This is a genomic window from Pseudomonas sp. W2Aug9 (assembly GCF_023127755.1).
GTDB classification, from domain to species: Bacteria; Pseudomonadota; Gammaproteobacteria; order Pseudomonadales; family Pseudomonadaceae; genus Aquipseudomonas; species Aquipseudomonas synxantha_A.
This window is the reverse complement of the sequence record NZ_SPKL01000010.1, coordinates 240,667-297,856: the sequence shown is the minus strand read 5'-3', so window position 1 is coordinate 297,856 and position 57,190 is coordinate 240,667. Positions and strand designations below refer to the sequence as shown.

54 protein-coding genes (1 of these 54 cut by a window edge) are annotated in these 57,190 nt (G+C 60.9%); 22 read left to right on the top strand and 32 right to left on the bottom strand.

Going from position 1 to position 57,190, the window contains the following annotated elements; genetic code table 11:
- The 5 genes from lon to cmoB all read left to right on the top strand — a co-directional run.
- Window positions 1-807, top strand: the 3' end of a protein-coding gene (gene lon, locus E3O56_RS08280) for an endopeptidase La (protein ID WP_103733386.1). 1,614 nt of this gene lie to the left of the window's left edge; 807 of the gene's 2,421 nt are visible here — the last part of the coding sequence; its start codon lies off the left edge, out of view; it ends in the stop codon at window positions 805-807.
- A gap of 200 nt (window positions 808-1,007) precedes the next feature.
- Window positions 1,008-1,397, top strand: a complete 390-nt coding sequence (locus E3O56_RS08275) for a protease inhibitor I42 family protein (protein WP_032877611.1) — start codon at window positions 1,008-1,010, stop codon at window positions 1,395-1,397.
- A gap of 1 nt (window position 1,398) precedes the next feature.
- On the top strand, window positions 1,399-2,055 hold the full coding sequence (locus E3O56_RS08270; RefSeq protein WP_248128078.1) for a lysoplasmalogenase: 657 nt from the start codon (window positions 1,399-1,401) through the stop codon (window positions 2,053-2,055).
- A 35-nt stretch (window positions 2,056-2,090) separates the two neighbouring features.
- The gene (cmoA, locus tag E3O56_RS08265; RefSeq protein ID WP_223017626.1) at window positions 2,091-2,834 is read left to right on the top strand and encodes a carboxy-S-adenosyl-L-methionine synthase CmoA; all 744 of its coding nucleotides are present in this window, start codon (window positions 2,091-2,093) and stop codon (window positions 2,832-2,834) included.
- Window positions 2,831-3,787, top strand: a complete 957-nt coding sequence (cmoB, locus tag E3O56_RS08260) for a tRNA 5-methoxyuridine(34)/uridine 5-oxyacetic acid(34) synthase CmoB (RefSeq protein WP_103733384.1) — start codon at window positions 2,831-2,833, stop codon at window positions 3,785-3,787. Before cmoA ends, cmoB begins: the two co-directional genes overlap by 4 nt.
- A gap of 141 nt (window positions 3,788-3,928) precedes the next feature.
- Here cmoB and tadA read toward each other — a convergent pair whose 3' ends face one another.
- The 10 genes from tadA to lptF form a co-directional block, all read right to left on the bottom strand.
- On the bottom strand, window positions 3,929-4,426 hold the full coding sequence (gene tadA, locus E3O56_RS08255) for a tRNA adenosine(34) deaminase TadA (protein ID WP_103733383.1): 498 nt from the start codon (window positions 4,424-4,426) through the stop codon (window positions 3,929-3,931).
- Window positions 4,426-5,808 (bottom strand): multicopper oxidase family protein, encoded by a 1,383-nt coding sequence (locus E3O56_RS08250; RefSeq protein WP_032877616.1) that lies wholly within the window; start codon window positions 5,806-5,808, stop codon window positions 4,426-4,428. Before E3O56_RS08250 ends, tadA begins: the two co-directional genes overlap by 1 nt.
- Before the next feature lie 249 nt (window positions 5,809-6,057).
- The gene (gene pdxJ, locus E3O56_RS08245; RefSeq protein ID WP_148853384.1) at window positions 6,058-6,801 is read right to left on the bottom strand and encodes a pyridoxine 5'-phosphate synthase; all 744 of its coding nucleotides are present in this window, start codon (window positions 6,799-6,801) and stop codon (window positions 6,058-6,060) included.
- Between the two features lie 51 nt (window positions 6,802-6,852).
- Entirely contained in the window at window positions 6,853-7,542 is a 690-nt protein-coding gene (gene recO, locus E3O56_RS08240; RefSeq protein ID WP_005785148.1) for a DNA repair protein RecO, read from the bottom strand.
- Window positions 7,543-7,699: 157 nt separating this feature from the next.
- Window positions 7,700-8,602, bottom strand: coding sequence for a GTPase Era (gene era / locus E3O56_RS08235; protein WP_005785147.1), 903 nt, complete (start codon window positions 8,600-8,602; stop codon window positions 7,700-7,702).
- Window positions 8,595-9,284 (bottom strand): ribonuclease III, encoded by a 690-nt coding sequence (gene rnc, locus E3O56_RS08230; protein WP_005785145.1) that lies wholly within the window; start codon window positions 9,282-9,284, stop codon window positions 8,595-8,597. Before rnc ends, era begins: the two co-directional genes overlap by 8 nt.
- A gap of 152 nt (window positions 9,285-9,436) precedes the next feature.
- Entirely contained in the window at window positions 9,437-10,291 is an 855-nt protein-coding gene (gene lepB, locus E3O56_RS08225) for a signal peptidase I (RefSeq protein ID WP_032877618.1), read from the bottom strand.
- A 5-nt stretch (window positions 10,292-10,296) separates the two neighbouring features.
- Window positions 10,297-12,096, bottom strand: coding sequence for a translation elongation factor 4 (gene lepA, locus E3O56_RS08220; protein ID WP_032877619.1), 1,800 nt, complete (start codon window positions 12,094-12,096; stop codon window positions 10,297-10,299).
- 151 nt (window positions 12,097-12,247) lie between these two features.
- A complete protein-coding gene (lptG, locus tag E3O56_RS08215) occupies window positions 12,248-13,327 on the bottom strand; it encodes an LPS export ABC transporter permease LptG (protein WP_032877620.1) in 1,080 nt (359 codons plus the stop codon).
- Window positions 13,320-14,438, bottom strand: a complete 1,119-nt coding sequence (lptF, locus tag E3O56_RS08210) for an LPS export ABC transporter permease LptF (protein WP_032877621.1) — start codon at window positions 14,436-14,438, stop codon at window positions 13,320-13,322. The genes lptG and lptF overlap by 8 nt, the downstream gene beginning before the upstream one ends.
- 284 nt (window positions 14,439-14,722) lie before the next feature.
- Between lptF and E3O56_RS08205 the strand changes: the two genes are divergently transcribed.
- The 5 genes from E3O56_RS08205 (at window position 14,723) to rlmF (ending at window position 21,359) form a co-directional block, all read left to right on the top strand.
- Window positions 14,723-16,213: a leucyl aminopeptidase gene (locus E3O56_RS08205; protein ID WP_032877622.1), complete on the top strand. Its 1,491-nt coding sequence runs from the start codon at window positions 14,723-14,725 to the stop codon at window positions 16,211-16,213.
- 51 nt (window positions 16,214-16,264) lie between these two features.
- Window positions 16,265-16,693 carry a DNA polymerase III subunit chi gene (locus tag E3O56_RS08200; protein ID WP_005785137.1) on the top strand — a complete coding sequence of 143 codons (429 nt, stop codon included), beginning with the start codon at window positions 16,265-16,267 and terminating at the stop codon, window positions 16,691-16,693.
- An 8-nt stretch (window positions 16,694-16,701) separates the two neighbouring features.
- The gene (locus E3O56_RS08195) at window positions 16,702-17,076 is read left to right on the top strand and encodes a hypothetical protein (RefSeq protein ID WP_005785135.1); all 375 of its coding nucleotides are present in this window, start codon (window positions 16,702-16,704) and stop codon (window positions 17,074-17,076) included.
- Between the two features lie 212 nt (window positions 17,077-17,288).
- The gene (locus tag E3O56_RS08190) at window positions 17,289-20,135 is read left to right on the top strand and encodes a valine--tRNA ligase (RefSeq protein WP_248128077.1); all 2,847 of its coding nucleotides are present in this window, start codon (window positions 17,289-17,291) and stop codon (window positions 20,133-20,135) included.
- Between the two features lie 204 nt (window positions 20,136-20,339).
- Entirely contained in the window at window positions 20,340-21,359 is a 1,020-nt protein-coding gene (gene rlmF, locus E3O56_RS08185) for a 23S rRNA (adenine(1618)-N(6))-methyltransferase RlmF (RefSeq protein WP_005785132.1), read from the top strand.
- Between the two features lie 78 nt (window positions 21,360-21,437).
- On the opposite strand, the gene E3O56_RS08180 is transcribed toward rlmF, so the two are convergent.
- The gene (locus E3O56_RS08180) at window positions 21,438-21,719 is read right to left on the bottom strand and encodes an HU family DNA-binding protein (RefSeq protein ID WP_005785131.1); all 282 of its coding nucleotides are present in this window, start codon (window positions 21,717-21,719) and stop codon (window positions 21,438-21,440) included.
- A gap of 397 nt (window positions 21,720-22,116) precedes the next feature.
- On the opposite strand from E3O56_RS08180, the gene yejK reads away from it, so the two are divergent.
- Window positions 22,117-23,121 (top strand): nucleoid-associated protein YejK, encoded by a 1,005-nt coding sequence (gene yejK, locus E3O56_RS08175; protein ID WP_003171997.1) that lies wholly within the window; start codon window positions 22,117-22,119, stop codon window positions 23,119-23,121.
- Window positions 23,121-23,471: a glutaredoxin family protein gene (locus E3O56_RS08170; RefSeq protein ID WP_032877625.1), complete on the top strand. Its 351-nt coding sequence runs from the start codon at window positions 23,121-23,123 to the stop codon at window positions 23,469-23,471. The genes yejK and E3O56_RS08170 overlap by 1 nt, the downstream gene beginning before the upstream one ends.
- A gap of 136 nt (window positions 23,472-23,607) precedes the next feature.
- On the opposite strand, the gene E3O56_RS08165 is transcribed toward E3O56_RS08170, so the two are convergent.
- The 6 genes from E3O56_RS08165 to E3O56_RS08140 all read right to left on the bottom strand — a co-directional run bounded on the left by E3O56_RS08165 (window position 23,608) and on the right by E3O56_RS08140 (window position 29,757).
- Window positions 23,608-25,848 carry a TonB-dependent receptor gene (locus E3O56_RS08165; RefSeq protein WP_248091153.1) on the bottom strand — a complete coding sequence of 747 codons (2,241 nt, stop codon included), beginning with the start codon at window positions 25,846-25,848 and terminating at the stop codon, window positions 23,608-23,610.
- Between the two features lie 149 nt (window positions 25,849-25,997).
- Window positions 25,998-26,975, bottom strand: coding sequence for a FecR family protein (locus tag E3O56_RS08160; RefSeq protein WP_148853387.1), 978 nt, complete (start codon window positions 26,973-26,975; stop codon window positions 25,998-26,000).
- A complete protein-coding gene (locus tag E3O56_RS08155; RefSeq protein WP_032877628.1) occupies window positions 26,972-27,550 on the bottom strand; it encodes an RNA polymerase sigma factor in 579 nt (192 codons plus the stop codon). The genes E3O56_RS08160 and E3O56_RS08155 overlap by 4 nt, the downstream gene beginning before the upstream one ends.
- Window positions 27,551-27,557: 7 nt before the next feature.
- Window positions 27,558-27,884, bottom strand: a complete 327-nt coding sequence (locus tag E3O56_RS08150) for a DUF3325 domain-containing protein (protein WP_032877629.1) — start codon at window positions 27,882-27,884, stop codon at window positions 27,558-27,560.
- Window positions 27,884-29,458 carry a PepSY-associated TM helix domain-containing protein gene (locus E3O56_RS08145; RefSeq protein WP_032877630.1) on the bottom strand — a complete coding sequence of 525 codons (1,575 nt, stop codon included), beginning with the start codon at window positions 29,456-29,458 and terminating at the stop codon, window positions 27,884-27,886. The genes E3O56_RS08150 and E3O56_RS08145 overlap by 1 nt, the downstream gene beginning before the upstream one ends.
- Complete coding sequence (locus E3O56_RS08140) at window positions 29,455-29,757, bottom strand: DUF3649 domain-containing protein (RefSeq protein WP_032877631.1); 303 nt, start codon at window positions 29,755-29,757, stop codon at window positions 29,455-29,457. The genes E3O56_RS08145 and E3O56_RS08140 overlap by 4 nt, the downstream gene beginning before the upstream one ends.
- Window positions 29,758-29,927: 170 nt before the next feature.
- Between E3O56_RS08140 and E3O56_RS08135 the strand changes: the two genes are divergently transcribed.
- From E3O56_RS08135 to fecA, 3 genes are all read left to right on the top strand, one after another.
- The gene (locus E3O56_RS08135) at window positions 29,928-30,416 is read left to right on the top strand and encodes a sigma-70 family RNA polymerase sigma factor (protein WP_005785119.1); all 489 of its coding nucleotides are present in this window, start codon (window positions 29,928-29,930) and stop codon (window positions 30,414-30,416) included.
- On the top strand, window positions 30,413-31,354 hold the full coding sequence (locus E3O56_RS08130) for a FecR domain-containing protein (protein ID WP_103733378.1): 942 nt from the start codon (window positions 30,413-30,415) through the stop codon (window positions 31,352-31,354). Before E3O56_RS08135 ends, E3O56_RS08130 begins: the two co-directional genes overlap by 4 nt.
- Before the next feature lie 90 nt (window positions 31,355-31,444).
- A complete protein-coding gene (fecA, locus tag E3O56_RS08125) occupies window positions 31,445-33,781 on the top strand; it encodes a TonB-dependent Fe(3+) dicitrate receptor FecA (protein WP_248128076.1) in 2,337 nt (778 codons plus the stop codon).
- Between the two features lie 135 nt (window positions 33,782-33,916).
- On the opposite strand, the gene E3O56_RS08120 is transcribed toward fecA, so the two are convergent.
- Complete coding sequence (locus E3O56_RS08120) at window positions 33,917-34,789, bottom strand: LysR family transcriptional regulator (protein ID WP_032877634.1); 873 nt, start codon at window positions 34,787-34,789, stop codon at window positions 33,917-33,919.
- A gap of 106 nt (window positions 34,790-34,895) precedes the next feature.
- Here E3O56_RS08120 and E3O56_RS08115 point away from each other — a divergent pair, with 106 nt between their 5' ends.
- Window positions 34,896-36,407, top strand: a complete 1,512-nt coding sequence (locus E3O56_RS08115) for an MFS transporter (RefSeq protein WP_248128075.1) — start codon at window positions 34,896-34,898, stop codon at window positions 36,405-36,407.
- Between the two features lie 54 nt (window positions 36,408-36,461).
- Here the strand turns inward: E3O56_RS08115 and E3O56_RS08110 are convergent, their stop codons facing one another.
- On the bottom strand, window positions 36,462-36,872 hold the full coding sequence (locus E3O56_RS08110; RefSeq protein ID WP_005785111.1) for an HPF/RaiA family ribosome-associated protein: 411 nt from the start codon (window positions 36,870-36,872) through the stop codon (window positions 36,462-36,464).
- A gap of 213 nt (window positions 36,873-37,085) precedes the next feature.
- Window positions 37,086-38,033: a LysR substrate-binding domain-containing protein gene (locus tag E3O56_RS08105; RefSeq protein WP_005785109.1), complete on the bottom strand. Its 948-nt coding sequence runs from the start codon at window positions 38,031-38,033 to the stop codon at window positions 37,086-37,088.
- Between the two features lie 137 nt (window positions 38,034-38,170).
- Here E3O56_RS08105 and E3O56_RS08100 point away from each other — a divergent pair, with 137 nt between their 5' ends.
- From E3O56_RS08100 to E3O56_RS08090, 3 genes are all read left to right on the top strand, one after another.
- Complete coding sequence (locus E3O56_RS08100) at window positions 38,171-39,547, top strand: L-serine ammonia-lyase (RefSeq protein ID WP_248128074.1); 1,377 nt, start codon at window positions 38,171-38,173, stop codon at window positions 39,545-39,547.
- A 61-nt stretch (window positions 39,548-39,608) separates the two neighbouring features.
- Window positions 39,609-40,895, top strand: a complete 1,287-nt coding sequence (locus tag E3O56_RS08095; protein ID WP_148853394.1) for a serine/threonine transporter — start codon at window positions 39,609-39,611, stop codon at window positions 40,893-40,895.
- A 267-nt stretch (window positions 40,896-41,162) separates the two neighbouring features.
- Window positions 41,163-41,480: a DUF3509 domain-containing protein gene (locus E3O56_RS08090; protein WP_032877639.1), complete on the top strand. Its 318-nt coding sequence runs from the start codon at window positions 41,163-41,165 to the stop codon at window positions 41,478-41,480.
- On the opposite strand, the gene E3O56_RS08085 is transcribed toward E3O56_RS08090, so the two are convergent.
- Window positions 41,477-41,965, bottom strand: coding sequence for a phosphate-starvation-inducible PsiE family protein (locus E3O56_RS08085; protein WP_003188808.1), 489 nt, complete (start codon window positions 41,963-41,965; stop codon window positions 41,477-41,479). The two genes, E3O56_RS08090 and E3O56_RS08085, sit on opposite strands and share 4 nt — an antisense overlap.
- A gap of 294 nt (window positions 41,966-42,259) precedes the next feature.
- On the opposite strand from E3O56_RS08085, the gene E3O56_RS08080 reads away from it, so the two are divergent.
- Window positions 42,260-42,520 (top strand): YebG family protein, encoded by a 261-nt coding sequence (locus E3O56_RS08080; protein WP_003188807.1) that lies wholly within the window; start codon window positions 42,260-42,262, stop codon window positions 42,518-42,520.
- Between the two features lie 55 nt (window positions 42,521-42,575).
- Here E3O56_RS08080 and E3O56_RS08075 read toward each other — a convergent pair whose 3' ends face one another.
- Window positions 42,576-43,595 carry a Glu/Leu/Phe/Val dehydrogenase dimerization domain-containing protein gene (locus E3O56_RS08075; RefSeq protein WP_248128073.1) on the bottom strand — a complete coding sequence of 340 codons (1,020 nt, stop codon included), beginning with the start codon at window positions 43,593-43,595 and terminating at the stop codon, window positions 42,576-42,578.
- Window positions 43,596-43,781: 186 nt separating this feature from the next.
- On the opposite strand from E3O56_RS08075, the gene E3O56_RS08070 reads away from it, so the two are divergent.
- Window positions 43,782-44,585, top strand: coding sequence for a transglutaminase family protein (locus E3O56_RS08070; protein ID WP_103733372.1), 804 nt, complete (start codon window positions 43,782-43,784; stop codon window positions 44,583-44,585).
- Window positions 44,586-44,854: 269 nt separating this feature from the next.
- Here E3O56_RS08070 and E3O56_RS08065 read toward each other — a convergent pair whose 3' ends face one another.
- Genes E3O56_RS08065 through hmgA form a run of 4 tightly spaced genes read right to left on the bottom strand, consistent with a single transcriptional unit; the run spans window position 44,855 to window position 49,487 of the window.
- On the bottom strand, window positions 44,855-46,216 hold the full coding sequence (locus E3O56_RS08065) for an aromatic acid/H+ symport family MFS transporter (RefSeq protein WP_103733371.1): 1,362 nt from the start codon (window positions 46,214-46,216) through the stop codon (window positions 44,855-44,857).
- Window positions 46,217-46,238: 22 nt separating this feature from the next.
- Window positions 46,239-46,901, bottom strand: a complete 663-nt coding sequence (gene maiA, locus E3O56_RS08060) for a maleylacetoacetate isomerase (protein ID WP_216090783.1) — start codon at window positions 46,899-46,901, stop codon at window positions 46,239-46,241.
- Between the two features lie 12 nt (window positions 46,902-46,913).
- On the bottom strand, window positions 46,914-48,200 hold the full coding sequence (gene fahA, locus E3O56_RS08055) for a fumarylacetoacetase (RefSeq protein ID WP_248128072.1): 1,287 nt from the start codon (window positions 48,198-48,200) through the stop codon (window positions 46,914-46,916).
- A gap of 3 nt (window positions 48,201-48,203) precedes the next feature.
- Entirely contained in the window at window positions 48,204-49,487 is a 1,284-nt protein-coding gene (gene hmgA, locus E3O56_RS08050) for a homogentisate 1,2-dioxygenase (RefSeq protein ID WP_103733368.1), read from the bottom strand.
- Between the two features lie 120 nt (window positions 49,488-49,607).
- Here hmgA and E3O56_RS08045 point away from each other — a divergent pair, with 120 nt between their 5' ends.
- Window positions 49,608-50,387 carry an IclR family transcriptional regulator gene (locus tag E3O56_RS08045; protein WP_032877646.1) on the top strand — a complete coding sequence of 260 codons (780 nt, stop codon included), beginning with the start codon at window positions 49,608-49,610 and terminating at the stop codon, window positions 50,385-50,387.
- Between the two features lies 1 nt (window position 50,388).
- Here E3O56_RS08045 and dacB read toward each other — a convergent pair whose 3' ends face one another.
- The 6 genes from dacB to E3O56_RS08015 form a co-directional block, all read right to left on the bottom strand.
- Complete coding sequence (dacB, locus tag E3O56_RS08040; RefSeq protein WP_103733367.1) at window positions 50,389-51,846, bottom strand: D-alanyl-D-alanine carboxypeptidase/D-alanyl-D-alanine-endopeptidase; 1,458 nt, start codon at window positions 51,844-51,846, stop codon at window positions 50,389-50,391.
- A gap of 168 nt (window positions 51,847-52,014) precedes the next feature.
- Entirely contained in the window at window positions 52,015-54,429 is a 2,415-nt protein-coding gene (locus E3O56_RS08035) for a TonB-dependent receptor (RefSeq protein ID WP_248128071.1), read from the bottom strand.
- Between the two features lie 109 nt (window positions 54,430-54,538).
- Entirely contained in the window at window positions 54,539-54,811 is a 273-nt protein-coding gene (locus E3O56_RS08030; RefSeq protein ID WP_032877650.1) for a GIY-YIG nuclease family protein, read from the bottom strand.
- Between the two features lie 37 nt (window positions 54,812-54,848).
- Entirely contained in the window at window positions 54,849-55,319 is a 471-nt protein-coding gene (locus E3O56_RS08025) for a nuclear transport factor 2 family protein (protein ID WP_032877651.1), read from the bottom strand.
- Window positions 55,320-55,410: 91 nt separating this feature from the next.
- Window positions 55,411-56,046, bottom strand: coding sequence for a response regulator transcription factor (locus E3O56_RS08020; RefSeq protein ID WP_032877653.1), 636 nt, complete (start codon window positions 56,044-56,046; stop codon window positions 55,411-55,413).
- A gap of 200 nt (window positions 56,047-56,246) precedes the next feature.
- A complete protein-coding gene (locus E3O56_RS08015) occupies window positions 56,247-57,065 on the bottom strand; it encodes a response regulator (RefSeq protein WP_248128070.1) in 819 nt (272 codons plus the stop codon).
- Window positions 57,066-57,190: the final 125 nt, after the last annotated feature.

The following is a 57,190-nucleotide window of genomic DNA, read 5'->3' as shown; positions in this document are numbered from 1 at the left end:
GCCAAGCGCCACCTGTGGCCCAAACAGTTGGAAAAAGCCGGCGTCGCGAAAAACAGCCTGACCATCAGCGACGGCGCGCTGCGTGCGTTGATCGACGGTTATGCGCGGGAAGCCGGGGTGCGTCAGCTGGAGAAGCAACTGGGCAAACTGGTGCGCAAGGCGGTGGTCAAGCTGCTGGATGAGCCCGACAGCGTGATCAAGATCGGCAACAAGGACTTGGAAAGCTCCCTGGGGATGCCGGTATTCCGTAACGAGCAGGTGCTGTCCGGCACCGGCGTGATCACCGGCCTGGCCTGGACCAGCATGGGCGGCGCCACATTGCCGATTGAAGCAACGCGTATCCACACGCTCAATCGCGGCTTCAAGCTCACCGGGCAGTTGGGTGAAGTGATGAAGGAATCCGCCGAAATCGCCTACAGCTACATCAGCTCGAACCTGAAGTCGTTTGGCGGTGATCCGAAGTTCTTCGACGAAGCCTTCGTTCACTTGCACGTGCCGGAAGGCGCCACGCCGAAAGACGGCCCAAGTGCGGGTGTGACCATGGCCAGTGCGCTCCTGTCGCTGGCACGCAACCAGCCGCCAAAGAAAGGCGTGGCCATGACCGGCGAACTGACCTTGACCGGGCATGTGCTGCCGATTGGCGGGGTGCGTGAAAAGGTGATTGCAGCGCGGCGCCAGAAGATCCACGAACTGATCCTGCCGGAGCCCAACCGTGGCAGCTTTGAAGAGTTGCCGGAGTACCTGAAGGAAGGCATGACCGTGCACTTCGCCAGGCGCTTTGCGGATGTGGCGAAGGTGCTGTTCTGATAGAGCTCTAGCGCCTGAACCGGCCTCATCGGGGGCAAGCCCCCTCCCACAGGGAACCGGCGTCGTGAATGACAACGCGGTCAAATGTGGGAGGGGGCTTGCCCCCGATGGCGTGAGTGGCCGCGACACATACCCTGCTTGTCACACCCTGCCTCATCTTCGGTTATGCTCGCCCTTCGTCGTGTATAAACGGAGCCTCCATGACCGCTGCCCGCCTGCTTCTCCCCTTGAGCCTTGCCCTGTTGGCCGCGTGCGCCAGTGCACCGAAGCAAAACGTTACCGTGGACAACCAGAGCGCCTGCCCGCTCCAGCTTAAAACCAATCAGAACCTGATCCTCACCTTGCCCAGCAATCCCACCACCGGCTACCGCTGGGCCATCCAGGACTCCGCTGGCGGTGTTCTGCGCGCATTGAGCCCCGAGGTCTATAGCAGCGCCGAATCCGGTGTGATCGGCGGCGGTGGTCAATCGACCTGGCGCTTCCAGGCATTCGCCCCAGGGCAAGGCCGTTTGCGCCTGACCTCCCAGCAACCCTGGGAGCCGGAAGCCGAACCTGTCGAAACCTTTGACTGCGCCATTACGGTGAACTGATATGCCCTGGCTGATCCTTGCCTTGATGGGCGCCGGTACCTTTATCTACGGCCTGGCGACTCACGCGACGCTGCTGTGCCTGCTGGTCAAGCCACTGCCGGTTCTGGCGCTGCTGGGTTGGCTGCATGACGCACCGCCTACCGACTATCGACGCTGGATCAGCCTGGGGTTGATTTTTTCCGTGGTGGGCGACGTATTGCTCGCCTGGCCGGGGGACCTGTTTATCTTTGGCCTGGGCGCATTTCTGTTTGCGCATCTGGCTTACCTCAAAGCCTATTTCAGCGACTGTCGGCGCCTGGCAATAGTACCGCTGGTGCTGGCCCTGGCTGTCGGGGCGATCCTGCTGGGCATCCTGATCTCCCACGGTTTAGGCGAGTTGCTGATACCGGTGGTGGTTTACGCGCTGGTGATCAGCGCCATGCTCTGGCGTGCATTGGCAAGGTTGGGCAGCGCGGTACCGCAACGCTCGGCACTGCTGGCGGCAGCGGGTGCGGTGTCGTTTGTGTTTTCCGATACGTTGATCGGTATCAACCGGTTTGTATTGACCTTCGATGCGGCGCCCTATTTGTTGATCGCCACTTATTGGCTCGGGCAATGGGGCATCACCGCCTCAGCTTTCCATCAGACAACCCGCGCATCCGACGACCAACTTGGCTAAAATGCCGGCCTTTCCCCCTCGTCGCCGGAACAACCGTGAGCAAAGAACCCGATCGCCTATTCGCCCAGCCCCTGCCCCAGGTGCCGGACTTCGCCTTTAACGAGGATGTGGTGCGGGTGTTCCCGGACATGATCAAACGCTCGGTGCCGGGCTACCCGACCATCGTCGAGAACCTCGGCGTGCTGGCCGCGCAATTTGCCCAGCCGGGTAGCGTGCTGTATGACCTGGGCTCGTCCCTGGGTGCCGTGACCCAGGCCCTGCGTCGCCATGTGCGCACCGATGGCTGCCGGGTGATCGCGGTGGACAACTCGGCGGCGATGGTCGAGCGCTGCCGCGAATACCTCAACGGCCAGGACTCGATGTTCCAGGAGTTGCTGCCGGTCGAGGTGATCGAGGGCGATATCCTCGCGTTGCAATTTCAGCCCGCCTCGGTAGTAGCGCTGAACTTCACCCTGCAATTTATCGCCCCTGACGAACGTTTGGCGTTGCTCGGGCGTATCCGCCAATCGCTGCTGCCGGGCGGGGCGTTGATCCTCTCGGAAAAGCTGCGCTTTAACGATATTGAAGAACACGCACTGCTGACCGACCTGCATATCGCGTTCAAACGCGCCAACGGCTACAGCGAACTGGAAATCGCCCAGAAGCGCAGCGCCATCGAAAACGTCATGAAACCCGACAGCCTCGAAGAACACCGCGAACGCCTGCTGGCGGCCGGGTTCTCGAAAGTCGTGCCGTGGTTCCAGTGTCTTAACTTTGCCTCGTTGATTGCCTTGCCATGATTGATTTATCCCCCCTCGCCCGCCATCTGGTCGGCACTCCTTTGGCCGTTTGGGCCCAGGGCCTGCAAGCGCAGCTCGACAGCAAGATGGAAAAAGGTCATGGCGACCTGGAGCGCTGGCAGAGTGCTTTGGACGCACTGCCGAAGATCCAGCCCAACGAAGTCGACCTGTTGAACGGTCTGGTGCTGGACACCGATTGCGACGACGAAACCCGCGCCCGGATGCACTCGGCACTGATGGGGCTGAGCCCATGGCGCAAAGGCCCGTTCCACCTGTTCGGCGTGCATGTGGACACCGAATGGCGTTCGGACTGGAAGTGGTCGCGGGTTGCGCCGCACTTGAACTTGAAGGGCAAACGCATCCTCGATGTGGGCTGCGGCAACGGTTACTACATGTGGCGAATGCTCGGCGCGGGCGCCGACAGTGTGATTGGCGTGGACCCCAACTGGCTGTTCTTCTGCCAGTTCCAGGCAGTGCAACGTTATCTGTCTGAGCCCAAAGCCTGGCACCTGCCGTTCCCGTTCGAAGACTTGCCGGCGAACCTGGAAGGCTTCGACACGGTGTTCTCCATGGGCGTGTTCTACCATCGCCGCTCGCCGATCGAGCACTTGCTGGCGCTCAAGGACACCCTGGTCAAGGGCGGCGAACTGGTCCTGGAAACCCTGGTGGTGGAAGGCGATCAGCAGCAGGTGCTGGTGCCGGAAGACCGTTATGCACAGATGCGTAACGTGTGGTTCCTGCCCTCGGTGCCGGCGTTGATGTTGTGGCTGCGCCGTGCAGGCTTCAGTGAGGTGCGGTGCGTGGATGTGAGCGTGACCACGGTTGAGGAACAGCGTGGAACAGAGTGGATGAAGTATCAGTCCTTGAGCGACTTTCTCGATCCCGAAGATCACAGCAAGACCATCGAAGGGCTGCCGGCGCCGATGCGGGCGGTGATCATCGCCAAAAAGTAACCCCGATCTCCCTGAAGAAACACAGGGCCAAATGTGGGAGGGGGCTTGCTCCCGATAGCAGAGTGTCAGCCACCACATTTATGGCTGATACACCGCTATCGGGAGCAAGCCCCCTCCCACATTTTTTGTTCTCAGTGTTCTTTAGAGTGGTGGTTTAGCTCGGCGAGCCTTGAAGAACTCGCTCAACACCGTGCCGCACTCCTCGGCCAGCACGCCGCCTTCAAACAGTACCTTATGGTTGAGAAAGCCCTGGGTAAAAAACTGCCCCTGGCTTTGCACAATCCCGGCCTTGGGCTCCAGTGCGCCATACACCACCCTTGCGATGCGTGAATGCACGATCAACCCGGCGCACATGCTGCACGGTTCCAGGGTCACATACAGCGTGCTGCCCACCAGGCGATAGTTGCTGATGGCTTGCGCAGCGGCGCGGATCGCGACCATTTCGGCATGGGCGCTGGGGTCGTTGCCGCTGATCGGGCAATTGAAACCGCGGCCGATGATTGCACCATCCTGCACCAGCACCGCGCCCACCGGCACTTCGCCCAGTGCGGCGCCTTGGGCGGCCAGGGCGAGGGCTTCGCGCATAAAGTCCTGGTCGCGGCTGCGGTCGATAATCGCGCCGGGGCGAATCTGGCGCATCACGCCACCTCGATAGCGGCCATCAGGCCGGTTTCCATATGGTCGATCACGTGGCAATGGAACATCCACACTCCCGGGTTATCCGCCACCAGCGCCACACGGGCGCGTTCGTTCTTGCCCAGCAGGTAGGTGTCGGTGAAATACGGGATGACCTTGTGGCGGTTCGACGCAATCACCTTGAAGCTCATGCCATGCAGGTGGATCGGGTGCTGGTACTGGGTCATGTTCTTCAATTCAAAGATGTAGCTCTTGCCCTTTTCAAGCCTGGCAATCGGGCGGTCGGCACAGGTCTTGTCGGTGATGTCCCAGGCCTGGCCGTTGATCTGCCACAGGCTGGGTGGCTTACCGTTTTCGACATTGACCGACACCGAACCGACCCATTCGAAATTGAAGTTGAGTTTCTCGGCATTGGCCAGGTCCGGCTCGGCAACCGGGTTGGCCGGCAATGCCGGTGGCCACTGGGTAGGCGCATCGGTGTTGGCCACCGAACGGAAGGTGCCCAGGCGCACCGGGCCGTTGCGGATCGACAATTCTTCACCCGCCGGCGGGGCCTTGATTGCCAGACAGATGCGCATCCCTGGGCCCAGCCAGTATTCCTTGCCCAGCGGGCGCGGCTCGATGGGGTTGCCGTCCAACGCGTAGATCTGCGCTTCGACGCCGGGGATGTTGAGGCGATAGGTCAGGGTGTTGTCGAGGTTGAGCAAGCGCACGCGAGTGATTTGCCCAGCGGGCAGGTCGATGACCGCCTGGGGCACGCCGTTGATGGTGGAGAGGCGCCCTGCAGTGCCGCCCCGCGCCGCTTCACGGGGGATACTGAACTCGACAAACGCACCTTCTTCGTCGATGTGCCAGTTCTTCAGGCTCAAGGTACGTTCGTATTTGAAACCGGTGGGTTCGCGCTCTTCCACAATCAATGGGCCGACCAGGCCACGGCCAAGTTCTTCGCTGCTGCTTACGTGGGGGTGATACCAGTAGCTGCCGGCATCGGGCACGCGAAATTGGTAGTCGAAATATTCCCCAGGCAGCACCGGCAATTGCGAAACGTAGGGGACGCCGTCCATTTCCAGCGGCAGGCGGATGCCGTGCCAGTGGATGGTAGTGGCGACCGGCAGGTGATTGATGAAACGTACCCGCAGCCATTCGCCCTGGCGCACGCGCAACTCGGTGCCAGGCGCCGAAGGGCCGAATGCCCAGGCTTGGGTCTTGTGCCCCGGTACCAGTTCCACGTCCAGGGGCGCGGCAATCAGTTGGTAGTCGCTTCCTGCGTTGGCATCGGCGACCTTGCCCAGCCAGTAACGATAGGCGCCACCGGCGCCCACACCGACGACTGCCAGGCCGGCAAGGCCACCGAGGATCTGTCGACGGGAAAACGATTGGGACACAGCAACCTCACGTATCTGCCGCAGGCCAAGGCCCGCAAAGGGCAGATACGATACACCTGCGTCGCCTAAACAGTAAGGCTTCGCATTGCCGCATGGCGCAATTGTGGATGTCGATAAAGATCAACATGTGGGAGGGGGCTTGCTCCCGATGGCGGTGGGTCAGCTAAAAACATGCTGACTGACACACTGCTATCGGGAGCAAGCCCCCTCCCACATTGTGAACTTCATTGTGGCTTATATTGTGTTTGCTCAGGTCCTGGCAGCCGCCAGAATCAAGGCTTTCATCTCGGCAACCGCACCCTTGAAACCGACGAACAGCGCATGGGCCACCAGTGCATGGCCGATGTTCAGCTCGTTGATGCCCTTGATCGCCGCCACAGCTTCGACGTTGTGGTAGTGCAAGCCATGGCCGGCATTGACGATCAAGCCTTCGTTGAGCCCGCAGTTCACGCCGTCGATGATGCGTTGCAGCTCGTCGGCCACTTCGGTCGGGGTGGTGGCGTCGGCGTAACGGCCAGTGTGCAATTCGATGGCCGGGGCACCGACACGGCGCGAGGCTTGGATCTGGCGTTCGTCGGCGTCGATAAACAAGGACACTTCGCTGCCGATCTTCGACAGCCGCTCCACCGCGGCCTTGATCCGCGCTTCTTGACCTGCGACATCAAGGCCGCCCTCGGTGGTCAGTTCCTGGCGGGTTTCCGGCACCAGGCAGATATGCGCCGGGCGAATGCGCTCGGCAAACGCCATCATTTCTTCGGTGACGCCCATTTCGAAGTTCATGCGCGTTTGCAGCACGTCCTTGAGCAGCAGCACATCACGCTCCTGGATGTGGCGGCGGTCTTCGCGCAGGTGCACGGTAATGCCGTCGGCGCCCGCTTCTTCGGCGTCCAGCGCGGCCTTGACCGGGTCAGGGTAACGGGTGCCCCGGGCCTGGCGCAGGGTGGCGACGTGGTCGATGTTGACGCCAAGAAGAATGCGATTGCTGGTGGTCACGGAAGCGCTCCTGAAAAGGGAAAGAATCGGTGCACAGCATACACGGGGATGTCAGGGCTTTCGAAACAACTCGCGACTGACCAGCGGTCGCCCGCCCAGGTGCACGGCAAGGGCCTGGCGCATCAGGCGCTTGGCGGCGGACAAGGCGCCCGGCGCGCTCCAGTCCGCGTCGCTCATGGCCAGCAGTTCGCTGCCCTGGAACAGCCCCGGCTGCAACAGGTACACGCGCTCAAGGCCCGCATCCACTTGCAGGCGGTACATGCCGTCGGCGGCGACGGGATCGCCGTGCAGGTCGTTGTGCAATTCAAAGCCATAGCCCAGGTCGTCGAGCAAGCGCCATTCGAAGGCGCGCAGCAGCGGTTCCAGGGGGCGCCCTTCAGCCAGGGCCAGCAGCGTCGCGGCGTAGTGATCGAAGACTGCCGGGTGCGGGTCTTCGGCGGGTAACAGCCGGATCAGCAGTTCATTGAGGTAAAGGCCGCTGAACAGTGCATCGCCGTTAAGCCAGGCAGAGGTGCCGACGCTTTCCAGGCGGCCGACGTTTTTCAACTCGCCTTTGCCGCGAAACTCCACATCCAGGGCCACGAAGGGCCGCGCCAACGTACCTGCCTTGCCCCGTGCGCTGCGCAGCACCGCACGCAGGCGGCCTTGAGGCGTGAGGAAGTCCACCAGCGCGCTGGTCTCGCGATAGGCGCGGCTATGCAGCACGTAGGCGAGTTGGCTGGGAGGTGGGGATTGAGACATGGGAACTCACTGCTGGAATGCAATTTTTAAAACCACACAACCTAATGTGGGAGGGGGCTTGCTCCCGATGGCGGTGGGTCAGTTAAACAAATAAGTGACTGACCCTCCGCTATCGGGAGCAAGCCCCCTCCCACATTTTTTCAGACCTGCGGTGTTCTTAAAGGTCGCCATAGCCCAGTGAGCGCAACGCACGCTCATCATCTGACCAGCCACCCTTAACCTTCACCCACAGGTTAAGCATGATCTTGGAGTCGAACAGCAGCTCCATGTCCTTGCGCGCTTCGGTGCCGATGCGCTTGATGCGCTCGCCTTTGTCGCCAATGATGATTTTCTTCTGGCCGTCACGCTCGACGAGGATCAGCGCATGGATATGCAAGGTCTTGCCCTGCTGCTTGAACTCTTCGATCTCGACGGTGATCTGGTACGGCAGCTCGGCACCCATCTGGCGCATGATTTTCTCGCGTACCAGCTCGGCGGCGAGGAAGCGGCTGCTGCGGTCGGTGATCTGGTCTTCCGGGAAGAAATGCTCGTTTTCCGGCAGGTAACCGGCGATCACGCGCTCCAGGGCTTCGAGGTTGTGGCCGTGCTGGGCCGAGATCGGCATGATCTGGGCGTTCGGCAGTTGTTCCTGCAACCAGGTCAGGTGCGGCATCAGCTCGGCTTTGTCTTCGATGCGGTCGGTCTTGTTCAACGCGACGATCAAGGGGCCGGTGACGTACTGCACACGCTCGAGAACCATCTGGTCTTCGTCGGTCCACTTGGTGCGGTCGACCACGAAGATCACCACGTCGACGTCTTTCAACGCCGCCGAAGCGGTCTTGTTCATGTAGCGGTTCAGGGCTTTCTCACCGCCTTTGTGCATGCCCGGGGTATCGACATACACCGCTTGCACGTTGCCTTCGGTCTTGATGCCCAGCATGTTGTGGCGAGTGGTCTGGGGCTTGCGCGAAGTGATCGCGAGCTTCTGGCCGAGGATGTGGTTGAGCAGCGTGGACTTGCCCACGTTCGGGCGGCCGACGATGGCAACATAGCCACAGCGTGTTGCGGTTGAATCAGTCATGGCCATTCTCCACGCCCAGGGCAATCAGTGCTGCAGCGGCCGCTACCTGTTCGGCAATGCGACGGCTCACACCCTGACCTCGGCTTTTTTCGTTCAATAAGGTGATTTCACACTCCACGAAGAACACGCGGCAATGGGGCTCACCCTGGATATCCACCACTTCGTAGCGTGGCAGTTCGCAACCGCGGGACTGCAGGTATTCCTGCAGGCGGGTCTTGGGATCTTTGTTGGTGTCGACCAGTGTCAGGCTTTCGATTTCAGAAGCCAGCCAGGCGACCACGCGCTCCTTGGCCGTCTCCATCCCTGCATCGAGGTAGATCGCGCCGATCAAGGCTTCCAGGGCATCGGCCAGAATCGATTCGCGACGGAAACCGCCGCTTTTCAACTCACCGGACCCCAACCGCAGGTACTCGCCCAGGCCGAAACCTCGGGCCAGCACGGCCAGGGTCTCGCCTTTCACAAGGCGCGCCCGCAGGCGCGAAAGCTGGCCTTCGCGCGCTTGAGGAAAACGCTCGAACAGCGCCTCACCGGCGGCAAAATTGAGGATGGCATCACCGAGGAATTCCAGGCGCTCGTTATTGCGCCCTGCAAAGCTGCGGTGTGTGAGGGCAAGGACCATCAATTCGGGGTCCTTGAAGGTGTAGCCGAGCTGGCGCTCGAGACGACTTAGAGAAACGGTCACGGTTTATCCATATCTAGTTGGTGGCACCGGCGGCCATCGACGATTGACGCAGTGTTCAAATTCACATCCTGATTGGTGCTGCATGGGGCCGGACGGTTAATTGTCCAAACCCCAGAAAAGCATTCGGCGCTGTGTTCACAGCGCCGCCTGTATTACTTGATCAGCCCGACCCGCGAGAAGTTCGGCAGGTGGCTGAGCTTGGGTTCCGGCCAACTCATCCAGACCGCGAAGGCTTTGCCGACGATGTTCTCGTCGGGCACCATGCCCAGCAGGTCCTTGGGAATATTGGGGTCATCCCAGTAACGGCTGTCATTGGAGTTGTCGCGGTTGTCGCCCATCATGAAGTAGTGCCCGGCGGGTACTTTCCATTGGCCATCAGGCATTGCGCGGTAGCGGCTCATTTCCTTGCGGATCTCGTGCTCTACCGCACCGAGTTTTTCCTGGTACAGCTCGGCGCTGCCCAGGGTGTTCGGCTCGGCGCCCAGCAGCTTCTCGGCCACCGATTCACCGTTGATGAACAGGCGCTTGTCGCTGGTGTAGCGCACCACGTCGCCCGGCAGGCCGACTACACGCTTGATGTAGTTGACGTTAGGGTCGCTCGGGTAGCGGAATACCATCACATCGCCGCGCTGCGGGTCACCAACCTCGATGACTTTCTTGTCGATCACCGGCAAGCGGATCCCGTAGGAAAACTTGTTCACCAGGATAAAGTCGCCCACGTCCAGGGTCGGCTTCATCGACCCGGAAGGGATCTGGAACGGCTCCACCAGGAACGAACGCAGCACCAGCACGATGAACAACACCGGGAAGAACGACTTGCCGTATTCAACCAGCAAGGGCTCTTTGTTCAGCTTCTCGATCACCACCGCATCGGGCTGGCTGACGCTGCCCTGATAGGAAGCAATGGCCGACCGCCGACGCGGGGCGAAGAACACCAGATCGAGCAACGCCAGGAGGCCGCAAACGGCGACGGCGATAACCAGCAACAGCGGGAAATTTAGTGACATAGGACCTAACTATCCAACCTGAGCACCGCAAGGAAGGCTTCTTGTGGAACTTCCACGTTACCTACTTGCTTCATGCGTTTTTTACCGGCCTTTTGCTTCTCAAGCAGCTTGCGCTTACGGCTTACGTCACCGCCGTAGCATTTGGCCAGTACGTTCTTTCTGAGAGCCTTGACGGAAGTCCGTGCAATGATCTGCCCGCCAATGGCGGCCTGGATCGCAACGTCGAACATCTGGCGCGGAATCAGTTCTTTCATCTTCTCGGTCAGTTGGCGACCTTTGTAGTGCGCGTTGTCCTTGTGCACGATCAGTGCCAGGGCATCTACCTTGTCGCCGTTGATCAGCACATCCAGTTTCACCAGATTAGCCGATTGGTAACGATCGAAATGGTAATCCAGCGAAGCATAGCCGCGACTGGTGGATTTGAGACGGTCGAAGAAGTCCAGGACCACTTCGTTCATCGGCATATCGTAGGTCACTTGCACCTGGGTACCGAGGAACAGCATGTCGCGCTGTACGCCACGCTTCTCGATACACAGGGTGATGACGTTGCCCAGGTGCTCCTGCGGGACCAGGATATTGGCCCGCACGATTGGCTCACGCATGTCTTCGATGGCCGACAGATCCGGAAGCTTGGACGGGTTGTCGACGTAAATCGTTTCACCGGTTTTGAGCAACAGCTCGAAAATAACGGTCGGCGCCGTGGTGATCAGGTCCAGGTCGTACTCGCGCTCAAGACGCTCCTGGATGATTTCCATGTGCAGCATGCCCAGAAACCCGCAGCGGAAGCCGAAGCCCAGGGCGTCGGAGCTTTCCGGGGTGTACTGCAACGACGAGTCGTTGAGGGTCAGCTTTTGCAGCGCTTCGCGAAAATCCTCGAAGTCGTCGGAGCTGACCGGGAACAGGCCGGCGTAGACCTGTGGCTGGATACGCTTGAAGCCGGGCAGTACGTCGACGTCGGGCGTGGAGCTCAGGGTCAGGGTGTCACCCACCGGTGCACCGTGGATGTCCTTGATACCGGCGATGATGAAGCCTACTTCACCGGCTTTCAGATCAGTGGTGGCGGTGTGCTTGGGGTTGAATACACCGACGCTGTCCACCAGGTGGATCTTGCCGGTGGACTTGACCAGGATCTTGTCGCCCTTCTTCACACGGCCATGGCGCACGCGGACCAGGGAGACAACGCCCAGGTAGTTGTCGAACCAGGAGTCGATGATCAACGCTTGCAGCGGATCTTCGTAGTTGCCGGTCGGCGCGGGAATGGTGTGCACCAGACGCTCGAGTACTTCGTCGACACCCAGGCCGGTCTTGGCGCTGCAGGTGACGGCGTCGGTGGCGTCGATGCCGATGATCTTCTCGATCTCTTCCTTGACACGCTCAGGCTCGGCCTGGGGCAGGTCGATCTTGTTGAGCACGGGCATGACTTCCAGGCCCTGCTCGATCGCGGTGTAGCAGTTGGCAACCGACTGCGCCTCGACGCCCTGGCCGGCGTCGACTACCAGCAAGGCACCTTCACAGGCCGCAAGCGAACGGCTGACTTCATAGGTGAAGTCGACGTGGCCCGGGGTGTCAATGAAGTTCAGCTGGTAGGTGATGCCGTCTTTGGCCTTGTAATACAGAGTAACGCTGTGGGCCTTGATGGTGATCCCGCGTTCGCGTTCGAGGTCCATGGAGTCCAGTACCTGGGCTTCCATTTCACGCTCGGCAAGGCCGCCGCACATCTGGATGAATCGATCGGCCAGCGTCGACTTGCCATGGTCAATGTGGGCGATGATGGAGAAATTGCGGATATGACTCAAATCACTCACGGATCAACACTCAAAAAGGCTGCAGGCAGATTGCCCGCTGAAAAATAGCCGGGAATTGTACCTGATGCTCAGGCCAGACGTCATCTTTGCTGACCAGAACAAAAATGCCCCACTCACGAGAGCGGGGCATTTTTTGTGCATAAGCGCAGCTTCAACCGGCCCGACGCAGCAGCCAGAACCCGGCCACGGCGCAGATGGCCGTCGGCACCAGCACCGCAAACAGCGGCGAGAAACCGAACACCAGGCTCGACGGCCCGAGCAGATCCTGGGCGATGCGGAAGGTAAAGCCCACCAGCACGCCGGTAAATACCCGCTGGCCCAGGGTTACGGAGCGCAACGGCCCGAAGATGAAGGAGATCGCCATCAACACCAACGCGGCGGTTACCACCGGCTGCAGGACTTTCACCCAGAACGCCAGCCAGTAGCGGCCGTTGTTCAGGCCCTGGTCCTTGAGGTAATGGATGTAGCTCCACAACCCCGAGATCGGCAGCGCTTCGGGGACCATCACCACGGTGTTGAGCAGTTCCGGCTTCAGGGCGATATCCCACTGCTCGGTCGGTGCATTGACCACTTCAGTGCTGGCCTTGGTGCCCTGGCCCACATTGCGGAAGTAGGTGGTGGTGACGTCGCTCAGTTGCCATTGCTCGGCATTGTATTGCGCGCGCTTGGCGAAGCTGGAGGACAGCATGTGCCGCTCTTTATCGAAGGTATAGCGCGTGACACCGATCAACAGGCCGCCTGGCTGCACGGCGTTGATGTGGATGAACTCATCACCCTGGCGGTGCCACAGGCCGTGCTTGGCGCTTTGCGCATCGCCCGAGCCCTGGGCCAGGGCGCGATTGGCCTGGGCGGTGGCTTCGGCCGGGGGCGCGACGTATTCACCGATCAGCACGCTGCACGCCATCAGCAGCAGCATCGGCTTCATCACCGCCCAGACGATACGACCAATGGAAACGCCGGCGGCGCGCATGATGGTCAGCTCGCTGTTGCTGGCCAGGGTGCCCAGGCCGATCAGGCAACCGATCAGCGCCGCCATCGGCATCATGTCGTAGAGGCGGCGCGGCGCAGTCAGTGCCACGTAGCTCAGTACATCCGTGACCGTGTAGGTGTCGGTGACGTTGCCCACTTCATCAATGAAGGCGAACAGCAAGGCCAGGCCAAGAATGATGCCCAGTACCGCCAGGATGGCGATCAGTACGCTGCTGCCAATGTAGCGATCAAGCTTAGCCACGGGCCAACTCCTTCAGGCCACGACGGCTCTTCATTTTCAAACGGATAGGTTCCCAATAGAGCAGCCCCAGGCCGATCAACAGGAAAACCCCGTGCACCCACCACAGGCCAAGGGCTGGCGGCAACTTGCCTTTCTCGAGGGAGCCACGGGCGGAAATCAGGATGGTCAGGTAGGCCATGTACAGCAGGATGGCCGGCAGCAGCTTGAGGAAACGCCCCTGGCGCGGGTTGACGCGCGACAGCGGCACGGCCATCAAGGTTACGATAAACACCAGCAGCGGCAAGGACAAACGCCATTGCAGCTCGGCAATGGAGCGCAGTTCCTGGCTGCCGAACAGCGATGCAGTCGGCAGTGCGTCGCGGTCGGTGACCTCGCCGCTGATCTCAGGCTTGGGCAGCATGACGCCATAAGTGTCGTACTTGATCGCCCGGTAGTCCGCCAGACCAGGGCTGCCGTCGTAGCGGTAGCCATTTTCCAGGATCAGGTAGCGGTTGCCGTCGGGGCGTATTTCCTGGCGCCCGCTATCGGCCACCAGAATAGTAATGCCACGGTCTTTCTGGTTCTGGCCGAGGTTTTTCTGGGAAATGAACACGCCACCGAGGTTGGAGCGGTCATCGGTCATGGTTTCGGTATAGGTGACCCGCGAACCGTCACTGAGCGCCTGGAAGCGCCCGGGCTCGAGGGTATCGAACTCGGTCATCGCATCCTGCTTGTTCAACAGCAGCTGGAACTGCATGGCGCCCTGGGGCGCCAGGCTCATGCTCAACCAGGCCACCACCAGGGCAACGCCGGCGGCCGGCACCATGGTCATGGCCAGCAAACGTTGCTGGCTCATGCCGGTGGCCGACAGCACGGTCATTTCACTCTCAAGGTACAAGCGGCCATAGGCCAACAATATGCCGAGAAACAGGCCAAGGGGCAGGATCAGCTGCAGCATCCCGGGCATCCGGTAGCCCATGATCAAGAACAACGACCCCGGATCCAGGGCGCCTGCGGCGGCTTGAGCCAGGAACTTGACGAAACGACCACTCATGATGATGACCAGCAACACCGCACTCACGGCACTCAGGGTCAACAGGACTTCGCGGGACAGATAACGGAAGACGATCAAACCAGACACTCCAGGGTTGTCAGGCTAAGGCGGCCAAACAAGCAAGCATACCGAGACGACCCGTTTATCACGGATCGGCTAAAAAGATGGCGCATTATCCTGTGATTGACCGCGCCTGTCACGGAGCTTACTCATGCGCACGCACAAAGCGTGCGCCAAGGGTTGTCAGGCTCCGCCGGCGAGGTTCAAACTGCGGCCTTTGTCCGCTGGCGGTTTACCAAGCTGCCGAGCTTCAAGCCTGAGTACAAACTCCAGGCTCACAGACCTTGATAAGGGACCCGAACATGGAATTGGTTGTAAAAAGCGTTAGCCCCGAAACGTTGAAAACCGCCACCCTCGTGGTCGCTGTCGGCGAAGGCCGCACACTCGGCGTCGCCGCCAAGCAACTGGACGAACTGAGCGGCGGCGCGATCAGCGCGATCCTCAAGCGCGGCGACCTGGCCGGCAAAGTCGGCCAGAGCCTGCTGCTGCAGAGCCTGCCCAACCTCAAGGCCGAGCGCGTATTGCTGGTAGGCGTGGGCAAGGACGCCGAACTGGGCGACCGTCCATTGCGCAAGATCATCAGCGGCATCCTTACCACCCTCAAGGGCCTGGGCGGCAGCGATGCGGCACTGGCCCTCGACGAAATCGTGATCAAGGGCCGTGACAGCTACGGCAAGACCCGCCTGCTGGCCGAGTCGCTGCTGGACGGCGGCTATATTTTCGACCAGTTCAAGAGCCAGAAGGCCGAACCCCGCGCCCTGAAGAAAATCACCCTGCTGACCATCAAGGCTGCCCAGGCTGAAGTTCAGCGCGCCGTGACCCACGCCCAGGCCATCGCCAACGGCATGTCGTTCACCCGCGACCTGGGCAACCTGCCGCCGAACATCTGCCACCCGACATTCCTGGGCGAACAGGCCAAAGCATTGGGCAAAGAGTTCAAGGGCTTGAAGGTTGAAGTGCTGGATGAAAAGAAGATCAAGGACCTGGGCATGGGCTCGTTCTATGCCGTAGGCCAGGGCAGCGACCAGCCGCCACGCCTGATCGTGATGCAATACAACGGCGGCAAGAAATCCGAGAAGCCCTACGCCCTGGTGGGTAAAGGCATCACCTTCGACACCGGCGGCATCAGCCTCAAGCCGGGCGCGGGCATGGATGAGATGAAATACGACATGGGCGGCGCGGCCAGCGTGTTCGGTACCCTGCGTGCCGTGCTGGAACTCAAGCTGCCGATCAACCTGGTGTGCATCCTGGCCTGTGCCGAGAACATGCCGAGCGGCGGCGCGGCCCGCCCGGGCGATATCGTCACGACCATGAGCGGCCAGACCGTGGAAATCCTCAACACCGACGCCGAAGGCCGCCTGGTGCTGTGCGACGCCCTGACCTACGCCGAGCGCTTCAAGCCCCAGGCCGTGATCGACATCGCGACCCTGACCGGCGCGTGCATCGTTGCCTTGGGCTCCCACACTTCGGGACTGCTGGGCAACAACGACGAACTGATCGAGCAACTGCTCAGCGCCGGCAAGGCTGCCGACGACCGCGCCTGGCAACTGCCGCTGTTCGATGAGTACCAGGAACAACTGGACAGTCCGTTCGCCGACATCGCCAACATCGGTGGCCCGAAAGCCGGCACCATTACGGCGGCCTGCTTCCTGTCGCGCTTTGCCAAGAACTTCAACTGGGCCCACCTGGACATCGCCGGCACCGCCTGGACCAGCGGCGGCAAGGACAAGGGCGCAACCGGCCGTCCGGTGCCACTGTTGACCCAATACCTGCTGGATCGCGCCAAGGCCTGAAACTGAAGATGCCGGGGCGACCATCCCGCCGCCCCGGTCTCAGGAACCGCAATGACCCAAGTCGACTTCTATATATTGCCCAGCGCCGATCCCCTCGCGCGCCTGGACTTTGCCTGCAAGCTCACCGAAAAAGCCTGGCGCATGGGCCACCGCATCTACCTGCATTGCAGCGATGCCGCCCAACGCGATGAGCTGGATGCCCGCCTGTGGCGCTTCAAGGGCGAAAGCTTCGTGCCCCACGGCCCCGCCGAATCCGAACCTGAAAGCCTGGTAGTCCTGGGTGTGGGCGACAGTTGCGGCGATCACCATGACCTGCTGGTCAACCTGGACCTGAAAGTACCGGCCTTTGCCAAGGCTTTTGCCCGCGTGGCGGAAGTGGTGGTGGAAGACCCGGCTATTCGTCAGGCCGCGCGGGAGAGTTTCCGTTTCTATCGCGAACAGGGCTATTCTCTGCAGGATCACCGGCTACAACGACTTTAGAGCACACGATGGACACTCCCAACCCGCTGAAAAAAGACGACCACCTGCTGGACGACCTGGAGTCGATCCGTCAGTTGCTGGGTGATGACAACCTGCAACCGCCGCTGCTGACCGAAACGGCCGATGGCGAGGTACAGATCCCGCTGCTGTTCGACATGGTCAGCGGCAAGCCTGCCGCGCCGGAACCTGTGGTTGCAGAACCCGCTCCCGCCGCAGAAAAAGCCCCCGATGCCCTGCTCCTGCACCTGGACAATGAACTGCGCGCCGCCGCGCAATTGATCATGCAGGATGTGATTGACGACTTTGCGCCGCATATTGAAGCCGAGATCAAGCGTCGGATGGATGCGCGGATGGAGCGGTTGCTCAGCCAGTACCAGTCCTAAACGACACTGATATTTCCTGTGGGAGGGGGCTTGCTCCCGATAGCGTTGTATCAGCCGATGATTCGGTGGCTGACACTCAGCAATCGGGAGCAAGCCCCCTCCCACATTAGTTTTGCATCAGCCTTAAGTCCGTCTTCAACTCGCCCTCCTCGTCCTCCCCCGTTATACTTGCCGGCTTTCCTGAATAAATGCCAACTAGGGTCCCGCCGCGCATGGATAAGACCTACCAGCCCCACGCTATCGAAACTTCCTGGTACAACACCTGGGAGTCCGAGAACTATTTCGCCCCACAAGGTGCGGGCGACTCGTACACCATCATGATCCCGCCACCGAACGTCACTGGCAGCCTGCACATGGGCCATGGCTTCAACAATGCGATCATGGATGCGTTGATCCGTTTCCGCCGTATGCAGGGTCGCGACACCCTGTGGCAGCCGGGCACCGACCACGCTGGTATCGCCACGCAGATGCTGGTGGAACGCCAACTGGAAGCCACCGGCCAGAACCGTCACGACCTGGGCCGCGAGAAATTCCTGGAGAAAGTCTGGGAATGGAAAGATCAGTCCGGCGGCAATATCAGCCGTCAGATCCGTCGCCTGGGCTCCTCCGTGGATTGGAGCCGCGAGCGCTTCACCATGGACGACGGCCTGTCGGAAGCCGTGAAGGAAGCCTTCGTGCGCCTGCACGAAGACGGCCTGATCTACCGCGGCAAGCGCCTGGTCAACTGGGACACCAAGTTGCACACGGCCATTTCCGACCTCGAAGTGGAAAACCACGATGAGAAAGGTTTCCTGTGGAACCTCAAGTACCCACTGGCTGACGGCGCCCGGACCGCTGAGGGCAACGATTACCTGATCGTCGCCACCACTCGTCCGGAAACTATGCTCGGCGATGCCGCCGTCGCCGTTAACCCGAACGACGAGCGCTACCAGGCGCTGATCGGCAAGTTCGTCGAACTGCCACTGGTTGGCCGCCGCATCCCGATCATTGCGGACGACTATTGCGATCCTGAATTCGGCACCGGCTGCGTGAAAATCACCCCGGCCCACGATTTCAACGACTATGAAGTCGGCAAACGTCACAACCTGCCGCTGCTGAACATCTTCGACAAGAATGCCGCCGTATTGCCGGCCTGCCAGGTATTCAACCTGGACGGCTCGTTGAACGACAGCATCGACGGCAAGATTCCGGCCGAATATGCCGGCCTGGACCGTTTTGAAGCGCGCAAGCAGATCGTTGCCGCCTTCGACGCCGCCGGCTTGCTGGTCAGCGTCGACGACCACGGCCTGAAAGTGCCGAAGGGCGATCGCTCCGGCACCGTGATCGAACCGTGGCTGACCGACCAATGGTACGTGTCCACCAAGCCGCTGGCAGAGCCTGCCATCGCCGCCGTGGAAGATGGCCGCATCCAGTTCGTGCCTAAACAGTACGAAAACATGTACTTCTCGTGGATGCGCGACATCCAGGATTGGTGCATCAGCCGTCAGCTGTGGTGGGGCCATCGTATTCCGGCCTGGTATGACGAGTCGGGCAAGGTCTATGTAGGCCGCGACGAAGCCGAAGTGCGTGCCAAGCACAACCTCGGCGCCGACATCGTGCTGCAACAGGACAACGACGTACTGGACACCTGGTTCAGCTCGGGCCTGTGGACGTTCTCCACCCTGGGTTGGCCGCAGCAGACCGAATTCCTGAAGAAATTCCACTCCACCGACGTGCTGGTCACCGGCTTCGATATCATTTTCTTCTGGGTTGCCCGGATGATCATGCTCACCATGCATTTGGTGAAAAACGAAGACGGCACCCCGCAGGTACCGTTCAAGACCGTGTACGTACACGGCCTGGTACGCGACGGCCAGGGCCAGAAGATGTCCAAGTCCAAGGGCAACGTTCTGGACCCGCTGGACATCATCGACGGCATCGACCTGGAAACCCTGGTACAGAAACGCACCTCGGGCTTGATGCAGCCAAAACTGGCGAAAAAGATCGAGAAGCAGACCCGCGACGAATTCGCCGACGGCATCGCCAGCTACGGCACCGACGCCCTGCGCTTCACCTTCTGCTCGCTGGCCTCTACCGGTCGCGACATCAAGTTCGACATGGGCCGCGTCGAAGGCTATCGCAACTTCTGCAACAAGATCTGGAACGCCGCGCGCTACGTGCTGGATAAAGGCGAAGACTGCGGCCAGAACGGCGAAGCCTATGAGTTGAGCCTGGCTGATCGCTGGATCATCTCGCAGTTGCAGCGCACCGAAGCCGAAGTGACCCGCCAGCTCGACCAGTTCCGTTTCGACCTGGCTGCACAGGCGCTGTACGAGTTCATCTGGAACCAATACTGCGACTGGTACCTGGAACTGTCCAAGCCGGTGCTGTGGGACGAAAACGCCCCGGTCGAACGCCAGCGCGGTACTCGCCGCACCCTGGTGCGCGTACTGGAAGTTGCGCTGCGCCTGGCGCATCCGTTCATGCCGTTCATCACCGAAGAAATCTGGCAGCGCCTGGCGCCGCTGGCCGGTATCGAAGGCAAGACCATCATGCTGCAACCTTGGCCAGTGGCCAATGAAGCGCGCATCGATGAGGCCGCCGAAAGCGATATCGAATGGCTCAAGACCCTGATGCTCGGCACGCGCAACATCCGCGCCGAGATGAACATCGGGCCGGGCAAGCCATTGGCGGTGTTCGTCAAGAACGCCAGTGCCGAAGATCAGCGCCGTCTCGGCGAGAACGACGCGTTGCTCAAGAAGCTGGCCAAGCTGGAGTCGATCACCGTATTGGCTGCCGATGCCGAAGCGCCGCTGTCCGCCACTGCATTGGTGGGCGACATGGAAGTGCTGGTACCGATGGCAGGCCTGATCGACAAGGGCGCCGAACTGGCCCGTCTCGACAAGGAAATCGCACGCCTGCAAGGCGAAGTGCAACGCGTGGGCGGTAAGCTGTCCAACGCGGCATTCGTCGACAAGGCGCCGGCGGAGGTGATCGAGAAAGAACGCGCCAAGTTGGCCGAAGCTGAACAGGCTTTGGGCAAACTGGCCGAGCAACATGCGCGGATTTCCAGCCTGTAAGGCTTGAGTCGCGTAAAGAAAGAGACCTTCGGGTCTCTTTTTTTTGCCTCTGTGGGAGGGGGCTTGCTCCCGATAGCGGTGTATTAGTCTCAATATTTTTGACTGTCACACCGCTATCGGGAGCAAGCCCCCTCCCACATTTGACCGGGTTGAGCTCAGGATGTGTGACAATGGCCGCCACTTTGAGCCAACACCAGAATCATCATGACCGCCCCCACTACGCCTAAACCTTCGCGCAAGAAGCCTAAATCCGCTACCCCGGCCAAGCCCGTGGTACCGCGCAAAGAGGCCACCCTGCACCCGCGCAACCGCCACACGGGCCGTTACGACTTCCCGGCGCTGATCAAGACCACGCCAGAACTGGCGAAATTCGTGATCATCAACCCCTACGGCAAGGAAAGCATCGACTTCGCCAGCCCGGACGCGGTGCGGGTGTTCAACCGGGCGTTGCTCAAGTCGTTCTATGGCATCCAGCATTGGGACATCCCGGCCGATTACCTGTGCCCCCCGGTACCGGGGCGTGCCGACTATGTGCATTTCCTCGCCGACCTGCTGGCCAGCGTCAACGACGGCAAGATCCCGCGTGGCTCGATCGTCAAGGTGCTGGATATCGGCATGGGCGCCAACTGCGTCTACCCGCTGATTGGCTACATGGAGTACCGCTGGAACTTCCTGGGCTCGGAGGTCGACCCTATCGCCGTGAGCGCCGCCAAGGCCATCGTGCAGTCCAACGACCTGAGCAAGGTTATCCAGCTGCGACAGCAGCCCAACCCCAAGCAGATCCTGCTGGGTTTGCTGGAGCCGGGCGAACGCTTTGACCTGACCATGTGCAACCCGCCGTTCCATGCATCCATGGATGAAGCCACCAAGGGCAGCGAGCGCAAGTGGCGCGCCCTGGGCAAGGCGGATCCGAAACGCAAGTTGCCGGTACTCAACTTTGGCGGCCAATCGGCTGAACTGTGGTGTGAAGGCGGCGAAGCACGCTTTGTGACGCAGTTGATCGCCGAGAGCGCGCATTTTGCCCACAAGGTGTTGTGGTTCAGCACCCTGGTGTCAAAAGCGTCCAACTTGCCTGCGATCGAAACCGCGCTGAAAAAAGCCGGCGTGCTGGAAAGCCAGGTGGTAGAGATGTCTCAGGGGCAGAAGCAAAGCCGGTTTGTGGCCTGGACGTTCCAGACCAAGAATGAGCAGCAGATCTGGCGCCAGCGCTGGGTGCGCGACTAACCTTTCATCACAGTAAAACCGCAGGCAACAAAAAACCGTGCCCGGATCACTCCGGAGCACGGTTTTTTTTACTGCGTCTTACTTGTTAACAGCGTCGGTCAGGCCTTTAGCCACAACCAGCTTGATAACTTTCTTGGCAGCGATTTCGATGGCAGCGCCAGTCGAAGGGTTACGGCCAGTACGGGCAGGACGCTCGGTTACTTTCAGCTTGCCAATGCCTGGCAGAGTGATTTCGCCGCCATTTTCCAGCTGATCAGCAACGATCTGGCCCAGTTGGTCCAGAGCAGCGCGCGCGGTGGTTTTTGGCGCGTCGATAGCTTCAGCGATATCAGCGATCAGTTGGTCTTTAGTCAAAGCCATTGTGGTGTTCCTTCCCTATCAAATTCATATGGATTGCAGAGTGCAGTGTCAGCCGTCGAGCCCGACCGTCATGGCCTGGCATCCCCGGCTATAACCACGGAGATCGGGGTTATAGATGCTTGAAACGGGGATTGGTTCGACCTGACAAATGCTGAATGCACGCTTAACGCCGAGACTTGGCGTAAGACGGGGCAAAACTAGCACAGAGACGGGGAAATATCCGCCTCAACATACCCATTTGGTCAGCTTTATCGCTCTAAACCGTGAAAAAAAGGCATATGGGCAGTCGGAGGGCATCCAAAATGCCCTTCGGGGCACGTCACGGCCAATGGGTGCGGTACACTGGGCGACTTTTCGGGGAGGCCGCCCCCTCCCCCTTCAACCAGCCGAGAAGCCTATGCCGATCCGTCATTGCATCGTCCACCTGATCGACAAAAAACCCGACGGCACCCCCGCAGTGCTCCATGCCCGCGACTCCGAACTGTCCGAGTCGGCCGCCATCGAGAACATGCTTGCCGACCTCAACGAGAGCTACAACGCCAAACAAGGCAAGGCCTGGGGTTTCTTCCATGCCGAGTCCGGCGCGCATCCGTTCAGCGGCTGGTTGAAGGAATACTTTGACGGTGGCCAGGACTTCACCACCTTCAGCCGCACTGCGGTGGAACACCTGCAGAAGCTGATGGAGGAGTCCAACCTCTCCACCGGCGGCCACGTGCTGTTTGCCCATTACCAACAAGGCATGACCGACTACCTGGCCATCGCCCTGCTGCACCACAGCGAAGGCGTGGCAGTCACCGACGAGCTGGACGTGACGCCCTCGCGCCACCTGGACCTGGGCCAGTTGCACCTGGCGGCGCGCATCAACGTCTCCGAGTGGCAGAACAACAAGCAGTCCAAGCAATACATCTCCTTTATCAAGGGCAAGAACGGCAAGAAAGTCTCGGAGTACTTCCGCGACTTTATCGGTTGCCAGGAAGGCGTCGACGGCCCGGGCGAAACCCGCACCCTGCTCAAGGCGTTCAGTGACTTCGTTGAAAGCGAAGACCTGCCTGACGAATCCGCCCGCGAAAAGACCAAGACCCTGGTGGACTACGCCAGCAGCCAGGCCAAGCTCGGCGAACCCATGGGCCTGGAAGAACTCTCCGGCCTGATCGATGAAGATCGGCCAAAAGCGTTCTACGACCATATCCGCAACAAGGATTACGGCCTGTCGCCGGAGATTCCGGCCGACAAACGCACTCTCAACCAGTTCCGCCGCTTCACCGGGCGCGCCGAGGGCTTGTCCATCAGCTTTGAAGCGCACTTGCTGGGCGACAAGATCGAATACGACGAAGCCGCCGGCACCTTGATCATCAAGGGCCTGCCGACCCAACTGACCGATCAGCTCAAGCGCCGTAATTGATGCTGGGCGGGGTTTTAAAGAAAGTCCTGCTGGTGTTGCTGGTGGTAGTCGCGATCCAGAACTGGGGCAAGATCGAGCGGGTGTTCAACCCGTCACAGGTGGTGCCGGAGCAGGTACGCGCCTCGGCGCGTGTGGTGCTCTATGCCACCGAGTGGTGTGGGTACTGCAAGCAGATCCGGCGTTTTCTGGACCAGAAGGGTATCCCGTACCAGGCCGTCGATATCGAGAAGGATGCCCAGGCGCGCAAGGCGTATGAAGCACTGGGCGGGGGTGGGATTCCGTTTGTGGATGTGAACGGGACTTTGATTCGCGACTACAACCCGGATGCGATCATGGCGGCGCTGAAGTAACCTGATTCCTGAAACACCGTGGATCAAATGTGGGAGGGGGCTTGCTCCCGATAGCAGTGTGCCAATCAATGAAAATGATGACTGATTCACCGCTATCGGGAGCAAGCCCCCTCCCACATTTGGTTTTGTGGTGGTCTTAGAAGTTGGCTTCCAGCGACACCATCGCTGTACGCTCCTCGCCCACGTTGTAATACGCCGTACTCGCCCCCAACCCGTTGACCGGCGCCGAGTTGAACGCCACGGTACGCGCCGAACTCAAGTATTCCTTGTCGAAGACGTTGAGCATCGACAGGCGCAGGGTCGCCGACTTGATGACCCTCTTGTCCACCGGCAAGTAAATACCGGCATTGAGGTCAAACACCGTACGGCCTTCGATCTTCTCCTTGTTGGTCAAATCACCATAAAAGCTGCCGACATACTTGCCCGCGACGTTGCCGTAAAACCGCGAGTCGTCGTACCCGAACACCAGGTTGAACATGTTTTCCGGCACGTTGGCCAGTTGCTTGCCCGAGGTTGGCAGCAGCACATTCTTACTGAGCAGGTCGTCCTTCTGCTCGGACTGGGTGTAGGTGTACGAGGCGTAGTAGTTGAAGTTGTGCGGCAACAAGCCACTCCACTCCAGCTCCAGGCCCTTGTTATCGACGCTGCCGACGTTAAGCACCATGTAGTCACCGCTGGCGTCGGTGGTCGACACCTGGCGATCCTTGAAACTGATATAGAACAAGGTCGCACTCAGCGCCATGTCGTCTTCGGTGTAGCGCCAGCCCAGTTCCTGGTTCCAGCTCAATTCGGACTTGAGGCTGACGGAGTCGCCCTTGTTGTACAGCACGTAGTTGGGCGGCGTGCGCATATTGCGAGTGACGTTGTAGAACGCCTGGTTGCTTTCATCGACCTGGTACTTGGCGCTGAAGTTGGGCAGGAACTGATGGTAACGGGTGTTACGTTTTTCCGCTTTGTCGTAGAGGCTGCCGAGATTGTTGCCGTCGCGCTCGACGTATTGGTAGGCCAGGCCCGCGACAAAACTCAGGTCCGGCGTGGCTTGCCAGTTGTCCTGTACCCAGAGTTTCTGCGCCGGGGTAACGGTGTAATAGTGGCGGCCTTGTACAGTGGCGCCATTCTTGTCGACCACCTGCCCGCCGCTGTTGTAATCGCCCCACACATCATCGGGTGCGCCCTCGCCGTTGATCCCGATAAATGGCTGGGTCTGGCGCTGGCGTGCGCGTTCATACCAGTAACCGTAGTCCAGACTGTGCGCTTCGTTGATGTCCCACTTCATTTTGGCCGTGACGCCCGGGCGCCAGGTCTCGGTCCATGAAGGGCGATAATAGTTGGCCGATTGCAGGTTACTCAGGTCGTAGTTGCCGGCCTTGTCAGACTTTGGCCCCAGGTTGGAGGCGGTCTGGCCGCTGAAGCTGCCGCCGTTGGACCAGTAGTAGTACGGCGTGACTGTCAGCGACAGGTTGTCTTGCAATTGCCAGCGCTGGGTCAGCGTGGCGTTTACGCTTTCGAAGGGGTTGCGGTTGAGCTTGTAGGACGCAGACAACAGACCTGCCTTGTACACCGGGCTTTCGGCGTAGTCCTTGCGCCGCCCCTGCGTGTCAAACTGTGATTTGCTCAGGCTGTTGTAGTTGTAGTTTTCCTGTTTGTTGTACTTGACCGTGGCCAGTGTGGAATTGCCGTTGTCATCTTCGAACAAGCTGCTCCACTCGATCTTGTCGCTGCGCAGAGTGCCCTTGCCGCGCCACTTGTCGCCTTCCAGATGCGACGCCGAGACCCAGGTTTTCAGGCCGCCAAAATCGCCGGTATTAGCCCGCACAAACGTCTTGCGCAGGGCGTTGGCACCTACGATCTGCTTGGCGAATACCCCGGCATCCTTGGTCGGCCGGACAGTGATCATGCCGATGTTGCCGCCGCTGGAGCCAATGTGCGGGCCGTCTGCCTCGGAAGAGCCTTGGGTGGCGAACACTTCGGCGAGGTTTTCCGGGTCACCCAGCTGGTTGGAATACACGCTGTAGTTGCCCGAGTCGTTGATCGGCACGCCGTCAACCGAAACCCCGACCTGGTCCGAACTCATGCCGCGCATGGTGAAGGTGGTGCCGCTGGTGCCGCTGGCGTCATCACTGGAAACGTTGATGCCCGGGGTGTACTTGAGCTTGTCGATGGCGTTGGCGGTGCCCGACATTTCATCCATGGCTTCTTTGGTGACCGTGGAACGCGCCTTGGCACTTTCTTCGCGGATCATATGGCCGTTGCCCAGGGTCTGCTTGCCGGTAACGTTCACCGACCCCACATCCTGTGTGTCATCGGCCAGAACCAGCGGCGCAAAGCCGCCCAGGCCCGATGCCATAAGCAGGGCATAAAGAGTGTTGTAGTTCACGTGTAGATCCCTTACTGACATTGTTGTGTTGTATGGGGCAGAGGTGCTCTTCCTGACCACTTGTTCAGGAACCCAGGGATGATCCACGGCACGTGTAACCGTTTGGTGACAGGTTTTGGCGATTGCGATGAAGGTTTGGTGAAGCGCGCCTAGCGCAACACGATCATGCGCCCCAGCAGCGAGTGTTGTTCAAAGCCGAGCACCGCTTGCAGCGCATTCAACACCGCCTGCGGATCCTTGCTTGGAAAGCTGCCGCTGACGCGCCTGGCGCCCATCTCATCGTTAAGCAACACGATGCGGCCCGGGTAATAACGGCTCAGGTCCTTGACCACATCCGCCAGCGGCGCCTTGTAGTAATTGAGCCAGCCGTCACGCCAGGCCAGGCGTGACTGGCTGTCGACAGCGTGCAGGGTGTCGGCTACGCCGTCGGCATAGGCCACTTGCTGACCTGCAGCCAGTACCTGTTGCAGGCCCTGTTTGGATGGCGTCACGCCAACCCGTCCGGATAACACGGTGACCTCTGCCCCGGCAGGTTGCAGGCGCACTTCAAACTGGGTGCCCAGCACCCGCGCTTCACCACCGCCCGCCTCCACCACGAAAGGCTGGCCCGTGTGGGTCACACTGAAAAATCCCGCACCGCGACGCAGTTGGATATGCCGCTCGCCATGGCTGAAATCCACGGCAATCGCGCTGTCGGCATCGAGGGTGACCTGGGATTGATCTGCCAGGGTAAAGGTCTTCACCTCCCCCGCCGCCGTCACGTAATCGGCACCTAACTCATCGACCCAGCGCGACGGCTGCCAACCTGCGCCCATCGCCACCATCAACAGCAGGCTTGCGGCCATCGCCAGGGCGCCGGACCAACGCACCCCACGTGAACGCTTGGAGGTGTTGATCTTATTGAGGTAGCCCTGTAAGGCCAGCGCATCCTCATCAGCCAGCTGGCGTGCCGGCACTTCGCTCAACTCCCACAGCACCTGGGCCTGGGCGTAGGCCTCGACATGCGCGGGATCAGCGCGCAGCCAGCGGCTGAAAGTAGCCTGGTCGCCGCTGCTGGGCTGGTCATGCAACAGGCTCAGCCAGGCCAGCGCGGCCTGTTCCTGGGCGGGTGTGGGCGTAACGTTCACGGTGCTTTCCCTGGCGTGCGTGGAGGCGGCGGTTCGCGAAGGCTGGCCTTGCAGGCTTCGAGGGCGCGCATCATATGTTTTTCCACGGCGCTTTGGGACAGCCCCATGGCCTTGGCGATCTCCGCGTATTTGCGACCGTGGATGCGGTTGAGCAGGAAAATCTGCCGGGTGCGCTCGGGCAAGCTGCGCAAGGCGGCTTCGACATGGCGCAGATCATTGCCGGCCTCCAGCGCCGCCTGGGGTTCGCACCGCTGGTTATCTTGTTGCTCCGGCAACCAGCCTTCATTGCTGCGCACTCGGGCGCCTTCAGTGCGCAAATGGTCAATGGCGATATTGCCCGCGCAGCGCAGCAAGTAGGTACTGAGCTCTTCGACCTGCACCAGGGGGCGGCGCCAGAAACGCAGGAACAAATCCTGCACCAGGTCGGCCGCGGTGGCGCGGCAACCGACGCGGCGGCTGACCAGTGCCTCCATCTGCGAGCGCTGGGACAAAAATACCTGCAGGAAATGCGCACGCCCACCGGCCGCATCTGTGTGCGGGCTGTCCTGGGGTTCCGGCGGTGGACTGATCATCATGGCAGGCTCAGGACAGGGCGAATGCCGTAACAGGGCTGGCCAGCAGGCTCAGGCCCGCCAGGATCAAGGCCAGCCTTGGGCGATAAGGCAGCAGCAACACCAGCAGCAAGGCGCTGAGCATCAACACCGCGCACCACTGCACCAGGCCCTGGCTCCAACCGGCGGCAAGCACCGCGGGCCAGATCGCGACAATCAGCAGCAACCAACCGCCCACGCGCAGCCCCAAACGCCGAGTGGGCGTGGGTTTGCTGTGCAGCAGCTCGCCGTGGTGACGGTCTGTGGACAGGCACAGCGCAGTAAACCCGGCGTAGCACATCAGCAGCGCGAGCAGCATCAGCTGGCCTCCTGCTTGAGCGTCAGGCCACGTGCACGTTCGGCCTTGGGTTGCGGCGCGGTGCGATGGTGCATCTTCCAGGCCGCCCAGGCGAGAAACGCACCACTGGCCAGGCAGGTCAGATCGAAGCCGGCCATCGCCCAGTCGCCATTGACCAGAGAAACGCCCAAATGCTGCGAGGTGGTGCTGGCGTTAAGCAGTGGGACCGCCGCAAACAGCAACGCGCCGAAGCTCAGTTGCTCGACCCAACCCTGGCGACCGCGACGCAACATGGCGTGCAACAGGCTCAGGCCCCAGGCGGTAAAGAAGGCTTGTACTTCCCAGTCGGAACGCTCGGCGAAACTCACCGGCAACAGTCGGTTGGCCCAGAAAAACGCAGCGATGGCGATCATCAGCCCGGACATGCTGGCAATGTTCAACACTTCCACCAACCGCAGTTCAAACGGCATCACCGAAGCTTTGGCATGCTTGAGCTGGCGCTTGCCGAGCCAGATCACCAGCCCCGTGCCAATCATCGCAGTGCCCGCCAGGCCGCAGATAAAGTACAACCAACGCAGCACGGGACCGGCAAAATGGCCCATGTGCAAACCATAGAAACTGCCACCAATCACCGCAGGCAAAGACGGCTCGCCACTGGCCCGCAACAGCTCGCCAGTGGTGCCGTTGAACGACAGGGTATTGCCAAAGGCGTGCACCACGCTGTCGGAGCCGGCGCGAAACACATTCACCGAGGCGTTGACATCGCCAGGGTTATTGACCGCCAGCCGCCCCACATGGCCGCCCGCCCACTGCTCGCGCGCCTGCTGGTACATCGGCAGTAACGGCAGCAACTGACCGGGCTGGCCGAGGGCCGGCGCATTGTTGGTAGCGGGGAACAACTCATCGAAGAACGCCCGGCTGTCGTCGCCATAGGACGCCATGATAGGCGCGGGCATGACCATGTTCATGAAAATCACCAGGCTGCTGTAGGTGATCATCAGGTGAAACGGCAGCACCAGCACGCCCACCGCGTTGTGCCCGTCGAGCCAGGAGCGCTGACCTTTGCGCGGGCGGAAAGTGAAGAAGTCCTTGAAGATTTTCTTGTGGGTGATGATGCCGGTGATCAGCGCGACCAACATCACCATGGCGGCGATGGTCGACAGCCAGCGGCCCCACGGGTAAGGCATTTGCAGCTGGAAGTGGAACCGATAGAAGAACTCGCCGCCCTTGCTGTCGCGGGCCTGGACGGGTTGGCCGCTGACCGGGTCGAGGGTTTTCTGGATGAAGGTGCCGCGCTTGCCGGGCTCGACCTTGTCTTGCCACATCACGGACAGGCCGGGATCACGATGGGTAGGCAAGGTAATGAACCAGCGTGCGGCCGTGGGCGCCTGTTGTTGCAGGTAATTCTGGGCTACGGCAAGGCTACGCCCGTCGTCCAGGGGATGGGCCTGCACTTCGGGCTGCATCCAGTGGGTAATTTCGTCTTTGAAATAGGCCAGGGTGCCGGTCAGGAAAATCGCAAACAGCAGCCAGCCGAAGATCAATCCGGCCCAGGTATGCAGCCAGGCCATGGCCTGGCGAAAGCCCTCTTTCATGTGCGCGCCACCCAGAAACCAACGCCGGCCAACGTGGCGAACAGCGCACTTGGCACCATCACCCCGGCCCAGGCGCGCCAGGCCGTGCGGCAAGCAAAACACCAGAGCACCGCCAGCAGGTAGAACACAAACGAACTCATCATGCCGGTGACCACCGCATCGGCGCGGGAAGTGGGCAACCAGAGCGCCAGGCAGATGGCGGCCAGGGAGGCCATCAAGTAACCACCGATCACAGCCGCCAGCACGCGCGAGGTGACGGCGAGGCGATAGGAAATGGGCAATGCGGTTTTGCTTTTCATGCGGCAGGCGCCAAGTTCATCAACGCGCAATATTAATGATAAATATTCTCATAAGCAAAAGAGAACGGATGATTCGCCTGCCCTGGCCGATTGCCGAAGCTCGTTACCCGCCCTACAATGCGAACAATTCTTGTTCTCTAAAGCGTGTCAATGCTTGTGGAGTGATCGCGTTGCAGCCGTCCAACACCGTCGAAGTTTTGTATAACGACCATCACCACTGGCTCACCGGCTGGTTGCGACGCAAGCTCGGCTGCCCGGAAAACGCCGCCGACCTGGCCCAGGACACCTTTATTCGCGTGCTCAGCGCACGGGATACCCCGACACTGATCGAGCCCCGCGCCTTCCTCACTACCGTGGCCAAGCGCGTGCTGTGCAACTTCTATCGCCGCCAGGACCTGGAGCGCGCCTACCTTGATGCCTTGGCGCAAATGCCCGAGCAGGTGGCGCCATCGGAAGAAGACCGCGCAATCATTCTGCAAACCCTGCTGGAGCTGGACCAACTGCTCGACGGCCTGCCCAGGCTGGTTAAACGTGCGTTCCTGCTGGCCCAGCTCGACGGCCTGACCTACGCGCAAATCAGCGCAGAACTGGGCATTTCCATCGCCACGGTCAAACGCCACCTGACCAAAGCCGCCATGCGCTGCTACTTCGCCCTATGAACGTGTCCAGCCAAGTCGCCGAACAAGCCGTGCACTGGCTGCTGGAAATGCAGCAAGGCGCGCTCAACCCTCGCCAGCAAGCGGCCTGGCAACAATGGCTGAACGCCCACAGCGAGCACCAGCGTGCGTGGGAGCAGATTCAGCAGGTCAATCAGCGCTTGCGCGGGATGCCCTCGCCCCTGGCGCACGCTGCGTTGAATGCACCGCGCTCCAGCAGCCGACGCCAGGCGCTGAAGTTGCTGTTAATCCTGGGCGCTGGCTCGGCAGCGGCCTGGAGCCTGCGTCAGCAACATATTCTGCCGCCGCTGAGCGCCGACTATCGCAGCCCGGTTGGCCAGCGCCGTACGGTGCAATTGGCCGACGGCAGCCAGTTGCAGCTCAACACCGGCAGCGCGGTGGATGTACATTTCGACGGTCGGCAGCGCCTGGTACGCCTGCTCGAAGGGGAAATCCTGCTCACCTCCCGTGCCGGTGATACGCCGTTGCGCGTGCTGACCGGCCAGGGCCTGCTCAGCAGCCAGGCGGCGCGCCTGAATGTGCGCCAGTTCAACGACCACACCCAATTGGCGGTGCTGGCCGGCCAGGTCGAGGTGATGCCCAACAACTACAGCGGCTTGCCGCTGAGCGTCGATGCCGCACGCCAGGTCAATTTCACCCGCAAGGGCTGGGACACCCCACGCGCCACCGACGCCAACAGCGGCGCCTGGGCCGACGGTATGTTGGTGGCTGCACACATGCGCCTTGAAGACTTCTTGAATGAACTGGGGCGTTATCGTCGCGGCCAGCTCAATTGTGACCCGCAGGTGGCAAACCTTTTGCTGTCCGGCAGCTACCCGCTGGATAACAGCGAACGCATCCTGGACCTGCTGGAAATCAGCCTGCCGGTGAAAGTTCGGCGCTTTACCCGCTATTGGGTGACCGTGCAGGCCCGAGCCTGAATTTATTTTGCATTTGTGTGAGCTGTTTTCCGCACCTGGCGTGACAGAGAAGGAAAGCCACCTTGATCCTTCCTTCTCAGGACCACCTTCATGCCCCAGCAACCGACGCTTCTTGCCCGCACCTTGCGCCAACTCCTACTGGGCGCCAGCCTCAGCCTGACCGTGCTGCCTGCGGTGATGGCCGCCGACGCCAAGGCGTACCACATCGCGCCGACCACCCTGGAAGCGGCCCTGAATCAATTTGGCCGCCAAGCCGGTGTGCTGGTGTCATTCGGTTCCCACGTGACGGCCGGTATGCAAAGCCCTGGCCTGTCGGGCAATTACAGCGCGGCCGAGGGCCTGAGCAAACTGCTGGAGGGCACCGGCCTGCAAGCCCGGGCCGAGGGCGACAACGCCTTCAGCCTGCAACCGGCTGGCGCCCCCGCCACCCTCGAACTGCAAACCTCCAACGTGGTCGGCGACTGGCTCGGTGACGCGGCGCAAACCAACGTGTTCGAACACCCCGGCGCCCGTGATGTGATCCGCCGCGAGGAGTTCGAACGCCAAGGTGCAACCCAAGCCCGCGACGTGCTAAACCGCATTCCCGGCGTCAACGCCCCGGAAAACAACGGCACCGGCAGCCATGACATGGCGCTGAACTTCGGCATTCGCGGGCTCAACCCGCGCCTGGCATCGCGCTCCACGGTGCTGATGGATGGCATCCCGGTGCCCTTCGCGCCCTATGGCCAGCCGCAGTTGTCCTTTGCGCCGATCAGCATGGGCAACATGGACGCGGTAGATGTGGTCCGTGGCGGCGGTGCGGTGCGCTACGGCCCGCAGAACGTCGGCGGCATCGTCAACTTCGTGACCCGCGCCATCCCGCAGGCGCCCACGGTCAAGGGCGGCTTGCAGACCGAGACCAGCCCGTCTTCCAGCCACGACGGCTTCAAGACCACTGGCAACCTGCTGGCCGGCGGCACTGCTGACAACGGCTTGGGCGGCGCGATCCTGTACTCCGGCACCCGGGGTGGCGACTGGCGCGAAAACAGCAACACGCGCATCGACGACCTGATCCTCAAGGGCAAATACCAACTGGACGACGCCAACAGCTTCAACGCCATGGCGCAGTACTACGAAGGCCAGGCCGACATGCCCGGAGGCTTGAACGTCAAGGACTACAAGGCCGACCCGTATCAGTCCACCCGCCCCTACGACAAATTCTGGGGCCGCCGTACGATGTTCAACGTCGGCTATCGCTACGAGCAGGACCGCCGCGAATTCACGGTCAACAGTTTCTTCACCAAGACCCTGCGCAGCGGTTACCTGGACCAGGGCAGCTTCCTGTCGCTGTCGCCACGCGAATACTGGGTACGCGGCCTGGAAACCCGCTTCGCCCAGGGCTTCGACCTTGGCCCGACCAGCCATGAAGTGGGTGTCGGCTATCGCTATATCAATGAAGCGGGTCACGAGTTGCGCTACCGCACGCCGATTGCCGCGAACCAGCAAATCCCCACCACCAACAGTCGCAACGACCGCGACACCCGTGGCGGCACTGAAGCCAACGCGTTCTTTATCGACGACCGCATTGATATCGGCAAGTGGACCATCACACCGGGCGTGCGCTACGAGATGATCGAGTCCCAGCAGACCAACAACCTCAGCAACGTCAAATACAAAGGCGACTACAACACCGCACTGCCGGCACTGAACGTGCTCTATCACCTCACCGACGACTGGAACCTCTACGCCAACACCGAAGGCTCGTTCGGCAGCGTGCAGTACAGCCAGATGCCCAACCGCGTGAACAGCGGCGAAGTAAAACCGGAAAAAGCCCGCACCTGGGAACTCGGCACGCGCTACGACAATGGCAGCCTGCGCGCAGAAATCGGCGCGTTCCTGATCAACTTCGACAACCAGTACGACAGCAACCAGACCAACGACACGGTGATCGCCCGCGGTGAAACCCGTCACCAGGGCATCGAGTCGAGCATCAACTATGCGCTCGACGGCCTGAGCCCGGCGCTGGCGGGTTTCGATGTGTATGCCACTTATGCCTATGTCGACGCGACCATTCGCGAAGACGGCCCGAACAAAGGCAACCGCGTGCCCTTCTCGTCCAAGCACAAAGGCACCCTCGGCGTGGGTTACACCGAAGGCCCGTGGAAGCTCAACCTGGACAGCAGCTACCAGAGCAGCCAGTTTGCCGACAACGCCAACACCCAGGCCGAGAGCGCCGACGGTGCCAATGGGCGGATCCCCGGCTACATGCTGTTCAGCAGCCGCGCGGCCTATGACTTCGGCCCGCAATTGTCGGATTTGAATGTGGCGGTGGGGGTGAAGAACATCTTCAACAAGCAGTACTACACCCGCTCGTTTGACGACAACAACAAGGGCAAGTATGTGGGTGAGCCGCGTACGGTGTATGTGCAAACCTCTATCGCGTTCTGACCCAAATCTGCAGAACAACACAGAACCTACTGTGGGAGGGGGCTTGCTCCCGATGGCGGTGTGTCAGTCGGTACATTTGCCACTGATACACCGCCATCGGGAGCAAGCCCCCTCCCACATTGGACCTAACCAACTTCAGCTGCCCGCCAGGCAACTGGGCGTGGCCGCCACCAACGCATCGATGGCACACCGTGTCTTGGCCGGCATATGCACCGCCGTCGGCCAGACCACATGGATCGGCGCAGGCTGTTCGCGATAGCTGGGCAGCACCGCTTCCAATTGCCCCCGCAGCGCATAGTGAGCTATCAACCAACTCGGCAACCAGGCCAGGCCCACGCCCGCGATGGCGGCATCGGCTAGCGCCTGGAGGTCGTCCACTATCAGGGGCGAAGCCAGACGCGAGCGATGCGTGGTGTTGCTGCGATACGCAATGCCGCGATGAGCGGCCAGGTCTTCGATACGTTCAATGGCGCCCTTGCGCTGCAGATACGCCGGCGAGGCTGCCAGCCCCATGGCCTGCTGGCCCAGGCGACGGGCACTCAGGCGGTCGGTGTCCGGCAACGGGCCGATGCGTACGGCCATGTCGAAGCCTTCTTGCGCCAAATCGATCATGCGGTCGGAGAAGCAAATCTCGATTTCAAGTTCAGGGTAACTCTCCATCAAGCCCCACAAGGCCGGTGCCGCATAGTGGTGCCCGAACGCCAGCGGCACACTGACCCTCAGCCGTCCCCGTGGTTGTTGCCGACCACTTTCGAGCACCGATTCGGCCGCTTCCAGTTCGGCCAATGCGCGCAGGCAATGTTCGTAGTACGCCTGCCCGTCCTCGGTCAACCGCTGGCGGCGCGTGGAGCGCTGCAACAGGCACGTGCCCAGCCGCGCCTCCAGACGCGCCAAGCCTTTACCGACGGCCGAGCGTGTAAGGTTCAGGCGCTCGGCGGCGTCGGTCAGGTTGCCGCTCTCGACGATTTGCAAAAACAGCTCAACGCCATCAAAACGCGGGGTAGCCATGCGTCAATTGTCGCCTTTGATTCCCATATCAATGGAAAACTTATCACGAATAACGAATCCGGTTCCCGAGAGAATAGAGCCCTCCCCTATTTGAAAGGAACTCGTCATGCCGTCCGCCGCAGCTGCATCGGCCCTCAACCCGCCGAGCACCGCCAGAAATGCCCTGGCCCTCACCGCCGTTTGCCTGGTGGCCCTCATGTTCGGCCTGGAAATCTCCAGCGTGCCGATGATCCTGCCGACGCTGGAACAGGAATTGGGCACCGGCTTTCAAGACGCCCAATGGATCATGAATGCCTACACCCTGGCCTGCACCAGCGTGCTGATGGCGGCAGGCACGCTGGCGGATCGTTTCGGTAGGCGGCGCGTGCTGGTGCTGTGTCTGTGGGTGTTCGCCCTGGCCTCGCTGGCGTGTGGCCTGGCCAACGATGCGCCGACACTGATCGTGGCGCGGTTCATCCAGGGCATTGGCGCCGGCGCGATGATGATTTGCCAGTTTGCCATCTTGTCCCACCAGTTCCGCGAACCGGCGGCGCGGGCGCGAGCGTTCGCGATATGGGGCGTAATTGCTGGCGTGGGCCTGGGTTTCGGGCCGATGATCGGGGCAGTGATACTGGCCGTCGCGGACTGGCGCTGGGTGTTCCTGGTGCATGTACCACTGACCCTGTTTACCTTGGCGCTGCTGCACATCAGCGTGCAGGAATCCCGTGACCCGGCCAGCCATCGCCTCGACATTGCCGGCATGTTGACCATGACGCTGGCGGTGTTTGCGCTGGTCTACTTCATCACCCAGGGCAGCGAGAACGGCTTCGGCACCCCGGCGATGCTCGGCTGGGCCGGCCTGTCGGTCTTCGGACTGCTGCTGTTTATCTTGATCGAACGGCGCAGCGCCCATCCGATGTTCGACTTCTCGGTGTTCCGCATCCAACGTTTCAACGGCGCCTTGATGGGCTCAATCGGCATGAACTTCAGCTTCTGGCCGTTCATGATCTACTTGCCACTGTATTTCCAGGCGGGCCTGGGTTACGACACGCTGACCACCGGCGCCGCGCTGCTTGCGTACACCTTGCCCACTTTGTTGGTGCCGCCATTGGCCGAACGCCTGGCCCTGCGCTTTGGCGCCGAACGCATCATCCCCCTGGGCCTGGGGACGATGGGTGCAGGTTTTTTGGGCATGGCCGCGGTTAATTACGCCGAACAGCCCAGCACAGCACTGGTGCTGCTCAGTTGCGCGATCGCCGGCATTGGGCTGGCGCTGACCAATTCGCCGACCACCAATACCACCACCGGCGCCGTCTCGACTGACCGCGCAGGCATGGCCTCGGGCATCGACTTCAGCGCACGGCTGATCACCCTGGCGCTCAACATCGCATTGATGGGGCTGGTGCTGTTGCTCGGAATCAGCCATCACCTGGCCAATGTATTGCCGGCCAGCACGGCGGCGGATTGGGCAACCCTCTGCCAGCATATTGCCGCGGGCAAGCTGAACGCGCCTGGCCTCACACGCCTGGAGGCACAGACGGCCCTGCGTAGCGGTGCTGGTTGGGCCATGCTGTTTGCGGGCTTGGGCGCTTGCGGATTGGCCGCTCTGAGCCGGTATTTCTTCCAGCGACGGTGTTGAACGAAAACGGGCCTGCATATGCAGGCCCGTTTTCAGTGGGGAATGAAAAAACAGTTAGCTGTTAATGACAGCGTTTTCGTTTTCCAGGAATTCCTCTTCCAGCGCGTCTTCATTCACTTTGTTGATCGGCTGGTTTTTCCCGGCAGCGCGAGGCTTGCCTTGCAGTTTGCCGAACAGGTGTTCCAACGCATGGTCCAACTTGGTGGCGGCGCCATCGATCGCTTGCTCCAGCGTATCGGCTTTATGGCACACGGAAACTGGTTGGTGGCCCTTTGGCCGTGCTTCCAGGCGGCAACTTAAATCGTGGGGACCGGGCTTGTCGCCGTTCTCATCCCGCAGGTAAACCTCAACGCGGGTCAGGTCTTCTTCGTAACGTTCGAGCGTGCTCTCAATGGTAGTACGTACCCACTCCTCCAGTCGGATGCTGCTTTCAATATGGTTATCGCTATTGACTTGGATTTGCATAGTTCTTCCCTTATTTCAGCTAGCTCGCCAGAGATCACAAACTGCAACACCGGGGTGGTGAAACCATGACCTCCTGATTACACAATTGAGCACCTGCTAAAACAATTCAACCCCTTTGCAAAGATAAATCCTACATTACAAATTAACCCTGACGACGGGCAAAAACGCTGGTAGGGTGGGGAGTTAGTTACAACTTCTTACGTTCTATTTTCCTCACAATTGCCCCTCTCCCAACGGGTGCAAACCGCGAAAAATCCCTGCTTCCTCCACCAGCCAGTCGTGCACCGCGCGCACGCCGGGGTGGCTCAATGCACCTGGCGCATACAACAGCACATAGCGCTTATGGTTGGGCACGGCCAGGCCAAACGGCACAATCAAGGTGCCGCGCTCCAGTTCATCATTGAGCAACGTGCGCCGCGCAATCGCTACCCCCATGCCGGCAATGGCGGCTTCGATGGTCAGGTGGTTGCGGTTGAAGGTATGCCCGCGCCGCACGTCGGCACCGTGGTGGCCGATGGCATTCAGGTAGAACTCCCACTCGGCATATTCATAACTCCCACGCCAGGCAGTGATGTCGTGCAGCAGCGGAAAATGCGCCAGATCGGCCGGGCCATGCAACGGCGGCCGTCCACGTAGAAGGCTGGGGGCGCACACCGGGAATATCTGCTCGTCCAGCAGGGCTGTGGATAACAAGCCGGGGTAGCTGCCATCGTTGAGGTCGATGGCCAGGTCGAAGTCGCCTTCATGCAGGGCGATGCTGCTGTCTTCGGCGACCATGCGCAGTTGGATGTCGGGAAAGCGCTGCTGCAAACGTGGCAGGCGCGGGGTCAGCCATTTGCCGAGAAACGAGGGGATCGAGCGCAGGCGCAGGGTGCCGCTGATCATCCCGGCATCCAAGCGCTGCAATTCCGCATCAATGCTGCCATAAGCCTCGCCGACCACCGCCGCCAGGCGCTGCCCCTCGGCGCTGAGTTCAACGCCACGGGCGCGCCGATGAAACAGACGAAAGCCCAGGCGCTCCTCCAACTGGCGAATCTGCTGGCTCACCGCCCCCGGTGTGATGTGCAGTTCTTCGGCGCAGCGGGTGAACGACAGATGCCGTGCAGCGCAAGAAAACACATGCAGCCACACATAGGTCTGGCCGTGAAGGGGGCGGGTCATAGCGTTTAGTCCTGCTAAAGGGTGTCTTAGGATAATTCGTTGGTCAGTGCCGATCCAGAGGCTCAGTATCGCGCCAATTCCGCCTGCTCTACAAAACATGGCAGCGATTTCTACTCCATTGCTTGTAAGGCTTTAGCATGGCTATCAGTGTTTTCGATCTATTCAAGGTGGGCATTGGCCCCTCCAGCTCCCATACCGTCGGCCCGATGCGCGCTGCCGCGACGTTCGCCCAGGCCCTGACCGATCAGCATTTGCTCAGCCAAACCCGCCGCGTTGAAGTGCGCCTGTACGGCTCGCTGTCCGCCACCGGCGTAGGCCATGCCACTGATCGCGCCTGTGTGATGGGCTTGATGGGCGAATGGCCGGACCGCGTCGACCCCACCTCGATCAATGCGCGTATCCAGCAACTGCGCGAGTCGGGTCAATTGCTATTGGCCGGCTCCCAGGCAATCGCTTTCAACTGGCACACCGACCTGTTGCTGCTGGATGAAAGCCTGCCTTACCACCCCAACGCCATGTCCCTGCACGCCTATGGCGACAACGGCCCTCTGAGCGAGCAGACCTATTACTCGGTAGGCGGTGGTTTCATCATCGAAGCCGCGGAAGCCGCCTCGGGCATTGCGCCGACCAGCGACGTGCAATTGCCCTACGACTTTTCCAGTGCCGTGGAACTGCTGGCGTTGTGCAACAAGCATGGCTTGCGGGTTTCCGAACTGATGATGGCCAACGAACGTGCGTGGCGCAGCGACGAAGAGATCCGTAGTGGCCTGCTGCACATCTGGTCGGTGATGCGCGAATGCGTGGAACAGGGCCTGCGCGATGAAGGCATCCTGCCCGGCGGCCTGGACGTACCGCGCAGGGCGGCGAAACTGCACCGCAGCCTGCTGGAAATCGGCAAACCCAATGTGATCACTTCAACCTTGTCGGCGATGGAATGGGTCAACCTGTTCGCCCTCGCCGTCAACGAAGAAAACGCCGCCGGCGGGCGCATGGTCACTGCCCCGACCAATGGCGCGGCCGGCATCATCCCGGCGGTGCTGCATTACTACATGAAATTCAACGCCGACGCGTCTGACGATGATGTGGTCAATTTCTTCCTGGCCGCCGCCGCCGTCGGCATCCTCTGCAAGAAAAACGCCTCGATCTCCGGCGCCGAAGTCGGCTGCCAGGGCGAAGTGGGCTCGGCCTGCGCCATGGCCGCCGCCGGCCTGGCCGATATTCTCGGCGCCACCCCCGAGCAACTGGAAAACGCCGCCGAAATCGGCCTGGAACATAACCTCGGCCTGACCTGCGACCCGGTCGGCGGCCTGGTGCAGGTGCCGTGCATCGAGCGTAATGCCATTGCCGCGGTCAAGGCGATCAACGCCACGCAAATGGCCCTGCGCGGTGACGGCAAGCACTTCATTTCCCTCGACCGGGTAATCCGCACCATGCGTGATACCGGCGCCGATATGCATGACAAATACAAAGAAACTTCACGGGGCGGCCTGGCGGTCAGCTGGGTGGAGTGCTGATCGGAGCACTGCTACCCGCCCCAACGTGAGCCCGCGCAAAAATAATAACGAGGCAATACCGATGACTGATGTACGTACACCTGCTGCCGAAAATCCCGCTCTGGACAACACCGTTACCACCGGCTGGACCAAACACGACACCACCTGGATGCTCGGCCTCTACGGCACCGCCATCGGCGCCGGTACCCTGTTCCTGCCGATCAACGCCGGCGTCGGCGGGTTCTGGCCGCTGATCGTGCTGGCGCTGCTGGCTTTTCCGATGACTTTCTTCGCCCACCGTGGGCTGACGCGCTTTGTGTTGTCGGGCAAATCCGGCGACATCACCGAAGTGGTCGAGGAACACTTTGGTGTCGGCGCCGGCAAGCTGATCACCCTGCTCTACTTCTTTGCGATCTTCCCGATCCTGCTGGTGTACAGCGTCGCGCTGACCAACACCCTGGGCAGTTTCATGGAGCACCAACTGCACATGACCCCACCGCCCCGTGCGATCTTGTCCCTGGTGCTGATCCTCGGCCTGATGGCCATCGTGCGTTGTGGCCAGGGTGTGATCGTCAAGGCCATGAGTGTGCTGGTGTACCCTTTCGTTGCTGCGCTGTTGCTGCTGGCTGTCAGCCTGATCCCCAACTGGAATGGCGCGTTCTTCGCCTCCGCCAGCGAAGGCATGCCGCTGCCGCTGTTCTTCAAGACGCTGTGGCTGGCGATCCCGGTGATGGTGTTCTCGTTCAACCACTCACCGATCATCTCCGCTTTCGCCGTGGACCAGAAGCGCGTCTACGGCGCCCAGGCCGAGCGCAAAAGCAGCGGCATCCTCGCCACCGCCCACGCCATGATGGTGCTGACCGTGATGTTCTTCTGCTTCAGCTGCGTACTGGCGCTGTCACCTGCTGACCTGGCCGCCGCCAAGGCGCAGAACATCTCGATCCTGTCGTACCTGGCCAACCACTTCCAGACCCCAGTGATCGCCTACGCCGCGCCGCTGATCGCGCTGGTGGCGATTACCAAATCGTTCCTGGGCCACTACATCGGCGCCAGCGAAGGCTTCCAGGGCTTGATCGTCAAATCCCTGCGCGGGCGCAACCGCTCGATGTCGGCGAAATGGCTGGAACGCTCCACCGCGCTGTTCATGGTGCTGACCTGCTGGGCCGTGGCCACCTTCAACCCAAGCATCCTCGGCATGATCGAAACCATGGGCGGGCCGATCATCGCGTGCCTGCTGTTCCTGATGCCGATGTACGCGATTCGCCGCGTGCCATCTTTGCGCCAGTATTCAGGTCAGGTATCGAATGTGTTTGTGGTGGTCATCGGGCTGATTGCGCTGTCTGCGATCGTTTTTTCCGTGATGCCCTGAAATAGCTCACTGACCTCAAGCACAACGCAGATCAAATGTGGGAGGGGGCTTGCCCCCGATAGCGGTGTATCAGCCAATAAATACTCGGCTCAAAGACTGCTATCGGGGGCAAGCCCCCTCCCACATTGAGCTTCCAGCGCCTGTACGGCACGGCCCTTGCTGTAGAGCTATTGAGGAAAACGGAATTTGGCCGATGGTCAGGCAATGCGAACTAATCCTGACACCGGCCGTCAATGACTGCATGTTCTTATCAGGCGGTAACGCACCATGGACAATCCTTTTCAGATCATCACCGACACCTTCACCCCCCAATACCGCGTCAATCTGAGCATCCAACGGTTGGACGGCAGCATCATGCTCACCCTCTCGGACGAGACCGGCGTGGTGGCCAAGCGCATGATCAGCGCCGAACAGCGCAACGACCCGCAGCGCCTCAAGCGCCTGGTGCAAAGCATCCAGTTCGGCATCGCCATCGAACAGGGTCATAGCGCCGTGGAAATCCTGGAGCTGATGACGGACGGCGACAGCCACAAACTCCTGCAGCGACCGCCCGCCCGTACCCTGCCCTTCAGCGTGGGGCTTTAAAGCTCGCCCTTCTCGGTCTCAAGGCTCGCTTCGCCCTTGCGGCGCGGGCTCTCGACCTTCACCGAAGGGAACGCCGACGACGCATAGCGCACCACCAGGATCGCGAACGCCAACAACAGAATTCCGCCGCACAGGTAGATGATGCCTACATCCGGCGGGTTGTGGTGCGACACGTTGGAGATCAGCAAACGCGTGAGCGCGGTGATTGCCACATAGATCAGGAAGCGTACCGGCATGTGGTTGGTCTTGAAGTAAATCCCGACCATCGCGCCCAGTTCCAGGTAGATGAACAGCAGCAAGATGTCATCGATCTTGATGTGCCCATTTTCCAGCATCCCCAAAAACTCCATCACCGCTGCCCAGGCGGTCACCGCACCAATGGCAAACAACGCCAGGTAGTGAAACGACTCGACAAACAGATTGCCCAGGGACTCGGCCAGCCCGTGGACTTGCTGGCGCAGCCTTTCGGCCCAGTTGATTTTCACGATGATGCTTCCTTAGGTCGGTTCGACCGGATAATGCGGGTTGGACGTGACGGTTGTTCTGTATGCAGAAACAAGGCCATAGACAGGATAGTGAGATGGTGGCGGGCTGACATTAGGCACTTAATCAATCCTTGTGGCGAGGGAGCTTGCTCCCGCTGGGGTGCGCAGCGCCCCCATTTCCCAACTACATTAAAAACCTACTATCCAAACTCCAACGTTTGGCTTATCCTTTTCGCTGTATATAAATACAGTAGTCGCAAAAGACAACTATCGTGAAGGCATGTGAGGTGGTGAATGGCCGTCGAAGTGGTATACCGCAGCAGCCGAGATCTGGAGCGTTTGTTCATGGATAAAGCCGAAGCTGACCGTCATGACAAGATGCTTGAACTCGCTGAGTTGCTGGCAGAGGTGTTGCAAAAAGCCGTGCCGTCGTTGAGCGAGCAGCAGGTGGAAGAAGCCGGGATCTACATGGCGAAGAACCGCGATGTATTTGCCAAGGCGTTCAAGAGCCAACCGGACGCGCTGTCCGAGTTGTTGAACCCGGCGGCAGAGTAAAGCCCGAATTGAACAGGCCCTGAATCATGGATTCAGGGCCTTTTTAATGCCCGGCCTATTTGTACAGCAAGCGTTCGGCCAGCTCATCGGCGACACGTGCGGGGGAGCGCTTTTCGGCTTGGGCGTGGGCGAAGATTTCGGTCAGGCGCGTGCCAATGTTCGATAGGTGCGCGGTGATGCCGGGCAGGTCGGTGCCGGCGTGTTTGAGGGCGACGTAGATCAGGCCGCCGGAGTTGATCACGTAGTCTGGGGCGTAGAGGATGCCGCGGCCTTCCAACTGGTCGGCGATGTCCAGGTTGGTCAGTTGTGCGCTGGCGGCACCTGCCACGGCGGCGCAACGCAGTTGGCCGACGCTGTTGCGGTTGAATACGGCGCCGACGCCGCAGGGCGCGAGGATGTCGCAGGGGGTGCTGAGCAAAGCATCGTTGGCAATCGGGTGGGCGCCCAGTTGCTCCATGGCCAGTTGCACCTTGCCGTGGTCGATGTCGCTGACCAGCAGTTCTGCACCCGCGGCGTGCAGTTGCTCGGCCAGGGCATAACCGACGTTGCCCAGGCCCTGCACCGCTACGCGCAGGCCCTCAAGGTTGTCGCTGCCCAGGCGCGCCATGGCGGTGGTACGGATGCCGGCAAACACGCCCATGGCGGCATGGGGCGCAGGGTCGCCAGCGGCGGTGGTGCTGGTGACAAAGCGGGTGTTCTGGGCGATGCAATCCATGTCGGCGACCGAGGTGCCGCTGTCGATCGAGGTAATGAAACGGCCGTCGAGTTTTTCGATACAGCGGCCAAACGCCTCGAATAGCGCGGCGCGGCTCTCCACGTGCACAGGGCGGATGATGACCGCCGTGCCGCCGCCCACCGCCAGCCCGGCCAATGCAGCCTTGTAGCTCATGCCTTGGGCCAGGCGCGCGGCATCGGCCACGGCACTGTCATCGTTGGGGTAAGCCAGGTAGCGACAGCCGCCCAAGGCAGGCCCCAGGCGACTGTTGTGGATGGCGATGATCGCTTTCAGCCCGGTCACCGGGTCGACGCTCAGGTGCAGCGATTCAAGGCGGGTGCTGTGCATGAGCGCAAACATCAATGAGCTCCCGAATCACTTTTGGTTGTGGACAAAGTATAGGCTCGCGGCAGAAAACTGCTGGATTGCACTGGAATAAGCCGCGCTGTTTCGTAAGATCCAGGACATAAGCACGCAGGATATTTTTCAAGATACTGGACGAAATTTCCTGGCAAGGCTAAAACGGGGCATCCGCCGGAGAACGCGATGAATCCCCGCACAGCCTTTTTCGCCTGCCTGGACCGTTCACCCCCTGCGCTGTTTGAAGCCGCGCTGTGGATGGCTGCCGAACACGATGCCAGCGTACAGCCGTTGCTGATCCTGCAAGAGCTGCGCGTACTGCAACAGCAGGTCAGCCTGGGCATGCCCCTGTTGCCGGCCGATGAACTCGGCCAGCCGCTGCTGCGGCGCCTGAATGACCTGGGGTTTGCCCAGGATGATCACACCCCGTTGCGCCCCGCCGCCGCGCTGCTGGACAAAGTGCTGCTGCGAAAACGCGGGCAACCCTTGGCCATGGGCCTGATCGCACTGGAAATGGCACGGCGCCTGGATATCCCCATGGTCGGGGTAAATTTCCCCGGCCACTTCCTGCTACGCGTACCCGGTGCCGACCACCTGCTGGACCCGTGCGGCGGTCGACGCCTGTACCCCAACGACTGTCGCGAACTGCTGCACCGCCAATACGGGCCAAAACTCAACTTGCACGCCGACCACCTGCACACCGCCGAGCCTAGGGCGATCCTGCAGCGGCTGTCACGTAACCTGCGCCAACTGCACCTCGCCAACGACGATCCCCTGGCTGCCCTGGTGGACGCCGAGCGCGTACTGGAACTGGGCAATGCCAGCGCCGCCGACTACCTTGCCCGCGCCAGCCTGTACCAGCGACTGGATTGCCCGAGCGCCGAGCGCTTTGACCTGGAACACGCATTGATGCTCAGTGATGACCCGATCCAGCGCCTGCGCCTGACCGAGCGGTTGGGGCACCTGCCGCCCAATTCAGTGGTGCATTGACCTAGGGGGCGTTCTCAATTAGTTTCCCCGCCGCGTTGTCGCCTTAAAGCGGGCCAGGCAAGGCGCAGGCCGCAGGGAATGGTTGTTCCCTTTCCAAGGCCTGCAACGCAGGCTGGCCCGCTTTAAGGCACAACCCGAAGGGCCGGGCCTGCTGTTGTGCAGGGCTGCGTTGCTCGAAGCTTATTTGGAATGACCAAACCACGCTTCTCGCGCCTTGCCCTGCACAACAGCAGACCCGGCGCGACGGGGAAACTAATTGAGAACGCCCCCTAGGTGCGATTGAGAATATCGCCAGGCACTGGCGTTTTTAGCGTAGTGGAGCCCGGCGCCCGCACCTGAATAATCAACAGCGCCGCAATCACGGCCGGAATCGCACAGAAGAAGAAAATCTGCTCCACCGGTATATGCATCGCCAGCAACATACTGCCGAACAGCGGCCCCAGGATTGATCCAAAACGCCCTACCCCCAACGCCCAGCCTGTGCCGGTGGCGCGCACCTGCGCCGGGTAGAAATTGCTCGCAAAGGCATTGAGGGTCAGTTGCCCGCCGATGATGCAGAACCCGGCGGCGAACACGCAGGCCACTAGGTAACGTGGATTGTCGTGGTTCAAGCCCAGCAGGATGGTGCACAGCGCAGCCGCCGCCAGCACGCCGGACAACAGTCGCACCTTGCTTTTCAGGCGGTCGGCAAACCAGGCCATGAGGATGGCGCCCAAGGTGCCGGCAAACAGGAACATCGACGTGACCAGGTTGGCTTCGTTCAGCGCCAGGCCGCTTTCGAGCAACAGCGATGGCAACCAACTGATCATGAAATACAGCAAAATCAGGCTGACAAAAAAGGTCGCCCAGATCAGCAGCGTCGGGCGCGCGTAGCCGTTGCGAAACAGCTCCACCACCGTCAGTTTGCTGCCTTGTTCCTGCAGGTTTTCAGCTTCGGTCGCGGGCGGCGGTTGCCAGTCGGGCAGCATCCGCGCCGTGACTTTGCGCAAACGCAGATACGGCGGTGCATCGCGCAACAGGCGTGGCAAGGATTCGGGCAACAGCCACACCAGGAACGGGAACAGCAGCAACGGCGTTACCCCACCAGCCAGGAACACCGCCTGCCAACCAAAGCTGTCGATAAACCCGGCCGCCACAAAGCCGCCCGCCGCGCCGCCGAACGAAAAGCCGCAGGCCGCCAGGGTCACCATCAAGGTGCGCATGCGCGGCGGCGAATATTCAGACATCAATGCCATGGCACTGGGCATTGCGCCCCCCATGCCGATGCCGCAGATAAACCGCGCCGCCATCAGTGTGGTGAGGGAATTGGCAAACACCATCAGTACGGTGAGGCTGGCATAGATCAGCACACAGGCCAACAGGATGCGCCGCACGCCGAAACGATCCGCCAGCGGTGTCACCAGCAGCGAGCCGAGGGTCAACCCGAGCAGGTTGGCGCTGAACACCGGCCCGAACGCAGCTTTTTCCAGGCCCCAATCCTGAGCCAGCGCCGGCACTACATAGCCCAGCACCTGGGCGTCGTAGCCATCGGTGACCAGCAGTAATGCCAGCAACACGAGAATCAACCACTGGTAGCGCGACACCGGACGGGCGTCGAGTGCCGCGCGAAAGCTGGCAATCTGATTGTGCATCGCAAGGTACCTTTATTTTTTATTAGGTTGGCACGATCAAAGGTGGGAGGGGCGGTGTGTCAGGTTGATTGGCGGGGTGGGCCTGTACGAAGGCCGGATGCTGCGCCGCCAACGCTGCCACTCGCCCAATGCGCGGGTAAGCCACCAGCGGCACCTTGAAACGTTCGGCCGCATACAGCTGTGGAATCAGAAATGCATCCGCCATGCCTGGCTGCTCGCCAAAGCAGAAGCCCTTATCTCCAATCAACTGCTCCACCGCACCCAGCCCCTGGCTGACCCAATGGGCGATCCATTCAAGCAACTGCGCTTCATCGTGCCCCCACTGACGCAACAGGTTCTGCGTGCTGGAGTTGTGCAGCGGGTGGATATCGCAGGCGATGATCGACGCTACTGCCCGTTCATGGGCACGGGCTGCCGGATCGCTGGAGAGCAGTGGCACCTGTGGATAACGCTCCTCCAGGTATTCGATGATCGCCTGCGACTGGATCAACGTCTCCCCTTGATCAGTACGCAACGCCGGCACACGTCCTTGAGGGTTGATCGCCAGGTACTCGGGCTGGTGATTGGCGCCGCCTGCCGGGACCAGCAGGTTGACTGGCAGCGCGGTGAAATCCAGGCCCTTGAGCGCCAGGGCAATACGTACCCGATACGACGCGGTGGAACGGTAGTAAGTATAGAGTTCCATGACCCTGCCCTCTTAACGTGCCGCAACCACAGTACCGCGGCATTCACCAAAGCCGATGCTGGCAAAACCTTCGCGGCGGCAACGGCCACGCAGGATGATTTCGTCGCCGTCTTCAAGGAATTTACGTACCTCGCCCGAGGCCAATTCAATCGGCTTCTTGCCGCCTTCGGTAATTTCCAACAGGCTGCCGAACTGCCCCGGCTGCGGCCCGGACAAGGTGCCTGAACCAAACAGGTCGCCGGCCTGTAACTGGCAACCGTTGACGCTGTGGTGCGCAACCATTTGCGCCACTGTCCAGTACATATGCTCGGTATTGCTCAAGGTCAGGCGATAGGCGGGCAGGTTCTGCTCGCGCATTGAGGCTGTGGTGAGCAGCACTTCCAGCTCGATATCAAAGGCGCCCGCGTTCTGATCACGTTTATCCAGCAGATACGGCAGCGGTTGCGGGTCGCCCTCGGGCCGCGCCGGTTGCGCTTTGCGAAAGGGCTCCAGCGCTTCGGCGGTCACCACCCATGGCGAAATACTGGTGATAAAGCTTTTCGACAGGAACGGGCCCAGCGGCTGGTATTCCCAGGCCTGGATATCTCGCGCCGACCAGTCGTTGAGCAGGCAGAAACCGGCGATATGCTCGGCCGCATCGCCGATGGCAATCGCTTCGCCCATGGCATTGCCCTGGCCGATCCAGATGCCCAGCTCCAGTTCGTAGTCCAGGCGTGCGCAGGGGCCGAACGTCGGTTCGGACTGGCCGGCCGGCAGTGTCTGGCCTTTGGGGCGCCGGACCTGCGTGCCCGACGGGCGAATGGTCGACGCACGGCCGTGGTAACCAATCGGCACGTACTTGTAGTTGGGCAACAGGGGGTTATCCGGGCGAAACAGTTTGCCGACGTTCTGCGCGTGCTCGATGCCGACGTAGAAGTCGGTGTAGTCATTGATCTTCGCCGGCAAGTGCATCTGGCAATCGGCGGCGTGGTGCAGCACCTGCGCTTCGCGCTGTTGCAGCTGGCTGCCTTCGGCCAGCAGCTCCAGCAGGCGCTCGCGTAACGCCACGCGTGGCCCACGGCCAAGTTCAAAAAAGGCGTTCAATTGGCCACCCGCTGTTGCCTCAACGGCACGGCGGGCAGCACCGTCAAATTCATCCAGCGCGGCGTGCAGGTCGAGGACCATATCGCCGATCGCTACGCCACAGCGCGGGGCCGAGCCGTTGATACTGAACACGCCCAGGGGCAGGTTCTGCAGGGGGAAATCCGCGTGACCGTTGGCCGAGGCCACCCAGCTGCGGCTCTGCGTTGGTTGCGTCATGGGTTATCTCCGATTCGGGTTGAAGGTGGCGGGCAGTGAGGCCCAGCACGCGTCGTAAGCAGGTTGCAGCTGCGGGCACTCCAGGGCGAACTGGGTCGGGCGCAGCACTTGGCTGGTTTCGAACATGAAGGCCATGGTGTTATCGATCTTGTGCGGCGCCAGGTCCGCATTGATGGCCTTGGTGCAGGTCTCGCCATCCGGGCCATGGGCGCTCATGCAGCTGTGCAGCGACGCGCCGCCGGGCAGGAAGCCTTCGGCCTTGGCATCGTAGGCGCCCTGGATCAGGCCCATGTATTCGTTCATCAGGTTGCGATGGAACCATGGCGGACGGAAGGTATTCTCGGCCACCATCCAGCGCGGCGGGAAGATCACGAAGTCGAGGTTGGCCAGGCCATGCACGCTGGTAGGTGAGGTCAGCACGGTGAAGATCGACGGATCCGGATGATCGAAACTCACCGTACCGATAGTGTTGAAACGACGCAGGTCGTATTTGTACGGTACGTTGTTGCCGTGCCAGGCGACCACGTTGAGTGGTGAATGGTCCAACTCGCAGGCCCACAGTTCACCAAGGAATTTCTGTACCAGCGTGGTCGGTTGCTTGAGGTCTTCGTAGCGGGCCACTGGCGTGAGGAAGTCACGCGGGTTGGCCAGGCCATTACTGCCGATGGGGCCCAGGTCGGGCAGGCGCAGCGGGGCGCCGTGGTTCTCGGCAACATAACCGCGTGCGTGTGCATCCAGCAGTTCGATACGGAATTTGAGGCCACGGGGCAGCACGACAATTTCCAGCGGCTCGACGTCCAGCGCGCCCAGTTCGGTGGCGATGCGCAGGCGGCCCTGCTCCGGCACGATCAGCAGTTCGCCGTCGGCATTGAAGAACACGCGCTCCATGGAACGATTGGCGCGGTAGGTGTAGATGCTGATGCCCGAAGGTTTTTCCGACCCCGAGTTGGCCACCATGCCGACCAGTCCATCGATAAAGTCCGTCGGCTCACTCGGAATATCCAGCGGGTTCCAGCGCAGACGATTGGGCGTCACTGCGCCCAAGGGTCCACCGGCCAATTGCTGCGCAAGCTTGATGAACGCCGGGTGATTGGCCGACGGCTGGATGCGGTACAGCCAGGTGCGCCGGGCTTCGCTGCGCGACATGGTGAAGGCCGTGCCGGAAAACAGTTCGGTATACAGCCCGTAGGGGGCCTTCTGCGGCGAGTTCTGGCCGACGGGCAATGCGCCAGGCAAGGCTTCGCTGGCGAATTCGTTGCCGAAACCCGAAAGGTATTCGAGGGTCATGGATCATCCTCTGGGGGTCAGTTGTATTTATCGTAATCCAGTTACGCATAACGTAATTTGATCACTGTTGACCGTCAAGCTATAAAGACGCCCATTCATCTTTCGGATTCTCGCCCTTCCATGGAAAAGCCCCGCGACACCGGTAAACAGAAAGTCCGTTCGGCGGAAGTCGGCACCGATATTCTCAAGGCTCTGGCCGAATTGTCCCCGGCCACCTCGCTGTCACGTCTGGCCGAACATGTGCAGATGCCGGCGAGCAAGGTCCACCGCTATTTGCAGGCGCTGATTGCCTCCGGATTTGCCGAGCAGAACACCGCCACCAACCATTACGGCCTGGGCCGGGAGGCGTTGCGCGTGGGGCTGGCGGCGCTGGGCAGCATGGATGTGTTGAAAGTCGGCGCCATGCCCCTGGCCGAGCTGCGCGATGAATTGAATGAAACCTGCTTTCTGGCGGTGTGGGGCAACCAGGGCGCGACCGTGGTGCAGATCGAGCCGGCAGTGCGCGCCGTTACCGTTGTGACGCAGTTGGGCTCAGTGCTGCCGCTGCTCAGTTCGTCCACCGGGCTGGTGTTCAGCGCTTACCTGCCGTCACGGGAAACGGTGGAACTGCGCGAACGCGAGGTTCAAGCCGGCACCGCTCATACCTTGGCAGACGATCAGGCCTATGCCAGCGTGTGCGAACAAATCCGCAGCCGTGGCCTGCACTTTGTGCATGGCCTGCTGATGCCCGGCGTGGATGCGTTGTCGGCACCGGTGTTCAATGCGGTCGGGCAAGTGGCGGCAGTGATGACCGTAGTCGGCCCGACCTCACTGTTCCATGCCGATGAAGATGGCCCGGCGGCGCAGCACCTGCTGGCGGCGACCCGGGCCGTGAGTTGGCGCATGGGCTATCAGCCCTGAATCAATCGTCGTTGCGAGACAGCGCCACTGCCACGCGATCCTCCAACGCCTTGACCTGCGCGCCGGCCACCACGTAGTTGTTGGTCAGCATCGCGAACACCAGCTTGCGCCCGCCGGCGTCGGTGATGTAACCACTCAATGACGACACGCCGCCCATGGAGCCGGTCTTGGCGTGCAGGTTGTTCTGCGCCTGCGTGTCGCGCAGACGGTAGCGCAGGCTGCCGCCGGTCATGCGGTCGGTGTTGCCGGCAATCGGCAGCGCGTTGTACCAGGCGTCGAACCACGGCTGTTTGCTGGCGACCAGTAGCAGGTCGGTGAGGGTTTGCGACGACACCAGATTGCGCCGCGAGAGGCCGGAGCCATCGACCTGACTGAACGTGCTGGTGTCCAGCCCCTGACGCTTGAGAAACCCGGCCACTGCCACGGCGCCCGCCGCTGCCGTGCCGCTATTGGCGGTCTGGCGGCCCATGGCCTTGAGCAAGGCTTCGGACATGTTGTTGTTCGAAAGCTTGAGCAGCGGCACGATCAGCTCCTGCAACGGTGCCGATTGGTGCTCGGCCAGCACCGTCACTGCAGCCGGGCTTGCCCCACCCATCACTCGACGCCCCAATACGGTGATGCCCTGTTGCGCCAAGGCTTGTTCGAATAGATTCGCGACCAGTTGCGTCGGCTCCCAGACGCTGACCAATTGCTGGCTCTGCCGCCCCGGCGCCACTGCACCGCTGAGCTGCAACAGGTTGGTGCCATGGCGACGGTTGATCCCATAGCTGTTGCCTGGCCCACTGATGGCGCGGTTGCTCAGTTGCAGGTAATCGGTGGGCGGAAAAATCTCGACACTTACCGGCGAGCCGGCCCGCAGCGCAGCCTTCGCGGTGACCAGTACGCTGCCTGCATCGAAATCCGAATTAGGCGACACGGTCAGCGCTGAAATCTGCGCGCCGTAGTAGGTGGTTTCGTCATCGTGAGACCAGTCGACACCCAGCCGCTCAGCGTCGAACCAGGTGTCATCGAACACCAGGTCGCCCTGCACCTGGCGCACGCCCTGGCTGGCCAACTGCGCGGCCAGGGCCTGGTAATCGGCAAACTGAACGGTCGGGTCGCCGAGGCCACGCAGGTACAGGTTGCCGGTCAAACGGTCGCCCTGGCGTATGCCATTGCTCAGCAGTTGGGTGGCGAAGCGGTATTGCGGCCCCAGCACGTCCATGGCCGCGGCTGTGGTCAACAGCTTGAGGTTGGACGCGGGCACCAACCGGGTGCGCGGGTTTTGCTGATACAGCGTGGAGCCCGTGCGGGCGTCACGTACCATCAGCGAGACCGTAGCGCCTTGCAGCGCCGGATCGCTCAACAGTTTATCCAAGGTTGCCGGCGTGGAAGTTTGGGAGACGCTGGCGCAGCCGCCCAGTAAAAAACTCAAACCGACCAGCAGGGTGCCGGTGCGTAACCATTTTACAAAGTGCATCGTTGCGTTTTCCATAAGCATGCAATGGCGGCAACGCTAACAGCTCGCTATCAATGTGGCGACCGCTTTCCTGTGGGAGCTGGCTTGCCTGCGATGCAGACAACTCGGTGTATCAGGCAAACCCAGTCGATGCCATCGCAGGCAAGCCAGCTCCCACAGATAAATGAATCAGAAGGTCAAGGTGCTGGACACCGACACCTGCCGCGCATCGCCAACCGACACAAACTGCGTATTCACCGATGAGGTGTAGTAAGTACGATCGAACAGGTTCTTCACATTGAGCTGGAACTTGACCTTCTGCCCTTCAAGCCGGGTGTCATAGCTGGCGAACACATCGGCCACGGTGTAGCTGGGCAGTTCGAAACTGTTCGCCGCGTCCCCTGCCCGCTCGCCGACATAACGCGCCCCGGCGCCGACACGCAGTTGATCGCCGCCCAGGACACTGCCGAAGTCATACACCGCCGACAACGAGCCGGTGCTTTTTGCCACATTCTGCAGGCGATTACCTTTGAGCTTAGGGTCTTCGGTAACCTCGGCATCGGTATAGGCATAGCTGCCAATCAGGCTCCACTTATCCGTCAGTTGGCCGCTGGCATCCAGCTCCAGACCGCGAGAACGCACCTTGCCGGCCACGCTGTACTCCGAGGTCAGGCCCTCGCCTACCTGCACCAATACGTTGCGTTTATCGATCGTGAACAGCGCGGCACTGGCGGTGATGCGCCCCGGCAGGTCGAACTTGGTACCCAGCTCCCAGGCTTTGGATTCTTCCGGCTGCAAACTGCCATTCAACACGGTTTTATTGGCCAGCGGCGCGATGGTGGAGTTGGGTTTGAACGACTCGGTATAACTGCCGTAGAACGACAATTGATCAGTGTAACGATACACCAGCCCGGCCCGTGGTACCCACTTCTGGCCATTGCCGTCGGTGTTGGCGGTGAACGGCACGCCTTTGCCGGCGTATTGATCGTACACCTGGTAGCGCGCACCGCCGACCAGGATCCATTGATCGTTGAGGTGGATGGCATCCTGGAAGAACAGCGAATCGCTGCGCAGCAGATCGGTCTGGTTGCTGTCCGGCGCGCTGACTTTGGAACCGGCGACTTCATTGCCGTATACCGGGTTGTTGTAATCGAAGGTGCCCCGCGGCGCCTGGCGGATCAGGTCGGCACGGTAGATCTTGCGGTACTCATCGTCCAGGCCGAACACCAGATCGTGCTGCATACCTGCAACATCGACCCTGCCTTCGAGGCTGGCGGTGGCGAAGCGGTCGGTGGTCAACGCGCCCTGGGTACCGTCCATGTTACGGGTCAGGGTGCCGTTGGTGTTGACCTTGACCACGCGCACCTGGCTGGCGTCATAGGTTTCGCGATTCCAGCTGTAGCCGAAGTGAGCTTTCCAGTCGTCGTTCAGATCATGATCGACGGTCAGGCGGTACAGATCGGAGCGACCTTCCATGTTGTTGAACGGTTCATCCAGACGCCGGGTGGCGGGGATGTTCAGCGGGTGGTTGGTCTTGGGATCGATGGCGGTGCCACGGTCGAACGGCGCGAGAAATTCGCGGTGTTCATAGGCCAGTACCACTTGGGTGGTATCGCCGTACCAGGCCAGGGACGGCGCCACCAGGGTCTCGCGATGGGTGCCGTAGTTACGCCAGTAATCTTCGTCTTCATGATCGACAATCAGGCGATAAGCCAGGCCGCTGTCGCCGAGGGGGCCGGTGGTGTCGAGGTTGCCGCCACTGCCGTTCTTGCCGCTGCCGAAGGTCGAGCCGCGCGCGGTCAGGGAGGTGGACTGCATCAGCTCAGGCTTTTTGCTGACGATATTGACCACGCCGCCCGGGTCCTGGATGCCATACAACAGCGAGGACGGGCCCTTGAGCACTTCAATACGCTCGGCGGTAGCGTTCATGGCACGGCCCTGCACCACCGGCATACCGTCCTTCATGATCGAGCCGTTACGGTTGTCGCCAAAACCACGCAACATCACCGCGTCCTGAGTACTGCCGAGGGTGTTGGACTGGGTGATGCCGCTGATATTGCCCAGGGCGTCATCCAGGTTGCGCGGTTGCTGGTCGCGCAGCACCTGGGCCGGCACCACGTTGACGGTTTGCGGGGTTTCCAGCAGCAACCCATGGGAGCGCATCACCGAACTGGTGGGCGGCGGCTGATAGCTGGTGCTGTCCTGCGTCGGGTTGGCCGCGCTGATAGTGGTGGCGCCAAGGTTGACCGCGCCGTCGCTGGGCAGCGGCTCCAGGGCCAGGGTGCGGGCGTCGATATGGCGGAAGGTGAAACCTGTATTGCTCAGCAGACGTTGCAGGGCCTGGGTCGCGCTCATCTGCCCACTGAGCGCCGGGGCATTGAGGCCATAAGGCGCTTCATCGGTGTAGATCACACTGATGCCTGTGACACGGCTGAACTCGCTCAGGGCCTGGGGCAGTGGTTTGGCTGCCAGGGCAAAATTGAACTGGGCGCTTTGCTGCTCCTGCGCACGCGCAACGCTCAAAGGCAGCAACGCCAGCCCTGACACCGCCAAGACCGAGGCTCCCAGCCACTGTTTTACCCAACCACCCGCCGTTGACTTCATGCTGTGAGAACCCGTGTAGAAAACGCTGTTAATGCGAATAGATCGCAGTTTCATGCACTACACGGATGGGCCGGGGATTTACCTCACATGAATCAGTAAATAATTTCGATCATTGCTTGCCACTCGTCGCGAGACACTCCTTGGCACTCTTCTTCAGCTTCTTGATCAGCCGCTCCTGGCGCAACGCCTCACCCTTGCTCGCGCATTGTTCGGTGTACACCAACGCCACCGCCGGGCTGGACAAGAAAAACCGCGCGCCCTTGCCGCTTTGGTGGCAGGCAAAGCGGCGCACCGGGTCATTGCTGATGCCGCAATACAACGAGCCATTGGCGGCACGCACCAGGTAGACGAACCAGGGTTTGGGTTCTACAGGATCAGTCACAGGGCAATTTCGGCAAACCAGAGGAGCGCCAATCTTATCAACGACCGGCCTGGAATGCCTTCAAGCCTTTAAGCGCCTGGGCCCGCACCGCATTTTTCAGCGCCGGCGACCAGCCCAACAGCAGCCCTTTCAAGCCCAGCGCCTGGCGCGACCATCGCCACAGGTCGAAGTGATCGTGGTGCTCGCAGATCTTGCCGTCGCGAAACACAAAGCGCGCACCGATGTCGTTAACCACCGTATTGCCCGTGGCACTGAACAGGTACGTCGCCACCCAGTGCGCGCTGCCTGTGCTGTCATCACTGCGCACGTGGTCGAAGGTCAGGGAGAAATCCTTTGCCCGCGTGGTGAGCATTCGCCACATATCCCCCGCGTCGCGCCCGCGCAACTCGCCGAAGGCCGGGTCGCTGAACACCACGTCTTCGGTGTAGCAGGCGGCCATGGCTTCGGCATCCAGGCGCTGGAAGGCACTGTAGAACGCGGTGATCAGGGCGTTATGGGCATCACTCATGGGCAGGCTCCGCAGGTTTCGAAAGAATAAGCGCACGATAGGCTGCCCACACCGCGCTGGCTACTGACATTCGCCAGGCAAATGCAGGAGCCTACGGCACCATCCCAGTGCTGCGAGCGTAGGCGAACAGGTCTACATCGGTTGAGATACTCAGCCGCTGCATAGCCGTGCTTTTCTGCTTACTGATGGTAGAGATACTGCGGTTGACCTGTGCCGCAATCTGGCTGACGGTCATGCCGCTGGCCAACATGCGCACCACCTCGCGCTCCTTGCAGGACAATTGCGGCACCTGGGACTGATCGCCCGTACCCGCCTCTACCATTTGCATCCGCAGGGATTCACTGGCGAACGTCTGGCCGGCACACACAGCCTTGATCGCCTGGGGCAGCTCCTTGGCCGAAGCACTTTTGGCCACCACGGCCTTGGCACCATGGGCGAAGGAAGCACGCAGGGTGGCGACGCTGGCGAACATGGTCACCAGAATCACCGGCAACTGCGGATATTGGCGGTGCAACAGGCTCAACAGCCCGTAGCCGTCGGCCTGCTGGCCGCCTGGCATGGCAAAGTCTGTGACGAGCACGTCACACGGGGTTGTCCTCAACAGTTCGAGCAACTGATCGGGGCCGTCGGCTTCCGCGACCACTTTGCACCGGCCATGCGCCTCAATCACGACTTTCTGCCCGATACGCACAATAGGGTGATCGTCAGCAATAATTACTCGAAGCATAGATTCCCACGAATGATGGCAAACTGAATCCGCGCAAAATACCCCCGCTGGCGCTCATCAACAACCGCTAACAAAGTGCTGCTGGCAGCCACGCTCAATGTTCAGTAGCTCACACTTTTTTGCCTACAAAACAATAAGAAAATACCTACAGCAAAGACAAGATCAACGGATTGCAAAACGCTCTGCGCCAACACTACCTCTCAGACTTCAGAGAGGTACTCGAGATAGACGAACAAGCGTGCCAGGAACAACTCCAATTGCACCTTGTGCGCAGCAACACCCTGGGACTGGACCTGTTCGATCAGCTTCACGGCGCTGGCTTCAAGGCCAGTACCGCCCAAAAACACCAGGCTGCCCACCAATCGATGGAGGCGCTCAGCCGTCAGTGACGAGTTCAACGTCAAGCAGGCATGGCGCAACACGCGGTGGTCTTCCCAGGCCTCGAACAACAGGGTTTCCAACAATTGATCGACGATACGCTCGCTGCCAAACATGGCGACCAACGTGGCACGGGTTGGCCAGCCGGCGAGCGGCGCAACGGCCTTCTGGGCGACATACGCGTCATCCTTGCTCGGCAGCCAGCGTGCCAACACGGCGTGCAGCTGTTCAAGGGTCAATGGCTTGAGCAGCCAGGCATCCATGCCGGCGTCGCGGCAACGCTGGGGGCTGTCGTTTTGCAGGTTGGCGGTCAAGGCAATGATCGGCACTCGCCTCTGCCCGTTGTCGCGCTCATGCTGGCGAATAGCGCGAGCCATGCTGTAGCCGTCCATGAACGGCATCTGGCAATCACTGATCACCAAGTCGAAGGCCCGGCTGGCAAAGGCCGCCAGCCCGACGTACCCATCGTCGGCCAATTCGTATCCCAACCCCAGTTTCTGCAGCAAACAACCCAGCAACAGGCGGTAGGCTGAATGGTCTTCCACCACCAGCACGCTCAACTGCTGCCAATGAAGCGGGGGGGCACCTTGCGGCTTCAATTTGCGGTTCGCTCCTGCTGTTGAACCTACCAGCGAACCCATCAGTACCTCTATCGTGACTATTGATCCGGCAGTAATCTCCGGCACTGGTGCAATAGCCCTCGAGACCTCTCATGTAGCAAATACCCATTCAGGGGGTATCTATAATCTTTTGAGTCAGACCGAGT

Excerpts from the sequence above, each read along its gene's own strand:
- E3O56_RS08275 (WP_032877611.1), top strand. The coding sequence starts at position 1,008 with ATGACCGCTGCCCGCCTGCTTCTCCCCTTGAGCCTTGCCCTGTTGGCC.
- E3O56_RS08270 (WP_248128078.1), top strand. The coding sequence starts at position 1,399 with ATGCCCTGGCTGATCCTTGCCTTGATGGGCGCCGGTACCTTTATCTAC.
- cmoB (WP_103733384.1), top strand. The coding sequence starts at position 2,831 with ATGATTGATTTATCCCCCCTCGCCCGCCATCTGGTCGGCACTCCTTTG.
- tadA (WP_103733383.1), bottom strand. The coding sequence starts at position 4,426 with ATGCGCCAGATTCGCCCCGGCGCGATTATCGACCGCAGCCGCGACCAG.
- recO (WP_005785148.1), bottom strand. The coding sequence starts at position 7,542 with ATGTCTCAATCCCCACCTCCCAGCCAACTCGCCTACGTGCTGCATAGC.
- era (WP_005785147.1), bottom strand. The coding sequence starts at position 8,602 with ATGACTGATTCAACCGCAACACGCTGTGGCTATGTTGCCATCGTCGGC.
- lepB (WP_032877618.1), bottom strand. The coding sequence starts at position 10,291 with ATGTCACTAAATTTCCCGCTGTTGCTGGTTATCGCCGTCGCCGTTTGC.
- E3O56_RS08205 (WP_032877622.1), top strand. The coding sequence starts at position 14,723 with ATGGAATTGGTTGTAAAAAGCGTTAGCCCCGAAACGTTGAAAACCGCC.
- E3O56_RS08200 (WP_005785137.1), top strand. The coding sequence starts at position 16,265 with ATGACCCAAGTCGACTTCTATATATTGCCCAGCGCCGATCCCCTCGCG.
- E3O56_RS08195 (WP_005785135.1), top strand. The coding sequence starts at position 16,702 with ATGGACACTCCCAACCCGCTGAAAAAAGACGACCACCTGCTGGACGAC.
- E3O56_RS08190 (WP_248128077.1), top strand. The coding sequence starts at position 17,289 with ATGGATAAGACCTACCAGCCCCACGCTATCGAAACTTCCTGGTACAAC.
- rlmF (WP_005785132.1), top strand. The coding sequence starts at position 20,340 with ATGACCGCCCCCACTACGCCTAAACCTTCGCGCAAGAAGCCTAAATCC.
- E3O56_RS08180 (WP_005785131.1), bottom strand. The coding sequence starts at position 21,719 with ATGGCTTTGACTAAAGACCAACTGATCGCTGATATCGCTGAAGCTATC.
- yejK (WP_003171997.1), top strand. The coding sequence starts at position 22,117 with ATGCCGATCCGTCATTGCATCGTCCACCTGATCGACAAAAAACCCGAC.
- E3O56_RS08170 (WP_032877625.1), top strand. The coding sequence starts at position 23,121 with ATGCTGGGCGGGGTTTTAAAGAAAGTCCTGCTGGTGTTGCTGGTGGTA.
- E3O56_RS08155 (WP_032877628.1), bottom strand. The coding sequence starts at position 27,550 with ATGATGATCAGTCCACCGCCGGAACCCCAGGACAGCCCGCACACAGAT.
- E3O56_RS08150 (WP_032877629.1), bottom strand. The coding sequence starts at position 27,884 with ATGCTGCTCGCGCTGCTGATGTGCTACGCCGGGTTTACTGCGCTGTGC.
- E3O56_RS08145 (WP_032877630.1), bottom strand. The coding sequence starts at position 29,458 with ATGAAAGAGGGCTTTCGCCAGGCCATGGCCTGGCTGCATACCTGGGCC.
- E3O56_RS08140 (WP_032877631.1), bottom strand. The coding sequence starts at position 29,757 with ATGAAAAGCAAAACCGCATTGCCCATTTCCTATCGCCTCGCCGTCACC.
- E3O56_RS08130 (WP_103733378.1), top strand. The coding sequence starts at position 30,413 with ATGAACGTGTCCAGCCAAGTCGCCGAACAAGCCGTGCACTGGCTGCTG.
- fecA (WP_248128076.1), top strand. The coding sequence starts at position 31,445 with ATGCCCCAGCAACCGACGCTTCTTGCCCGCACCTTGCGCCAACTCCTA.
- E3O56_RS08120 (WP_032877634.1), bottom strand. The coding sequence starts at position 34,789 with ATGGCTACCCCGCGTTTTGATGGCGTTGAGCTGTTTTTGCAAATCGTC.
- E3O56_RS08115 (WP_248128075.1), top strand. The coding sequence starts at position 34,896 with ATGCCGTCCGCCGCAGCTGCATCGGCCCTCAACCCGCCGAGCACCGCC.
- E3O56_RS08110 (WP_005785111.1), bottom strand. The coding sequence starts at position 36,872 with ATGCAAATCCAAGTCAATAGCGATAACCATATTGAAAGCAGCATCCGA.
- E3O56_RS08105 (WP_005785109.1), bottom strand. The coding sequence starts at position 38,033 with ATGACCCGCCCCCTTCACGGCCAGACCTATGTGTGGCTGCATGTGTTT.
- E3O56_RS08100 (WP_248128074.1), top strand. The coding sequence starts at position 38,171 with ATGGCTATCAGTGTTTTCGATCTATTCAAGGTGGGCATTGGCCCCTCC.
- E3O56_RS08095 (WP_148853394.1), top strand. The coding sequence starts at position 39,609 with ATGACTGATGTACGTACACCTGCTGCCGAAAATCCCGCTCTGGACAAC.
- E3O56_RS08090 (WP_032877639.1), top strand. The coding sequence starts at position 41,163 with ATGGACAATCCTTTTCAGATCATCACCGACACCTTCACCCCCCAATAC.
- E3O56_RS08080 (WP_003188807.1), top strand. The coding sequence starts at position 42,260 with ATGGCCGTCGAAGTGGTATACCGCAGCAGCCGAGATCTGGAGCGTTTG.
- E3O56_RS08075 (WP_248128073.1), bottom strand. The coding sequence starts at position 43,595 with ATGTTTGCGCTCATGCACAGCACCCGCCTTGAATCGCTGCACCTGAGC.
- E3O56_RS08070 (WP_103733372.1), top strand. The coding sequence starts at position 43,782 with ATGAATCCCCGCACAGCCTTTTTCGCCTGCCTGGACCGTTCACCCCCT.
- E3O56_RS08065 (WP_103733371.1), bottom strand. The coding sequence starts at position 46,216 with ATGCACAATCAGATTGCCAGCTTTCGCGCGGCACTCGACGCCCGTCCG.
- maiA (WP_216090783.1), bottom strand. The coding sequence starts at position 46,901 with ATGGAACTCTATACTTACTACCGTTCCACCGCGTCGTATCGGGTACGT.
- fahA (WP_248128072.1), bottom strand. The coding sequence starts at position 48,200 with ATGACGCAACCAACGCAGAGCCGCAGCTGGGTGGCCTCGGCCAACGGT.
- hmgA (WP_103733368.1), bottom strand. The coding sequence starts at position 49,487 with ATGACCCTCGAATACCTTTCGGGTTTCGGCAACGAATTCGCCAGCGAA.
- E3O56_RS08045 (WP_032877646.1), top strand. The coding sequence starts at position 49,608 with ATGGAAAAGCCCCGCGACACCGGTAAACAGAAAGTCCGTTCGGCGGAA.
- dacB (WP_103733367.1), bottom strand. The coding sequence starts at position 51,846 with ATGCACTTTGTAAAATGGTTACGCACCGGCACCCTGCTGGTCGGTTTG.
- E3O56_RS08035 (WP_248128071.1), bottom strand. The coding sequence starts at position 54,429 with ATGAAGTCAACGGCGGGTGGTTGGGTAAAACAGTGGCTGGGAGCCTCG.
- E3O56_RS08025 (WP_032877651.1), bottom strand. The coding sequence starts at position 55,319 with ATGAGTGATGCCCATAACGCCCTGATCACCGCGTTCTACAGTGCCTTC.
- E3O56_RS08020 (WP_032877653.1), bottom strand. The coding sequence starts at position 56,046 with ATGCTTCGAGTAATTATTGCTGACGATCACCCTATTGTGCGTATCGGG.
- E3O56_RS08015 (WP_248128070.1), bottom strand. The coding sequence starts at position 57,065 with ATGGGTTCGCTGGTAGGTTCAACAGCAGGAGCGAACCGCAAATTGAAG.